Annotated in this window: 48 protein-coding genes and 1 tRNA gene (1 of these 49 running past the window's edge); 17 read left to right on the top strand and 32 right to left on the bottom strand. The window is 62.6% G+C overall.

Translation table 11 applies throughout. From position 1 onward, the window contains the following. Both VFW93_RS10360 and apbC read right to left on the bottom strand, forming a co-directional pair. Positions 1–1,910, bottom strand: the 5' portion of a protein-coding gene (locus tag VFW93_RS10360) for a PAS domain S-box protein (RefSeq protein WP_329693914.1). Its footprint begins 715 nt before the window's first position; only the first 1,910 of its 2,625 coding nucleotides appear in the window; the start codon lies at positions 1,908–1,910; its stop codon lies beyond the left edge, outside the window. A gap of 13 nt (positions 1,911–1,923) precedes the next feature. Then, the gene (gene apbC, locus VFW93_RS10355; RefSeq protein WP_329693913.1) at positions 1,924–3,042 is read right to left on the bottom strand and encodes an iron-sulfur cluster carrier protein ApbC; all 1,119 of its coding nucleotides are present in this window, start codon (positions 3,040–3,042) and stop codon (positions 1,924–1,926) included. 237 nt (positions 3,043–3,279) lie between these two features. Between apbC and metG the strand changes: the two genes are divergently transcribed. Then, on the top strand, positions 3,280–5,355 hold the full coding sequence (metG, locus tag VFW93_RS10350) for a methionine--tRNA ligase (RefSeq protein ID WP_329693924.1): 2,076 nt from the start codon (positions 3,280–3,282) through the stop codon (positions 5,353–5,355). 110 nt (positions 5,356–5,465) lie between these two features. Next, the gene (locus VFW93_RS10345) at positions 5,466–7,262 is read left to right on the top strand and encodes a SulP family inorganic anion transporter (protein WP_329693912.1); all 1,797 of its coding nucleotides are present in this window, start codon (positions 5,466–5,468) and stop codon (positions 7,260–7,262) included. Between the two features lies 1 nt (position 7,263). Here the strand turns inward: VFW93_RS10345 and VFW93_RS10340 are convergent, their stop codons facing one another. Next, complete coding sequence (locus VFW93_RS10340; protein ID WP_329693911.1) at positions 7,264–8,340, bottom strand: CYTH domain-containing protein; 1,077 nt, start codon at positions 8,338–8,340, stop codon at positions 7,264–7,266. Positions 8,341–8,432: 92 nt separating this feature from the next. On the opposite strand from VFW93_RS10340, the gene VFW93_RS10335 reads away from it, so the two are divergent. The 6 genes from VFW93_RS10335 to VFW93_RS10310 all read left to right on the top strand — a co-directional run bounded on the left by VFW93_RS10335 (position 8,433) and on the right by VFW93_RS10310 (position 13,332). After that, the gene (locus VFW93_RS10335; protein ID WP_290676393.1) at positions 8,433–8,633 is read left to right on the top strand and encodes a DUF3460 family protein; all 201 of its coding nucleotides are present in this window, start codon (positions 8,433–8,435) and stop codon (positions 8,631–8,633) included. A 31-nt stretch (positions 8,634–8,664) separates the two neighbouring features. Further along, entirely contained in the window at positions 8,665–9,513 is an 849-nt protein-coding gene (locus tag VFW93_RS10330; protein ID WP_414639646.1) for a segregation and condensation protein A, read from the top strand. A gap of 129 nt (positions 9,514–9,642) precedes the next feature. Continuing rightward, positions 9,643–10,467, top strand: a complete 825-nt coding sequence (gene panB / locus VFW93_RS10325; protein ID WP_329693910.1) for a 3-methyl-2-oxobutanoate hydroxymethyltransferase — start codon at positions 9,643–9,645, stop codon at positions 10,465–10,467. A 23-nt stretch (positions 10,468–10,490) separates the two neighbouring features. Continuing rightward, positions 10,491–11,366 (top strand): pantoate--beta-alanine ligase, encoded by an 876-nt coding sequence (gene panC / locus VFW93_RS10320; protein WP_329693909.1) that lies wholly within the window; start codon positions 10,491–10,493, stop codon positions 11,364–11,366. A 65-nt stretch (positions 11,367–11,431) separates the two neighbouring features. Beyond that, positions 11,432–12,919 carry an ammonium transporter gene (locus VFW93_RS10315; protein WP_329693908.1) on the top strand — a complete coding sequence of 496 codons (1,488 nt, stop codon included), beginning with the start codon at positions 11,432–11,434 and terminating at the stop codon, positions 12,917–12,919. A gap of 32 nt (positions 12,920–12,951) precedes the next feature. Next, a complete protein-coding gene (locus tag VFW93_RS10310; protein ID WP_329693907.1) occupies positions 12,952–13,332 on the top strand; it encodes a hypothetical protein in 381 nt (126 codons plus the stop codon). A gap of 21 nt (positions 13,333–13,353) precedes the next feature. Here the strand turns inward: VFW93_RS10310 and VFW93_RS10305 are convergent, their stop codons facing one another. The 17 genes from VFW93_RS10305 to VFW93_RS10225 form a co-directional block, all read right to left on the bottom strand. Beyond that, on the bottom strand, positions 13,354–14,076 hold the full coding sequence (locus tag VFW93_RS10305; RefSeq protein ID WP_329693906.1) for a glutamine amidotransferase: 723 nt from the start codon (positions 14,074–14,076) through the stop codon (positions 13,354–13,356). After that, a complete protein-coding gene (locus VFW93_RS10300; RefSeq protein WP_329693905.1) occupies positions 14,073–16,268 on the bottom strand; it encodes an ATP-dependent DNA helicase in 2,196 nt (731 codons plus the stop codon). Before VFW93_RS10300 ends, VFW93_RS10305 begins: the two co-directional genes overlap by 4 nt. Positions 16,269–16,364: 96 nt before the next feature. After that, positions 16,365–19,130 (bottom strand): zinc-dependent metalloprotease, encoded by a 2,766-nt coding sequence (locus VFW93_RS10295; RefSeq protein WP_329693904.1) that lies wholly within the window; start codon positions 19,128–19,130, stop codon positions 16,365–16,367. Positions 19,131–19,243: 113 nt separating this feature from the next. Beyond that, positions 19,244–21,391: a TRAP transporter large permease subunit gene (locus VFW93_RS10290; protein ID WP_329693903.1), complete on the bottom strand. Its 2,148-nt coding sequence runs from the start codon at positions 21,389–21,391 to the stop codon at positions 19,244–19,246. 122 nt (positions 21,392–21,513) lie between these two features. After that, positions 21,514–22,569, bottom strand: coding sequence for a putative solute-binding protein (locus VFW93_RS10285; protein WP_329693902.1), 1,056 nt, complete (start codon positions 22,567–22,569; stop codon positions 21,514–21,516). A gap of 209 nt (positions 22,570–22,778) precedes the next feature. Next, entirely contained in the window at positions 22,779–23,801 is a 1,023-nt protein-coding gene (locus VFW93_RS10280) for a hypothetical protein (RefSeq protein ID WP_329693901.1), read from the bottom strand. Between the two features lie 314 nt (positions 23,802–24,115). Next, complete coding sequence (ettA, locus tag VFW93_RS10275) at positions 24,116–25,780, bottom strand: energy-dependent translational throttle protein EttA (protein WP_329693900.1); 1,665 nt, start codon at positions 25,778–25,780, stop codon at positions 24,116–24,118. A gap of 97 nt (positions 25,781–25,877) precedes the next feature. Next, on the bottom strand, positions 25,878–26,069 hold the full coding sequence (locus VFW93_RS10270) for a hypothetical protein (protein ID WP_329693899.1): 192 nt from the start codon (positions 26,067–26,069) through the stop codon (positions 25,878–25,880). A gap of 143 nt (positions 26,070–26,212) precedes the next feature. Continuing rightward, the gene (locus VFW93_RS10265) at positions 26,213–26,560 is read right to left on the bottom strand and encodes a DUF167 domain-containing protein (RefSeq protein WP_329693898.1); all 348 of its coding nucleotides are present in this window, start codon (positions 26,558–26,560) and stop codon (positions 26,213–26,215) included. A 112-nt stretch (positions 26,561–26,672) separates the two neighbouring features. After that, positions 26,673–27,140, bottom strand: coding sequence for a histone H1-like DNA-binding protein (locus VFW93_RS10260; RefSeq protein ID WP_329693897.1), 468 nt, complete (start codon positions 27,138–27,140; stop codon positions 26,673–26,675). A gap of 171 nt (positions 27,141–27,311) precedes the next feature. Continuing rightward, the gene (locus tag VFW93_RS10255) at positions 27,312–28,526 is read right to left on the bottom strand and encodes a ribonucleotide-diphosphate reductase subunit beta (RefSeq protein WP_329693896.1); all 1,215 of its coding nucleotides are present in this window, start codon (positions 28,524–28,526) and stop codon (positions 27,312–27,314) included. Between the two features lie 228 nt (positions 28,527–28,754). After that, the gene (locus tag VFW93_RS10250; RefSeq protein WP_329693922.1) at positions 28,755–31,619 is read right to left on the bottom strand and encodes a ribonucleoside-diphosphate reductase subunit alpha; all 2,865 of its coding nucleotides are present in this window, start codon (positions 31,617–31,619) and stop codon (positions 28,755–28,757) included. 286 nt (positions 31,620–31,905) lie between these two features. Then, positions 31,906–32,502, bottom strand: coding sequence for a 1,6-anhydro-N-acetylmuramyl-L-alanine amidase AmpD (ampD, locus tag VFW93_RS10245; protein WP_329693895.1), 597 nt, complete (start codon positions 32,500–32,502; stop codon positions 31,906–31,908). 10 nt (positions 32,503–32,512) lie between these two features. After that, a complete protein-coding gene (locus tag VFW93_RS10240; protein ID WP_329693894.1) occupies positions 32,513–34,063 on the bottom strand; it encodes a sigma-54 dependent transcriptional regulator in 1,551 nt (516 codons plus the stop codon). Beyond that, a complete protein-coding gene (locus VFW93_RS10235; RefSeq protein ID WP_329693893.1) occupies positions 34,060–35,916 on the bottom strand; it encodes a sensor histidine kinase in 1,857 nt (618 codons plus the stop codon). The genes VFW93_RS10240 and VFW93_RS10235 overlap by 4 nt, the downstream gene beginning before the upstream one ends. Positions 35,917–35,928: 12 nt before the next feature. Next, on the bottom strand, positions 35,929–36,177 hold the full coding sequence (locus VFW93_RS10230) for a PP0621 family protein (protein ID WP_329693892.1): 249 nt from the start codon (positions 36,175–36,177) through the stop codon (positions 35,929–35,931). Positions 36,178–36,196: 19 nt separating this feature from the next. Next, positions 36,197–37,060 (bottom strand): cytochrome C assembly family protein, encoded by an 864-nt coding sequence (locus VFW93_RS10225; protein ID WP_329693891.1) that lies wholly within the window; start codon positions 37,058–37,060, stop codon positions 36,197–36,199. A gap of 32 nt (positions 37,061–37,092) precedes the next feature. Between VFW93_RS10225 and ffh the strand changes: the two genes are divergently transcribed. Then, positions 37,093–38,472 carry a signal recognition particle protein gene (gene ffh / locus VFW93_RS10220; protein WP_329693890.1) on the top strand — a complete coding sequence of 460 codons (1,380 nt, stop codon included), beginning with the start codon at positions 37,093–37,095 and terminating at the stop codon, positions 38,470–38,472. Between the two features lie 192 nt (positions 38,473–38,664). Beyond that, entirely contained in the window at positions 38,665–39,528 is an 864-nt protein-coding gene (locus VFW93_RS10215) for a DUF2726 domain-containing protein (RefSeq protein WP_329693889.1), read from the top strand. Positions 39,529–39,567: 39 nt separating this feature from the next. On the opposite strand, the gene ftsY is transcribed toward VFW93_RS10215, so the two are convergent. Continuing rightward, on the bottom strand, positions 39,568–40,692 hold the full coding sequence (gene ftsY, locus VFW93_RS10210) for a signal recognition particle-docking protein FtsY (protein ID WP_329693888.1): 1,125 nt from the start codon (positions 40,690–40,692) through the stop codon (positions 39,568–39,570). Between the two features lie 58 nt (positions 40,693–40,750). On the opposite strand from ftsY, the gene rsmD reads away from it, so the two are divergent. From rsmD to VFW93_RS10195, 3 genes are read left to right on the top strand one after another with little or no spacing between them, the layout of a single operon-like run. Continuing rightward, positions 40,751–41,434 carry a 16S rRNA (guanine(966)-N(2))-methyltransferase RsmD gene (gene rsmD, locus VFW93_RS10205; RefSeq protein ID WP_329693887.1) on the top strand — a complete coding sequence of 228 codons (684 nt, stop codon included), beginning with the start codon at positions 40,751–40,753 and terminating at the stop codon, positions 41,432–41,434. A gap of 42 nt (positions 41,435–41,476) precedes the next feature. Then, a complete protein-coding gene (gene coaD, locus VFW93_RS10200; protein ID WP_329693886.1) occupies positions 41,477–41,977 on the top strand; it encodes a pantetheine-phosphate adenylyltransferase in 501 nt (166 codons plus the stop codon). A 33-nt stretch (positions 41,978–42,010) separates the two neighbouring features. Next, a complete protein-coding gene (locus VFW93_RS10195; protein ID WP_329693885.1) occupies positions 42,011–42,265 on the top strand; it encodes a YfhL family 4Fe-4S dicluster ferredoxin in 255 nt (84 codons plus the stop codon). Positions 42,266–42,296: 31 nt separating this feature from the next. Here the strand turns inward: VFW93_RS10195 and VFW93_RS10190 are convergent, their stop codons facing one another. The 8 genes from VFW93_RS10190 to VFW93_RS10155 form a co-directional block, all read right to left on the bottom strand. Then, positions 42,297–42,806, bottom strand: coding sequence for a hypothetical protein (locus VFW93_RS10190; RefSeq protein ID WP_329693884.1), 510 nt, complete (start codon positions 42,804–42,806; stop codon positions 42,297–42,299). A gap of 46 nt (positions 42,807–42,852) precedes the next feature. After that, the gene (gene pth / locus VFW93_RS10185) at positions 42,853–43,512 is read right to left on the bottom strand and encodes an aminoacyl-tRNA hydrolase (protein WP_329693883.1); all 660 of its coding nucleotides are present in this window, start codon (positions 43,510–43,512) and stop codon (positions 42,853–42,855) included. 90 nt (positions 43,513–43,602) lie between these two features. Beyond that, positions 43,603–44,226 (bottom strand): 50S ribosomal protein L25/general stress protein Ctc, encoded by a 624-nt coding sequence (locus VFW93_RS10180; RefSeq protein ID WP_329693882.1) that lies wholly within the window; start codon positions 44,224–44,226, stop codon positions 43,603–43,605. Between the two features lie 85 nt (positions 44,227–44,311). Then, a complete protein-coding gene (locus VFW93_RS10175; protein WP_329693921.1) occupies positions 44,312–45,274 on the bottom strand; it encodes a ribose-phosphate pyrophosphokinase in 963 nt (320 codons plus the stop codon). A gap of 138 nt (positions 45,275–45,412) precedes the next feature. Then, positions 45,413–45,489, bottom strand: a tRNA-Gln gene (locus VFW93_RS10170). A gap of 158 nt (positions 45,490–45,647) precedes the next feature. Next, positions 45,648–46,532, bottom strand: coding sequence for a 4-(cytidine 5'-diphospho)-2-C-methyl-D-erythritol kinase (gene ispE / locus VFW93_RS10165; RefSeq protein WP_329693881.1), 885 nt, complete (start codon positions 46,530–46,532; stop codon positions 45,648–45,650). A gap of 21 nt (positions 46,533–46,553) precedes the next feature. Further along, on the bottom strand, positions 46,554–47,207 hold the full coding sequence (locus tag VFW93_RS10160; protein ID WP_329693880.1) for a lipoprotein insertase outer membrane protein LolB: 654 nt from the start codon (positions 47,205–47,207) through the stop codon (positions 46,554–46,556). Further along, positions 47,204–49,084 carry a tetratricopeptide repeat protein gene (locus VFW93_RS10155; RefSeq protein WP_329693879.1) on the bottom strand — a complete coding sequence of 627 codons (1,881 nt, stop codon included), beginning with the start codon at positions 49,082–49,084 and terminating at the stop codon, positions 47,204–47,206. The genes VFW93_RS10160 and VFW93_RS10155 overlap by 4 nt, the downstream gene beginning before the upstream one ends. A 90-nt stretch (positions 49,085–49,174) precedes the next feature. On the opposite strand from VFW93_RS10155, the gene mutM reads away from it, so the two are divergent. The 3 genes from mutM to mutY all read left to right on the top strand — a co-directional run bounded on the left by mutM (position 49,175) and on the right by mutY (position 53,220). Beyond that, positions 49,175–50,005: a bifunctional DNA-formamidopyrimidine glycosylase/DNA-(apurinic or apyrimidinic site) lyase gene (gene mutM / locus VFW93_RS10150; RefSeq protein ID WP_329693878.1), complete on the top strand. Its 831-nt coding sequence runs from the start codon at positions 49,175–49,177 to the stop codon at positions 50,003–50,005. Between the two features lie 99 nt (positions 50,006–50,104). Next, positions 50,105–52,123, top strand: a complete 2,019-nt coding sequence (locus VFW93_RS10145) for a dynamin family protein (RefSeq protein ID WP_329693877.1) — start codon at positions 50,105–50,107, stop codon at positions 52,121–52,123. Further along, the gene (gene mutY, locus VFW93_RS10140; RefSeq protein ID WP_329693876.1) at positions 52,120–53,220 is read left to right on the top strand and encodes an A/G-specific adenine glycosylase; all 1,101 of its coding nucleotides are present in this window, start codon (positions 52,120–52,122) and stop codon (positions 53,218–53,220) included. Before VFW93_RS10145 ends, mutY begins: the two co-directional genes overlap by 4 nt. Here mutY and xth read toward each other — a convergent pair whose 3' ends face one another. Then, positions 53,221–54,000 (bottom strand): exodeoxyribonuclease III, encoded by a 780-nt coding sequence (gene xth, locus VFW93_RS10135; protein ID WP_329693875.1) that lies wholly within the window; start codon positions 53,998–54,000, stop codon positions 53,221–53,223. Between the two features lie 163 nt (positions 54,001–54,163). After that, positions 54,164–55,468, bottom strand: a complete 1,305-nt coding sequence (locus VFW93_RS10130; protein WP_329693874.1) for a lipase family protein — start codon at positions 55,466–55,468, stop codon at positions 54,164–54,166. Between the two features lie 234 nt (positions 55,469–55,702). On the opposite strand from VFW93_RS10130, the gene VFW93_RS10125 reads away from it, so the two are divergent. Then, entirely contained in the window at positions 55,703–56,578 is an 876-nt protein-coding gene (locus tag VFW93_RS10125; protein ID WP_329693873.1) for a pirin family protein, read from the top strand. A 13-nt stretch (positions 56,579–56,591) separates the two neighbouring features. Here the strand turns inward: VFW93_RS10125 and VFW93_RS10120 are convergent. After that, positions 56,592–56,981, bottom strand: a 390-nt coding sequence (locus tag VFW93_RS10120) for a DUF4337 domain-containing protein (protein WP_329693872.1), incomplete at its 5' end; no start/stop codon positions are given.

Genomic DNA, 56,981 nt, shown 5'->3' with positions numbered 1-56,981 from the left:
GAGGCCACGACCAGCAACTGGTCGGCCACTTCGCCTTCACGCGACAGGGGCAGGTAGTTGACGTCCCAGAACTGCTGGCTGCCTTTGTGCGGGCGGCTGTATTCCCGGTGGACGCTCTGGCCGCTGTCGAGCGCCTGTTGCATGTCGGCGCGCAGCAGGCGGGCGCGGTCGGCGTCGTACAGGGCCTCGGGCGGTTTGCCCACGGCCTTGGCGGGCTCGATGTTCATGTAGCCTGACGCAGCCTGGTTGGCCTGCACCAGGGTGAGCTGCCGGGCGTCGATCAGGTGGATGGCCATGGGCGCCATCTCGATGATGCGCTGCAGGCGCGCCTGGGCTTCCGCCGATTGGGCCTCGGCTTGCCGGCGGCGGTCGATGTCGAGCAGGGCATAGGTGATGTGGCGGCGGTTGCCTTCGCCCAGCGTGACCACGGCGTTGCCCACGACCCAGAACATGCGGCCGTCTCGGCCCACCACCTGGCACTCGAAGGTGTGCGATTGCCCGTCCAGCAGGTCGTCGAGGTAGTCGGTCAGGCGGAAGGGGTGGTCCAGATCGGGGGTGGCGACGGTGGCCAGTGGCTGGCCCACGAAGTCGGCCAGATCGCCGGCGAACATGCGGCGCGCCGAGCGGTTCATCCAGGCGATGCCGTGCTCATCGAGCGTGACGATGCCTACGAACACGGAGTCGAGGATCGCACGGGTGCGGTCGGCCTGTAGTGTGAGGCGCTGCTCGGCACGGTGGCGGTCGTCCACATTGACGAAGGAGGCGATGAAGCCTTCCTCCGGGCGCTGCGGGTCGACCAGGCGCAGGGACACGTCGGCCCACAGCACGCGGCCTTTCTTGCTGCGCAGGGGCCGCTCGCCTTGCCAGTGGCCCAGGCTGCGCAACATGCCAGTGATGTCCGGGTCGGTGGCGTTGTCCACGTCCAGCGCGTACACGCTGATCAGGGGGCGACCGGTCAGGTTGGCTGCATCCTCGCCGATGAGGTGCGAGAGGGCCGGGTTGGCACTCTGGATCAGGCCATCCTTGACGAAGGCGATGCCCACGCCGGAGAGCGTGAACATCAGATCGCGGTCGCGGCCCAGTGATTCGAGCTGGGCCTGCTGCGAACGGATGCGGCTGATGTCGGACAGCACCGCGATCACTTCCAGCGGGTTGTTCGACAGGCCGATGCGGCGCACCGACAGGGTGTACCAGCGCGTCGTGTTGCCGGGAATGACGATTTCCAGTTCGCTTTCGAACTGCTCGGACTTCATCAGCTCGGTGGCGGTTTCCGTGACGACGCGGTCGATGCGAGGGTCGGCGCCCAGCAGCACCTCCAGGCCCTGGCCAGCCATCGAGCCGGGTGTGAGGCCCAGCATGCGCTCGAAGCGGCGGTTGCAGCGCAGCAGCACGTTGTCGCGGAAGTAGGCGATGCCGGCGGGCGTGCTTTCCAGAATCGTGCTGAGTTCGTGCAGCAGCTGGGCCTGGTCGGGCAGCGGCGCGGCATCCGCATCCGAGGTGATGGAGCTGATTGCCACGGGCGCTGCGGGCGCAGCCGTGGCGGGTACGGAGTCCTTGATGGCGCAAAGGAAGCGGCGGGGTGCATCCTGATTCGGTTGGGCCTGCGTCCAGATCTGGCTGCGCAGGTGCACGGGCGTGGAGGCCTGGCGCGGTTGCGTCACCTGGTTCTGAATGGGGCCGTCTTCAGGGCCCAGGGCCAGCAGCGTCAGCGGGGAATCCCAGCCACACAGCCTTTGCAATGCCTGGGGCGTGTCCGACAAGGCGCTTCCTGGCGGGATCGCGTAGCCCAGCAAGGCGCTCAAGGCCGAGTTGGCCCGCAGCACACGGCCATGTTCGTTGAACTCGATCAGCGCCAGCGGCACCAGATCGAACCAGGCGTCCTCTACATGCAAGGGCGATGGGGCTGCCATGTTGGTTCAGGTGTCAGGCCTTGGGTTGCACAACGCTCACGCCAGGCATTTTGGCAGAGTAATCCTTGGGCAGCTTCGACAAGCCGGCAGCCAGCTTGCGCGCCATCTCTTTATAGAGGCCGGCCACTTTGCTGTCGGGTTCGGCCACCAGGGTGGGCTGGCCGCTGTCGGCCTGCAGGCGAATCTTGAGATCCAGCGGCATGGAGCCAAGCAGGGGCACGTTGAAGTCGGCTGCCATGCGCTTGCCGCCGTCCTGCCCGAAGATGTGTTCTTCATGGCCGCAGTTCGGGCAGCAGAACACCGCCATGTTCTCGACGATGCCCAGTACCGGCACGCTGACCTTCTCGAACATCTGCAGGCCCTTGCGGGCGTCCAGCAGGGCGATGTCCTGGGGCGTCGTGACGATCACCGCGGCAGTCAGAGGCGAGCGCTGGCTGATGCTGAGGTGGATGTCGCCGGTGCCGGGCGGCATGTCGACGATGAGGTAATCCAGCGGTTGACCTGGCTCACCCCAATTGGAGAGGCGCAGCAGCTGATCAAAGGCCTGGCTGGCCATGGGGCCGCGCCAGATGGTGGCCGCCTGGTTTTCGACCAGCAAGCCCATCGACATCATCTGCATGCCGAAGTTGACGGGCGGTGTGATGGTCTTGCCGTCCGGGCTGGGCGGCTTGCCGCTGATGCCCATCATCAAGGGCTGGCTGGGGCCGTAGATGTCGGCGTCCAGCATGCCCACGCGGGCGCCTTCGGCGGCCAGGGCCAGCGCCAGATTGACGGCGGTGGTGCTTTTGCCCACGCCGCCCTTGCCTGAGGCCACGGCGACCACGTTCTTCACGCCCGGCAGCAGTGCCTGGCCACGTGAGGCCGCGTGCGTCTGGATCTGGGTGGACCAGTTGACCTGCACCTCCCTGATGCCGTCGACCTGGCTCAGCGCGGCCTTGACCAGCTCGGTGTAGGCCGGCCATTGCGAGGCGGCCGGGTAGCCCAGGGCGATGTCGACCACGGCTCGGCCATCCTGCACCTGGAGTGCCTTGAGGTGGCGTGTGGACACCCAGTCCTGGCCGGTCAAGGGATCGGCCACGGTGGCCAGGACGGTTTGGGCGGCGGACTCGATGGGGGACAGGGCGGCGGTCATGCTGGACAACTGAGCAGGTGAACCTGGCTGGGAACGGGGATTGGTAGGGGGCTTGAAAAGGGACCGGAACACGGTGAAAAGGAAGCGGAAAACGGTCAACGAGTGGTCAAAGAACGGTCAAACCGGGCAGTCTAGTGCACGGGGGCTTGCAGTGTGGCATGGCAGGCAGCCTAAAATCTGAGATTCCCCTGAAACGTCCGAGGCCCCATGATCGGACCGTCCCACCAGAACATCACCATGCCACGCCAGCTTTTTGTCACCACCGCGCTGCCCTATGCCAATGGCCATTTCCACATTGGCCACATCATGGAGTACATCCAGGCCGATATCTGGGTGCGGTTCCAGCGCATGCAGGGGCATCAGGTGCACTTCGTGGGGGCAGATGACGCGCACGGCGCACCCATCATGATCGCCGCCGAAAAGGCTGGCAAGACGCCGCAGCAGTTCGTGGCCGACATCGCCGCCGGTCGCAAGCCTTATCTGGACGGGTTCCACATCAGTTTCGATCATTGGTCTTCCACGGACAGCCCGGAGAACCACACGCTGGCACAGGACATCTACCGTGCCCTGCGTGATCAGGGCCTGATTGAAGTGCGCCCCATCGAGCAGTTCTTCGATCCTGAAAAGAGCATGTTCCTGCCGGACCGCTTCATCAAGGGTGAATGCCCCAAGTGTGGCGCCAAGGACCAATACGGCGATTCGTGCGAGGTGTGTGGCGCCGTCTATTCACCCACCGAAGTCAAGAACCCCTACTCGGCCTTGAGCGGTGCCACGCCGGTGCTCAAGACCAGCGACCACTATTTCTTCAAGCTGTCCGATCCAAGATGCTTCAGCTTCCTGGAGAACTGGACGCAGGACGGCAAGCTGCAATCCGAAGTGGCCAACAAGATCAAGGAATGGTTCACCAAGGACGAAGACGGCAAGGGTGGCCTGGGTGACTGGGACATCAGCCGTGATGCGCCTTATTTCGGCATCGAGATCCCCGATGCGCCGGGCAAGTACTTCTATGTGTGGCTGGACGCGCCCATCGGCTACCTGGCTTCGCTCAAGAGTTATTTCGCTGCCGGGGGGCCCAAGGCCCGCTATGGCGAAGCCCGCAGCTTCGAAGAATTCATGGCCGATCCCGCCGTGGAGCAGGTGCACTTCATCGGCAAGGACATCACCTACTTCCACACCCTGTTCTGGCCCGCGATGCTGCAGTTCAGCGGCCGCAAGCTGCCCAACCAGATCAACGTGCACGGCTTCATGACCGTGAACAACGGCGAGAAGATGAGCAAGAGCCGTGGCACCGGCCTGGACCCGCTCAAGTACCTGAGCCTGGGCATGAACGCCGAGTGGCTGCGCTACTACATTGCCGCCAAGCTCAACGCCCGCGTGGAAGATGTCGACTTCAACAAGGACGACTTCATGGCACGGGTCAACAGCGACCTGATCGGCAAGTACATCAACATCGCCAGCCGTGCGGCCGGTTTCATCGCCAAGCGCTTTGCCGGCCAGTTGACCGCCGCCATTGGCGACGACGGCCAGACCTTGCTCAAGGCCCTTCAGGCCGGCCAGCCCGCCATCGTCGAGCTGTATGAGCAGCGCGACATGGGCAAGGTGCTGCGCGAAATCATGCTGCTGGCCGACCGTGTGAATGAATACGTGGATGCCAACAAGCCTTGGGAGCTGGCCAAGCAGGAAGGGCAGGACGCCCGTCTGCAAGAGGTCTGCACGGTGTGCATCGAGGCGTTCCGCCTGCTGAGCCTCTACCTCAAGCCCGTGTTGCCCGCCCTGGCGGCCAATGTGGAGGCCTTCCTGAAGATCGAGCCGATGACGTTTGGCGACGCGGGCAAGCTGCTGGGCGCTCACGTGATTGGCGAATACAAGCACCTGATGCAGCGTGTGGATCCCAAGATGCTGGAAGCCTTGTTCGAACCACCGCCTGCGCCTGTGGTCGAAGCGCCCAAGCCTGGCGGTGAGGACATTGCGCCCATCATCACCATCGACGATTTCGTCAAGGTGGACCTGCGCATCGCCAAGATCGTGAACGCCGAGCACGTGGAAGGCAGCACCAAGCTGCTGCGCCTCACGCTGGACGTGGGCGAAGGCCGCACGCGCAATGTGTTCAGCGGCATCAAGGAGGCCTACAAGCCTGAAGATCTGATTGGCAAGCACACCGTCATGGTGGCCAACCTGGCGCCGCGCAAGATGAAGTTTGGCGTGAGCGAGGGCATGGTGCTGGCGGCTTCTCATGCCGATGAAAAGGGCACGCCCGGCATCTACGTGCTGGAGCCGGTGGCTGGCGCACAGCCCGGTATGCGGATCCGCTGACCCGGCTTGAGTTGTCGGGGGGCATGCCCGTCGGATACCGTCGATTGCGCCACACATGCCCTGCTATTTCCAATTGACCTGGCCCATGCCTTGCTGTGCAATGGGCCATCATGGCGCCCACTCCCGAAGTCGATGATCGACCCCGCGACCCGCAAGGCCGGGCCTGGTACCAGCCTGGCTGGTTGGTGAAGCTCAACCTGGCGCCCTTCAGGCCGCGCATCGTCGAGTCGCTGCAGGACTATGACCGCGAACGCCTCTGGCGTGACGTGGGCGCAGGCCTCACCGTGGGCATCGTGGCCTTGCCCCTGGCCATGGCCTTTGCCATCGCCTCGGGTGTCAAGCCTGAAGCGGGCTTGTTCACGGCCATCATCGCGGGCTTTCTGATCTCGGCCTTGGGTGGCTCGCAGGTTCAGATCGGCGGCCCGGCGGGAGCCTTCATCGTCATCGTCTACGGCATCGTCGAACGCTACGGGCTGGCCAATCTGCTGATCTCCACTGTGCTGGCGGGTGGCATCCTGTTCGCGATGGGCTTGTTCCGGCTGGGCGTGCTGGTGCGCTACATCCCGGTCAGCATCGTGATTGGCTTCACCAATGGCATCGCCGTGCTGATTGCGCTCTCGCAGGTCAAGGATCTGCTGGGCCTGCACCCAGCCAGCATGCCGGCTGATTTCGTCGGCCAGCTTCGCACCTTGTGGGCGTGTCGGGAACAGTTCAACCCTTATGCGCTGGGCCTGGGCCTGACGACCGTGGCGGGCTTGTTCTTCTGGCCGCGCCTGTTCTCGCCCTCCGGCATCGTGCCCCTGGCCTTGCATGGCACGCGCGGCTTCCGGGTAGCGGCCCGCATGCCCGGGCCGATGATGGTGCTGATTACCATGGGCGCCATCACGGCACTGCTTGATCTGCCGGTGGCCACGATAGGCAGCAAGTTCGGTGGCATTCCGCAGAGCCTGCCAGGCCTGGTCTGGCCCGAGTTTTCGTGGGAGGGTATCCGGCACCTCTTCATGCCGACCTTCACGATCGCCTTGCTGGGCGCGATCGAATCCCTCCTGTGCGCCCGCGTGGCCGACAACATGACGGACTTCCGTCGTCACGATCCCAATCAGGAGCTGATGGCGCAGGGCATTGCCAATATGGTGACGCCTTTCTTCGGCGGCATCCCGGCTACCGGCACCATCGCGCGCACGGTCACGAACGTGCGAGCCGGGGCAAGCAGCCCGGTGGCGGGCATGGTGCACGCGCTGGCCTTGTTGCTGGTGGTGCTGGTGGCTGCGCCGCTGGCCTCTCACGTGCCGCTGGCGGTGCTGGCGGGCATCCTGTTGTTCATTGCCTGGAACATGGGCGAGTGGCGCGAGTTCTTCAAGCTGCGCCAGTACAACTACACCTACCGTACGATCCTGGTGGGCACCTTCGTGCTCACCGTGGTGGTCGACCTGACGGTGGCGGTGGAGGTGGGGCTGGTGATGGCCTGCGTGTTCTTCATCTACCGGATGAGCACCTTGTTCAAGCTGCAGCCTTTGCCGGCAGCTGGCGCCGACCACAACTTGCCACATGAACCCGCGGGCGTGGCTGTGTATCGCCTGTACGGTTCACTGTTTTTCGGCGCTGTGGGCAAGGTGGAGGAGTTGCCCGATCAACTGCTGCCTGGCACGAGGGTGCTGGTGCTGGAGATGCAGCGCCTGATCTCGATCGACACCTCGGGCCTCGATGCGCTGGTGCAGTTGCGTCGCACGCTGGAGCGGCGGGATGTGGCCCTCTTGCTGTGCGAGGTCAACGATCAGCCCTTGAGCCTGATCCGCCGCAGCGGTCAGGACAAGTTGTTTGGCGAGCGCAATTTGCTGCCGGATCTGCCTGCCGCACTGACAAGAGCCCGAGCGCTTTGTGAGGCCACGGCATCGGCCTTCACCTGATTCAGCCGGCGGCCACGATCACGTCAAGCACATCCAGTGCGAGCAAGGTGGGGGCGACAGATCTCGCCAGCGGGATGGCCTGCGCCGACACGATATAGCGGCCAGCTGCCGGGCGTACCTGCACGTACAGCGCGGCGATCTGATCGGTGATGCTGGCGGATGGACCCGGGCCCAGCAAGCCGACAGGAGCGTGTCGCCACACCCAGGCCAGCCGGCGCAAGCCAATCGCCCAGGCCTTGATCCAGGGACTCAGGTCTGCGCGTGCATCGCTGGTTTCCAACGCCACTTCGCTGAGGTTGTCGCTGATGTGTGTCAGCGCGGCGTCCAGCGCTGCCACCCATGCCTGGGCTGGCGTGGCACCTTGCGGCAGGCGTGTACGTGGGCGAACAGGGGGGCGGGGGCTGGGTTGCCCCGTTGATGCCTCACGTGCCAGCTGATCCCCCCGGTGGGCCTTGGTCTGGCTGTCCAGCCACAGGCCGTGTCGTGCGACCAGGCCACGGGCGACATCCAGCACGGCGTGCGCATGGCCGTCGATCAACTCGATCTCCAGCTCATGAACGGGCACGCTTCGGTCGCCCGCCGCGATCAACCCCAGGTCCAGCGCGATCTCGACGCGGCCGGCGCGTTGGGGTGTCGCGTCGGTGTGGCTGGTCTGGGCGCGCAGGCGCTGCATGTCCGTCCGGTACAGCTGGATCAGGCCCAGGTGTTCGCCTTTGGGGTCGCGCTCAGGCTGCCAGCCCAGGTCGCGCATCAGGGCCTGGCGAACGGGCTCTGGCTGGTGCAGCGACAGATCGGGTTGGATGGCCTCGCCCGGTGCAAATGCCTTGCTGGCCTGGTTGTCTTCCAGCCGGGTCATGGCATTGGCGCCAGCGGCCTTGAGCGTCTGGACCCAGTCGTCGTCTTCCTGGCGCACACGCAGGGCCGCACGGGCCTTGGCCAGCTTGCGGTCGGAGGTGTCGAAATAGGCGGCCTGGAGCTTTTGAGCGGGTGCCTGGCCACCAGCCAAGGTTGCCAGTTCGGCCTTCACGGCCGCCAAAGCGCCTTGCGGAATCTGGAATTTCAGTTCAATTTCCTGCATGGGCGACATTGTCGGGCCACCGAAAGATGGTTGCGGGTCGCCCAGACCGATAAAATGCCAGCTTTCGCATTTCCTTCACCGAGCTCCAAGCCATGCCGCTTTTCTGGAAACCTTACAAGTCCGACGTGACGCAGTTCATCGACAGTCTGAAGTCGCGTGATCCGCAGCTCGAAGAGCGCCAGCGCCAGGGTCGTGCCCTGTTGTGGGACAAGGAACTCAACCGCGACGACCAGAAGGGTTACCGCGAAGCCAAGGTGGATCAGAAGCCTTACGTCTACTCGACCAAGGCCTGAGCCTCGGGGTTGACCGGTGACGCAAGACGTCCTGGCCGCTGAAGAAGGCGGCCTGCCACCCAAGGAGCTGGACGAGCAGGGCTTGCCCGACATCGTCGACCGCGTGGCACTGGCACGTCTGTATGGCGAACCCCTGTTCGCCATGCCCACGGATCTCTACATCCCGCCAGACGCGCTGGAAGTCTTCCTGGAGACATTCCAGGGCCCGTTGGACCTGCTGCTCTACCTGATCCGCAAGCAGAACTTCAACATCATGGACATCCCGCTGGCGGATGTGACCCGGCAGTACCTGGCCTATGTGGACCAGATCCGCAAGAGCAATCTGGAGCTGGCCTCCGAGTACCTGCTGATGGCGGCGATGCTCATCGAGATCAAGTCGAGGATGCTGCTGCCGCCCAAGAAGACGGAAGAGGGCGAGGAGCCTGAAGACCCGCGCGCCGAGCTGGTTCGCCGTCTGATCGAGTACGAGCAGATGAAGCTGGCGGCCGCCCGGCTGGATCAGTTGCCGTTGCTGGGCCGGGATTTTCTGCGGGTTGAAATCCACAATGATCCGTCCGTGCATGTGCGCCATCCGGATGTGAGCCTGGCCGACCTGCGCGAGGCCTGGATGGACATCCTGCAGCGTGCACGCCTCAACAAACACCACACCATCACCCGCGAAGAACTGTCGGTCCGCGAGTTCATGAGCAACGTCCTGCGTACCTTGCAGGGCAAGCGCTTTGTGGAATTCGAGGATCTGTTTGACACCACCCGGGGCTCTCAGGTCGTGGTCGTGACCTTCATCGCCATGCTGGAACTCGCCCGAGAACGCCTGCTGGAGATCACCCAGGCCGAGGCCTTTGCGCCGATTTACGTGCGCCTGGCTTACCAGCCCGCCTGAGCGCGTCAAGCGCCCCGCCACGGTGGCCCCACCTCTTGAGGGTTTCCCAGCATTTTTTTGCCCACGGCTGCTGGGGACAGCCTAGAATCGCGCCACTTCAGGCTCCCGCTTTGCTGAGGACCATACAAGATGAGCACCCCCGCTGTACCTGATCGCAAGCCCATGACCCTGCATCGTTTGCGCGACATGCACGCCAAGGGCGACAAAATCACCATGCTGACCGCCTACGACGCGACCTTTGCTCGCCTGGTGGACGATGCCGGCGTGGACACCATCCTGGTGGGTGATTCCCTGGGCATGCTGGTCCAGGGTCACAGCAGCACGGTGCCCGTCAGCATCGATGACATGGTCTATCACACCCGTTGCGTGGCCCGTGGCAACCGCACGGCCTGGGTGGTGGGTGATCTGCCTTTTGGCAGCTACCAGGAAAGCCGTGAACAGGCCCTGCGCTCCAGCGTGGCCCTGATGCAGGCCGGTGCGCACATGGTCAAGCTCGAAGGCGGCGGCTGGACGGCCGAGACCGTGCACTTCCTGACCGAGCGTGGCATCCCCGTTTGCGCCCACCTGGGGCTGACCCCGCAAAGCGTGCACGCCCTGGGCGGCTACCGCATCCAGGGGCGTGATGAGGCCGGCTCGCAAACGCTGCGCAAGCACGCGAAGGAACTGGCTGACGCCGGTGCCGCCATGATGGTGCTGGAGCTGATGCCCTCGGCCGTGGCGCGTGATGTGCAGGCCGACAACCCGGGCGTGATGACCATCGGCATTGGCGCCGGGCAGGGCACGGCCGGCCAGGTCCTGGTGCTGCATGACATGCTGCACGTGACCCGTGGCAAGCTGCCACGCTTCGTGCGCAACTTCATGGCCGAAGGCGGCTCGGTGGAAGACGCCGTGCGCCGCTACGTGGCCGCCGTGAAGGACGGTTCCTTCCCTGACGAAGCCGTGCACGGTTACTGATTGATTTTTCCGCTGAGCTGTTTATGAAGATCATTCACACCGTGGCCGAGTTGCGAGCTGAGCTGGCAACGTATCCTTCCGCTCCCGCATTCGTGCCCACCATGGGCAATCTGCATGAGGGGCATCTGGCCCTGATCGCCCAGGCACGTCAACTGGTGGCTGGCAGTGGCAGCCCTGTTGTGGCCAGCATCTTTGTCAACCGCCTGCAGTTCGGCCCCAACGAAGACTTCGATACCTACCCGCGCACACTGGAGCGCGATGCGAAGTTGCTGGATGCAGCAGGCTGCGACATCCTGTTTGCCCCCTCCGAGGCGGAGCTGTATCCCCAGCCCCAAGGCTACAAGGTGGTGCCGCCAACCGAGCTGGCCGACATCCTGGAGGGCGCCTTCCGCCCAGGCTTCTTCACGGGCGTGTGCACCGTGGTCCACAAGCTGTTCAACCTGGTGCAGCCGCGCATCGGTGTGTTCGGCAAGAAGGACTACCAGCAGCTCATGATCATCCGCAACATGGTCGCGCAGATGGGCTTGCCCATCGAGATCCAGGGCGGCGAAACCTTGCGTGCAGACGATGGCCTGGCCTTGTCCTCGCGCAATGGCTATCTGAGCGAGACGGAGCGTGCCGAAGCGGTGCAGATGATCACCGCCTTGCGCGCCGTGAAGACGCAGGTCAATGGTGCGCGCGCTGCAGGTGGTTTGAACCAGGTGAGCCTGGCCGACATCGAGAAACAGGCCATGGCCGCGCTCGATGCGCGTGGCTGGAAGACCGATTACGTGATGGTGCGCCGTCAACGTGACCTGCTGCCCGCCACCGATGCCGAACTGGCACAAGGTGAGCCCCTGGTGAGCCTGGCGGCCTCTCGCCTGGGCAAGACACGCCTGATCGACAACCTCGAACTCTGATCCTGAGCACGCGGGTCTGATTCTTGCGGCATGTCCCGGGTTTTCCCGGTGATGTGCTGTACCCCATGAATCTGTCCCTCAAACGTGCAGGCCTGGTGGCCTGTCTGGCCCTGTCGCTGACCTGCCTTGGTGCATGGGCCCAGTCTTCGTCTACTGACGCTGTCGGTGCTGGTGCTTCGGATGCGGTGGCATCGGAGCCCGCCGCGGCTTCTGCCGTGGAGCCGGCGCCTGCATGGACAGCCGCATCATCTGCCATCGCTGCAGATGCGGTCGCCTCAACAGTCGCAGCAGCATCCACACCTGCGGCTGCGCCAACCAGCCCTCAACGCGTGGCCTTCAGCCAGATCAGCGCCGGTGATACGGCGTGGATGATCGCCGCGTCGGCGCTGGTGCTGCTGATGTCGGTACCAGGCCTGGCCTTGTTCTATGCGGGCATGGTCCGCAAGAAGAACATCCTGGCCACCATGGCACAGACCTTTGCCGTGTCCGCCCTGGTGGCGGTGTTGTGGTTTGTCTGTGGCTACAGTCTGGCCTTCATGCCCGGTTCGGACTGGTTGGGCAGTGCCTCTGCCGTGTTCCTCGACAGCCTGTTCTACGACCGCAGCGCGGCCCTCGTGTCGGTGCATCACCTCGCGCCCACGGTGCCGGAGTCCGTGTTCGTCATGTTCCAGATGACGTTTGCGATCATCACGCCTGCACTCATCACGGGCGCGTTTGCGGAGCGCATGAAGTTCTCTGCGCTGATGTTGTTCATGGCCTTGTGGTCCTTGCTGGTGTACGTGCCGGTGGCACATTGGGTATGGGAGCCCACGGGCTGGCTGGCCAAGGCCGGGGTGCTCGACTTCGCGGGTGGTACGGTGGTCCACATCAATGCGGGCATCGCCGGCTTGGCATGTGCGTGGATGCTGGGGCGACGCATCGGCTTCGGGCAAGAGCCGCTCATGCCCTCCAACCTGGGCTACACCATGATCGGTGCTTCCCTGTTGTGGGTGGGCTGGATGGGCTTCAACGGCGGTTCAGCCTGTGCTGCAGATGGCCGTGCCGGCATGGCCATGCTGGTCACGCAGCTTGGTGCAGCATCTGGGGCGTTGGGCTGGATGGCGGCGGAGTGGGCCGTGCGTGGCACGCCAACCTTGTTGGGCCTGTGCAGTGGTGCCGTGGCCGGGCTCGTGGCCATCACGCCGGCCTCCGGTTTTGTGGATGCCAAGTCTGCCGTGTTGATCGGCGTGATCGCCGGCATGGGGTGCTATTGGGGCGCCACGGGCCTCAAGCGCCTGCTGGGTGCCGATGACTCGCTGGACGTCTTCGGCGTGCACGGCGTGGGCGGTGTCATCGGGGCCTTGCTGACCGGTGTGCTGGCCTCACCGGCGATCGGCGGCGTCAATGGGTCTTTGCAGAATCAGGCCATGGGTGTGATGGCAACCCTGGCTTACAGCGGCATCGTGACCACGGTAATCCTGTGGCTGGTGGACCGCATGGTGGGGCTGCGCGTGAGCCGACAGCAGGAGGTCGACGGTCTCGATCTCAGCCTGCACGGTGAGCGCGTCGAATGAGTGTGGGTTGCTTGATTTAGCAGGAGGTCGTGATGCTGGAGAGCGAAAAATTTGCCATCGCCGCTCATTTGCATGTGTTGCTGCGCCGTACGAACGGGCGCGTGACCGATGTGGAGTGGATGATCAAGAGCCCGGAATATGCGCGCGAGGTCATCCGCGTGGCGCGCACTGAAACGCATGCGGATCTGCACAAGCTGGCAGACAAGCTGGAGGCGGCAGTCGGCGCGGTTCCCTCTGCCGCCTCGCGTCCATCTGCGGCGTCCGCAGCGGCGGGAAGGCCCGGGCAGGCAAGCGGATTTGGCGCCACGGAGCCAGGCGCCGACTCGTCCGGCTTTGCCGCGTCATCAGGCTTTCCTCAGTCGGGCTTTGACCCGGCTGTGGCCCGCAAGCGCTACGTGGGCACCTTGCGTTGAACTGAGTGACTGAGCCTGTGATCAGGCCAGACCGGCACCCATCAACCAGTTGAGAAAGACAGCCTGAGCCGCTTGCTCCAGCTTGTCGCCCCACTGGCGGCTGTCGGCACGCAGTTGAGCCAGGTCGATGCCGGCCGCCGTCAACTCTGCGGTGTGCCCGATGAGCCAGCGTTCGATCTGCTGGCCTTGTGCTTCCAGATGGCATTGCAGGCCCAGTACCGTGTTGCCGATGCTGTAAACCTGATGGCGCACCAGGCGGGTTGAAGCCAGCAGGGTGGCGCCCTCGGGCAGGTCGAAGGTGTCGCCGTGCCAGTGCAGCACCTGATACTCACAGGCAGACAAAGCTTCCATGCAGGAGCTCTGGCCCTCCGGTGTGAGTTGCAGGGCATCCCAGCCGATCTCCTTGGCTGGGCCAGGGTAGACGCGTTGACCGCTGGCTGCAGCAATCATCTGCGCGCCCAGGCAGATGCCCACCAGAGGCTTGCCTGATTGCAGGCGTGCTTTCACCCGGGCGAGCTCGTCCACGATGAAGGGATAACGGTCCGACTCATATACGCCGATGGGGCCACCCAGCACCACCACCAGATCAGCCTGGGCCCATTCCGATTGAGCCTGCGGGCTGCTCAAGTCGTCGACGCCGGCTTGCCTGTATTGAATCGAAAAGCCTGATGCACGCAACAGAGGTTCGAGCGAGCCCAGGTCTTCAAAGCTCACATGCTGCAAGGCCAGACAGGTGCGGGTCATAGCGTCTCCAGAAATGCCACGACCTCATTTTCCACGCGCGTGCGTTTCATCGGTGGCAGGCTCTGCCATATCCGACGGCCGTAAGGTTTATCAATCAGACGGGTGTCACAGATCATGAGCACGCCGCGGTCGGTCTCGCCGCGAATCAGGCGACCCGCACCTTGTTTCAAGGCGATGATGGCTTGAGGCACCTGGTGTTCCATGAAAGGGTTGCCGCCTTGCTGTGACAGCAACTCCAGTCGTTTGGCCAGCACCGGATCATCCGGAGGTGCAAAGGGCAGCTTGTCGATCACGACCAGGGTCAGGGCGTCGCCCTTCACGTCGATGCCTTCCCAGAAGCTGTGGCTGCCCACCAGCACGGCATTGCCTGCACGACGGAAGTCTTCCAGCAAGGTGGGGCGTGGCGCATCGCCTTGCTGCAGCACCGGGAAGGGATCGCCCGACTCGCTGAAAATCTGCTTGAGGCGCTCGGCCGCCTTGGCCACGGCGCGCAGGCTGGTGCACAGCACGAAGGCACGACCTCGGTTGGCCCGGATCAAGGGCAGGGCGGCATCGATCATGGCATCCGTGTGGCCAGGGTCCGATGGTTGCGGCATGGCTTGCGGCACATACAGCATGGCCTGGTTGGCGTAGTCATAGGGGCTGGACCAGGAGTGACAGGCCGCGTCGTCAAGGCCCAGGGCGTGCGTGAAGTGGCCGAAGTCCTTGCGCACGGCCAGCGTGGCCGAGGTGAAGATCCAGGCACGACGCGGCACACCCGGCGTGCTGCTGCCAGCTTGATCCGGTTTGCCTGCGATGGGTGCTGTCGGTGTGCTGGTGGTGGCGCCTTTGCCTGGCACCCCTGCGTCGCCCCCGCCGGCCATCAAGGCCTGCAGGTCATCTTCCTCATCACCATCATCATCAGCATTGTCATCCCAGGGGAGCTCTTCCAGCTGGGCGTTGCGGGCCAGTGCGCCTTCGATGTCATCGTCATCGGGCTCTTCATCCGGTGCGATCTCGACGCTCTCCTGGCCCAGGCCCAGACGCTGCCTGCGGAACACATCGGCCACCGAGATGGGGGTGCGGTGCAGTTGCACGCCGTGTGTGCCCACGTCGACCCAGCACAACTCGGGCTCGCTCGTGCGTTCAGGGGCGCCCCAGGCGCACAGGCGTTGCATGAGCGCATCACTGCGTCGGTGCAACTGGGCGAGGTCCGGGCTGCGTTCGGCCTGGCTGTCCAGCACCTCGCGCACATGCATCAGGGCCTCACGCAGATTGAGCAGGGCCGCGTGCAAGGGGTGGTCGTCGCCCAGTTGGGCAAAGGCCATGCGCTGCATCTGTGGGCCGAAGCACAAGCGCAGATCGCGTGTGCAACGCTCCAGCGGCGAGAGCACATCGTTCCAGTTGGCGCCATCACGTGCCTGCGATTGGCCTGTGGCCAACGTGTCGCGCAGGAGGTCCAGCAGTTGCGCCGTCGAGATCGAATCGCCGAAGAACAGGGTGGCGGTGTCAGGCAACTGATGCGCCTCGTCGAACACGATGGTCTGTGCATTGGGCAGCAGCTCGGGCACACCTTCTTCGCGCAGCATCAGGTCGGCAAAGAAGAGGTGGTGGTTGACCACGACCACATCGGCGTCTTGCGCTTCACGGCGGGCCTTGATGACAAAGCAGTCGTTGTAGTGCTTGCACTCGCTGCCCAGACAGTTCTCGCGCGTTGACGTCACCCGCGCCCAGATCGTGGCGTGTTCGGGCACTTGCGTGCACTCGGCCTTGTCGCCCGTCGGGCTGAGGTGGATGAAGCGGTTGATCAGGCTGAGGTCACGCACCTCCTGCTTGCTGCCCAGCAAGGTGGCATCCTGATTGGCGCGGTCCAGGTGGTGCCAGCACAGGTAGTTGCTGCGACCCTTGAGCAAGGCCGTCTTGATGGGGATGGCCAGTGCGTCCCGCACGGCAGGCAGGTCGCGGTGGTAGAGCTGATCCTGCAGGGCCTTGGTGCCGGTCGACACGATGACCTTGCCGCCTTCCAGCAGCGCGGGCACGAGATAGGCCGCCGTCTTGCCTACGCCGGTGCCGGCCTCCAGCACCACCGTGCCGGCCTGGCGGATCGCCTCCTGAATGGCTTGGGCCATTTCAATCTGTTCGGTCCGCACACGGTAGCCGTCAAAGGCACGCGCGAGCGGACCTGATTCGGAAAACAAGGTGGGCAGGTCCATATCGATCTTCAAGCTGGCGTCCCGCTATTGTCAGGGCGGGAAGCCAGCATGTTGGCCCCTCTGATGGGCGGCCCTTTTGTGGTGCTTGTCAGTAGATCAGGGCGCGGTCCGTACGACGCTGGCCTGCAAGGCGCTGCTCAGGGTGTCGATGCAATCCTGGCGATGCGCGCTGGCAGTGCTGTTGGGATCGCCGCCACGCTCGGCCTTCAGTTGATGCAGCAGCTTGATCGCCTGTTGTCGCAAGATGGCGCGCACATCGGCGCGTGGGCTGGTGCTGCGCACGATGGTCGCAGCCAGGCGGTTGACGTAATCGCGCTGAAGATTGCGCCGAGCGCTTTCGGTGCCAGGTGGCAGGGCCTTGTCAGACCAGACCACCTCCATCAGCGTGCGATGCAACTCGCGCACGGTCAGCGGTTGTTTGTCCTTGTCGCGCGTCTTGTCGATGTTGTCGAGCAGGCGTTCTGCCAGTGCTTCGCTCATCAGGTAACCCTGCACATCACGTTGCAGCACCAGCATCTGCTCTGCCAACGAGAAGTCAGTGGGGACGCCGGTGTGCCCGTCTCCACCTTCCTGGCGGTCCAGGTAATCAGGCGCGAGGCGACGCAGCAGTGCAGGGGGCAGGTTCAGCGCCTGTGGCGACAGGAAGCTGCTCAACAGCAAGTCCAACGCGGCGCGCTGCTGTGACGAGGGCAGCGGGTCCAGCAGGTCGCGACCACTGCCCGGCGCATCACGGCGTGTGACCACGCCACCAACCTGCCTCAGCAAGATCTGGCTGGTCCGTGCCATGTCACGCAGACCGTAGCTCACACTGCGGCGCAGCAAGGTCACGTCGTCCTGCGGCGTCAAGGTGCGCGTACTCTGGCGCTGGAAGAGGTCCTGCACGATGGCCAGGCGGGTGCGGGCAAAAGCGACCGGGTCATTGCCCAGGTCGAACACAAGCGATTGGGGGTCCAGCCCCAGGGCGTTGTCTTCGTCTGTGCCAAAAGCAAGGGCATCGGTTTGCGCTGGGTCGGCACTGCGCTGCGCGATGTCCTGCAGGGTTTTCCTGGCCGCCGCAGCGTCCTCGGGCAGGGCTTTGTAGCCGTACTCGATGGCCCAGTAGTCGTAGGGCCCCAGGGTGGTCTGGAAAGGGGCACCCGCGCGTTGGCCCGGCATGGGCAGGTTGATGGGCGCGTAGTCCATCACCGAGGCGCTGTTGCCTTTTGTTCGAGTCAGTTCAGGGTCGGTCAGCTCCTGGGCGGTGTGCCAGCGCGACGCCCGGAAGTTGTGGCGCAAGCCAAGCGTGTGCCCGACCTCGTGCATGGTGGTGTCCTTGATGTAGGCCAGCACGAACTCCTTGACCTGTGGGCTGTCTGGATCCAGCACACCCTGGGTTTCCAGCACGTCCAGGGCGAGGCCGAGTTGCTCCGAGGCTTCTTGTCCGTGCTGACAGGCATCGGGTGACAAGGGCTCGGTCTGTGTCTGGTTGTTGGCGGATATGAACTGGCTGCGCACAGTGCGAATCGAGCGCGAAGACAGGCTTTCCAGCGCGATGTCGGCGTCCAGGATCTCACCGGTACGAGGGTCCACATGCGTAGGGCCGATGGCACCGAAGACCGGACCGGAGTTGGTCATCCATCGGATGGATGTGTGGCCTGTTTCGAGCGTGTCGAAGGGCTTGTCCGTCGGTGGTGTTCGGACTTCGATGGCGTTCTTGAAGCCGATGGCCTCAAAGGCCTTGTTCCATTCCAGGATGCCTTCGGTGATGGTGGGCCGATAGGCATCGGGGATGCTGGGGTCCAGCCAGAACACGATGGGGCGCACCGGTTCGGACAAGGCCGCTGCAGGATCCTTCTTTTCCAGGCGCCAGCGGTTGATATAGCGTTGGCGCGGCGTGCGCGCCAGATCGTCCGTGAAGTCTGCCACGGTCGTGGTGAAGTAGCCTACGCGGGGATCGGCCGCACGCGTGCTCATGGGCTTGTCAGGCAGGGCAGACAGGCTGTAGTGCACGGTGATGAACATGCTGCGCGGATCCGGCACGGACAAGGGCACGGAAGACATTGGCGTGCCCGGTACACCTGGGCCCGCCGCGATGCCGGCCGTTGCGAAATGCTGAGACACCTCGAACACGAGCGCGCTATTTTGCGAGCGAGCCTCCTGCAGGAAGGAGTTGCGGCCGTCCAGGCCATAGCTCTGGCGATAGGTACGCTGCAGGTGTTGCGCCACGCCCAGCAGATCGCTCAGCAGCAGGGCGTTCGCTTCGATCAGGACGGCACCCGACTTGGCGTGGGGTGCGCTGGCAAGCGGCACGCTGCCCAGCAAGCTGGGCGAGAACGCGGCCTGCACGGCCCGCGCTTGGGGCGTGCCCTTCTGGGCCGTGTAGGCACTGTTGATGGCCAGCAGTTGCACCTGCTGCTGCACCTTGCGGAACTCGACCCATTGCGGACGGCCAACCTGCGCCCAACGGCTTTGCATCAGCCCGCCAAAGACGCCGGCTTCACCGATGCCGGAAGCCAGCTTGGGAGACAGGAAGAACGGTTTGCCGAAGGCCTCGGGCGACAGCTCGATCCAGACCTTGTCCTGACGCTTCCAGATGGGCAGCAGGCCCTCCTGGCGATCGGCGCCCTTGATGACCGAGTCAAACGGCGGTTGTTGGGGCGCTGGCGCGTTTGACGCGCTGCCATTGGCTTGAGTTGAAACCGTTGCGGTTTGCGGCGTGGGTGTAGCAGGTGCGGGGCCGGGCTTGCCTGCGCCATTGAGCGTGCTGCAAGCGCTGAGTGCCAGTGTCAGCCAGACGGCGCTGAACAGCGGGTTGGGCGCCCGGTTCATGGCAAAAGGCTGTCGCTGGGTGGCGTTCTCGGAGAGTCGGGCAAATCGCATCATGGGTTGGGACCATACCACTGACACCATGGCAGTCAGCCTGTGTGAAACCAAGAAAAAACCCGGCTGATGCGGTGCATTCAGCCGGGTTCATATTTGGTTATGCGCTTGGCGTATTACTGTGCTGGCGCAGGGAACCAGTCCTTCACGAAAGCCAGACCAGGGTAGTCGTGAATCAGCAGCGGGCCGAACGACACCACCACCAGACCAACCGTGATCACGGCCAGCGGCAGGACCCAGCGTTCGTAGCGACGGTAGAAGCCCAGGTGCTTCACTTCGTCGTCGGCTTCCGTCACTTCCTCTTCGCCAATCACCTGACGCGTCAGCAACTGATTGAGCGCAACAGGTGGCAGCAGGTAACCCAGCTCGAACGCGACCAGCGTCATCATCCAGAAGTGCAGCGGGTCGATGTTGTTGGCGTAAGCGATTGGAGCCAGCGTGCCCGACACCAGCACCACAGCACCGAACGGATCCATGATCATGCCCAGGATCACCTTGGTCACCACCAGGAAGGCCATCGCCGTCCAGTGATTCTCGAAGACCTTGGGGAAGAAGCCCATGACTTCGGAGCGTTCGATCACGCCACCCATGGCCAGCGACAGCGTCATCAGGCTGAGCAGGGCGCCGATGTGGCCGATGGTCTCGTTCGTGGCGTAGCGGATCGAGGTCTCGACGCCGTCCTGGCGGTGGCTGGCGTAGTCAGGCGTGATCTCTGCCTTGCCCCTGTTGGTCATCTTGTCGTAGACCAGGATCAGGATCAGCAGCACCGGCATGATGGTCGGCGCCGTGATTTCATTGAGCTTGGTTTCCAGCGCGAACTCATAGATGGCCACGATGGCGATCACGAGCAACACGTAAGGCAGCAGCGGCACGCACTGGCGAATCATCGCGGGGATGGCCACCATCGGCGACTCGATGTTGGCGCGTTCGGTGCGCAGCATCTGAGAAGCCAGGAAGAACAGCGTGGATGTCAGCAGGAACACATAGAAGCCCCAGTGGTAGAGGCCGGATGTGGTCACCTGCTTGTTCAACGCGGCAATGAACACCACCAGCAGGCAGGGGCGCAGCACCACGCCCAGCGAACCGGACATGGCCGTGGCGGCCAGCGCGAACTGACGCGAACCACCTGAGGCACGCACCTCGTGATAGATGATGCCGCCAGCGGCGATCACGAAGATACCCGATGCGCCGGTGTAGGCCGTCGCGAACGAGGCCCCAATCAGGATGATGTAGGTCAGCAGTTGTGGGGACAGGTTCCATGGACGCAGCACGTTCATGAACATGTCGACGATGCGGCTTTGCTTGAGCAGCATGCCGGCCCAGATGAACAGGCCCAGGTTCATGAAGATGCTGGGCAGTTCCATCAACTGGTTGATGTAGATGGCCAGGCCTGCATGGTGACCCTTGATCAGGAAGTACAGGCCAGCCACGGTGGCCATCTGTGCATACAGCGGGATGGCCAGGAAGGCGCCGGACCAGTCACCTTCACCGTGGGGTGATTTGACCGGCATGATCACGCGCTTGACGTTGATCAGCAGCAGGATGGTGAACAAGGCCATCCAGATGTAATGGATCAGCGGGTGTTCGATGGGCACGCCGGAGCCTTGCAGGATCTGGTAGTAGCGCACTGCCGAGAACAACAGCAAACCCGATGAAACCACCTGGGATACCGATTGCAGCAGGTAGTCCTTGGTGTAGTGACCGGGGCGGATGCCGATGTGGTGGAAGCCCAGTGTCGTGGTGATGGCGGCGATCGCCACCATCAGCAACAGGATCAGCGGCCGGTTGTCGGTGCCCACCTGGAACAGGCCGAAGAAGCTGGTTTCCAGCGTACGGTAAGCCTTGACCTGAGGTGTCTGGTGTTGCAGGACCTTGTTGTAGATGTCGTGCTTGGCCTTGCAGATGGTCAGGGCCTGCTCGATCGACTTGCGCAGCACCTCGGGATCGGCCGCCTTCTGCTCGCCGAAGATGTCGTCGATGTCGTCACCCTTGGTTGCGGGTGCGGCCAGTTGTTTGGCCAGTTCTGCATCGACGTTGACATTGGCGTCGCAGTCGGGTTTGGTGGGTTCGGCCCGCAGCATGAAATACTGCACCTGCGCCTGGGAGTCACCAAACATGGATTCGCCCAGTTTCAGCAACTGGCCGTGAACCATCTCACCCGTGCCGACGATCAGCGTCAGCAACAGCAGGGCAAAGACGGGCAGGCTGGAGAACCATTCGAGGAAGGTTCGACCCAGGATCTTTCGGGAGTCAGGGGTGTTCATTGGCAATCACGCGACTGTGCTGACCTTGTGTTGATCAGCCGTCCAAAGGGGAAGGGCCAGGTGGCCCCTCGGCGGTATCAGCAGTACTGCATGGCAGCCTGGTCAGGCTGCCTCTGCCTGGATCACTTCCACTCTACTTCTGACTTGGTTGAGCACTCGGGGTCAGCCGGGTTCACGTTGCAGCGGATCTTCTTGATGATCCGCAGGCCCACCTTGTCGTAGAGGCCCTTTTGCGCGATGTCGATGCGCGATTCACGCAGCATCAAGGTGTACTTGTACGAGTTCTCGGAGCTCAGTTCCATCCAGGCGGCTGGAGGGATGCTGGCGTCGGCCTGCTTGATCAGCTGCAGTGCGCGGTCAAACTGGCTGGACCAGTATTCGCGCGACTTCTCGCCGAAGCCTTCAGGGAACTTGGTCTTGTTGAGCACGACCTGATAGGTCAGGATCATGATCGGGAAGCGCGTGATGCCACCGGTCTTGCCGATGCCCTTGTAGAGCTCCAGCGGCTTGTAGGCCATGGTGGGGGCTGCAATCATGTCCACCGAGCCGTTGTTGAACTTGGTGGAGAAGTTGGTGATGTCGGCCGACACCGGTTGTGCACCGATGCGCTGGATCATCACGGCCTGAGCCTTGTCATAGTCGAACGAGGCAATGCGCTTGCCAGCCAGGGCTTCGACCGTGTTGATCTTGCGATCGTTGAGGATCGGGTAGGCGGCGCCCAGCGGCGTGATGCCGCCGATTTCATAGTTGCCGTCGATCATGTACTTCGACGCAGCAGGCGATGCGTAAGTCTGGATGATCTTGCGGACCACGTCGTAGCTGGCGGCGATGTCGATCTTGCCGTCCTTGACGATGGTGGTGGCACCGAGGGTGTCGATGGAGCCGGCCACGGCGTTGAACTGGCGTGTGCGGAAGGCGGTGGCAATCACGCCATCACATTGACCGGTACGGAAGTCTTCCGAGGCAACGCGCTCGTCGGTGTAACCCTTGAGCTCGACGCTGGCGCCGTACTTCTGCATGGCGACGGCATAGTCCTTGGCCATGTTGAAGAGGTCGCCGGCGGTACCCAGCAAGTCGTAAACGCAAACCTTCTGCGCAGCCTGGGCAGACGTGGCGGCACCCATTGCCACCAGCACGGCCAGGCTGGTTTTGCCCAATTTCTTGACCAACTTCATCATGTCTCCTCGGAACCAAAAAAAAGCCAGGGGGCCGCTGAGGGTCCCCTGTACTCTGCCGCTTTTCCGGCACACAAAATCGATCACTTGTCGTGATCTGTATCGTCAGCTTTGTAACTATATCTGGTCAACGGTTTCTTGAGGTAAACCCCTTCCCACACACACGGGGGAAGGGAATTCCCTTGGCATGATCTATCGTTAACCGACATCAATCACTTGAGAAAACTGTCGGCGTCGATGTCGACGGCCTTCTCATCCCAGAACTTGCCCAGGCTGGCGATCGGGGTGCGGGTGCCTGCACCTTGTGTCCACATGCGGTCGGACACGTTCATCAGCTGGGATTGGGCAATGGCGTCGATCAGGCGATAGTCGGCGTTGGGCTTGAAGTCCTTGTTGGCTGTGAAGCGCTTGATGATCTGACGCACGGCGGCCTTGTCATCGAGCGACTGATAGGCCACGGCGGCCATCACGTGGGACAGGCGCACGCCAGCGAGTTCGCCGAGCTTCATGGAGACGTCGAACGTGCCCTTGACGTCCTTGCCGTCAGAGCCGCCGGGGAGGATGCTCCACACGGCAGCGCGAGCGGCCTGAGGCGCACCCCACCACTTGTTGTTGTCCAGGCAGTTCATGGCCTTTTCAACCAGCGGCGCGGTGTCGGTGGGCACGCCCACGACCTGTTGAGCGGCGATGTCGTTCTGCATGGCTTGCAGGCCGGCTACAGAGCCCAGCAGGTACACCAGTTCGTCAAAGTCACGCTTGAAGGCGGGGCAGGTTGAGCCGTACTTGAAGAAGTACTTCTGCTCCAGCTTGTTGCGCATGCGGTAGAAGGCGGTGTACTGACGCTCTGCAGCGACGGCCAGCAGGCGCTTCTGGGCGATGCGAGCGTCCTGGGCTTCGTCGGCGCGCTTTTCACGGGCAGCGCGCAAGTAGCGCATTTCTTCGGCGATGGCCTGGTTCTCGGAGCACACGCCAGCCGAGGACATCAGCACCGATTCCATCAGGGAAGGGTCACCATAGAAATTGCGAGCAGCACCGACCAGGGGGCCGTTGACCATCGCAAAGCTGCAAGCCATTTCAACGTCGCGACCTTGCAGGGTGGGAGGCGTGAAGCCATCTTCCAGAATGCTGAGTGTCGTGCCGCTCACATTGGACTCGATCAGGGCGCAACCACCCATGGTCAGCGCCGAAACGGCCACGGCGGTTGATGCGAGCAGGCGGGTAATCCGAGGGGTCATCAAGAAGTCTCCAGCAAGAATCGTCAGTATTTACCGGCTTCGGGGCCAGGGCCGGTATGGGGCAAGGTTCTGTTTATTTGTCACTTGGCAAACCTTCACCCGGGTCCCTGAATCGTTTGTGTCACCAGTTTTCACTGAGCACTTTGGGCGCATCTGCCAATGCCAAAAATTCCTCGAAATTCTAGCCCCCGCAGGGGGTGCCCCCTCTGACGTAAACCCTAGGGATAGCCCCCGAATGGCAAGCGAAAGTGACGAAAAAAAAGCCCGTCGGCGACGGGCTTTGATGTGGTGCATGAAGTGATTCAGCAAATGGATCAGCGGATGGGCTTGAAACGCACACGCTTGGGGCGCGCACCTTCTTCACCAAGGCGCTTTTTCTTGTCGGCTTCATATTCCTGATAGTTGCCGTCGAAGAAGAACCATTGCGAATCACCTTCGCAGGCCAGGATGTGCGTACAGATGCGATCGAGGAACCAGCGATCGTGGGAGATGATCATGGCGCTGCCGGCAAACTCCAGCAGGGCGTCTTCCAGTGCACGCAGGGTTTCGACGTCCAGGTCGTTGGAGGGTTCGTCGAGCATCAGCACGTTGCCGCCTTGAGCCAGTGTCTTGGCCAGGTGCAGGCGACCACGTTCACCACCGGACAGATTGCCCACCAGCTTCTGCTGGTCGTTGCCCTTGAAGTTGAAGCGACCGATGTAGGCACGCGAAGGCATCACGAACTTGCCGACCACGATGTTGTCGAGGCCACCGGACACGTCTTCCCACACGGTCTTGTCGGCCGCCAGGCCTTCACGGCTCTGGTCCACAAAGGCCAGTTGAGCGGTCTTGCCGATGGTGACTTCGCCGCTGTCCGGCGTCTCGACGCCCTGGATCATGCGGAACAGCGTGGACTTGCCGGCGCCGTTGGGGCCGATGATGCCGACGATGGCGCCTGCAGGCACCTTGAAGCTCAGGTTGTCGATCAGGCAGCGGTCGCCAAAAGACTTGGTGACGTTCTTGAACTCGATGACTTCATTGCCCAGGCGTTCGGCCACGGGGATGAAGATTTCGTTCGTCTCGTTGCGCTTCTGGTATTCGACGTCGCTCAGTTCTTCGAAGCGGGCCAGACGGGCCTTGCTCTTGGCCTGGCGACCCTTGGTGTTCTTGCGAACCCATTCCAGTTCCTGCTTCAGTGCCTTGGTGCGGGCGTCTTCGGTGCGCTGTTCCTGTTCCAGGCGCTTTTCCTTGGCTTCCAACCAGTCGGAGTAATTGCCCTTGTAGGGGTGGCCTGCGCCACGGTCCAGTTCCAGGATCCACTCGGCGGCGTTGTCCAGGAAGTAGCGATCGTGGGTGATGGCCACCACGGTGCCGGAGAAGCGCTGCAGGAACTGCTCCAGCCAGTCCACGGATTCGGCGTCCAAGTGGTTGGTTGGTTCGTCGAGCAGCAGCATGTCGGGCTTGGACAGCAGCAGGCGGCACAGGGCAACACGACGCTTTTCACCACCGGACAGGTTGCCGATGACGGCATCCCAGGCGGGCAGGCGCAGCGCATCGGCGGCGAGTTCGAGTTGCAGGTCGGTGTTCTCGGAGCCGCCGGCCGCGATGATGGCTTCCAGCTCGCCTTGTTCGGCGGCCAGTGCATCAAAGTCAGCGTCGGGTTCGGCGTAAGCGGCATACACCTCATCGAGGCGCTTCTTGGCAGCCAGCACGCCGCCAATGCCTTCTTCAACCGCTTCGCGAACGGTCTGTTCGGGGTTGAGTTGGGGTTCCTGAGGCAGGTAGCCGATCTTGATGCCGGGCATCGGGACGGCTTCGCCCTCGATGTCCTTGTCCACGCCTGCCATGATCTTCAGGAAGGTGGACTTGCCGGAGCCGTTCACACCCAGCACGCCGATCTTGGCGCCCGGGAAGAAACTCAGGGTGATGTCTTTGAGGATCTGACGCTTCGGGGGGACGATCTTCCCGACGCGGTTCATTGTAAAAACGTACTGGGCCATGGCGCGCTCGCTTGAAGCGAGTAACTTGGATCAAACCGCGTAGCTTAAGGCAAGCCGCGGCCCTTTACGTATTTTTGATGCCTTTATCCGCGGGGATTCAACCGCGCAGACGCATGATCAGGTTTTCAGCTTCGGTCATGGCCTCGCGCTGGGCGGTTTCATCGGTCATGAAGGCCAGTTCCTGCAGGGACATCTTCAGATTCATCAGACCATCGCGCAGGCTGAACAGGGCGGCCTGGACTTCCAGCAACTGGTTCTGGCTGGAATCGGGGGTGTTGGGGTGGGACATGTCCTTGCTCTCCGGCCCCTTTGGAACTTCCTGGCCGGGCGCAGGGCTAGACGCTGACGGCATGGAAGGACTGTAGCCCTGCCGCGCCTGTCGGGGTAGCGCTTGATTAAGGGGTGATGAAAGAGGACTGCCCAAACGCGGGGTCAGCTGTTTTGCAATGTGGTTTGTACAGCCAGCCAAGCTTCGACTTTCTGTGGCTCGATACACAGTGCCCATTGCTTGCGTCGGCCGGATGCGCCGCGCAGAAGTTCGACCTGGTTTTGCGGGATGCCCAGCTCCTTGGACAGCCATTTGCGCAGCGCGTCATTGGCTGCACCGTCAACCGGTGGGGCGGACAGGCGTATGCGCAGGGCGCCATCGTGCCACCCGACCAGCTCTGTTTTCCTGGCGTTGGGTGAGACGCTGATGTCGAGCACGACGCGTTGGTCCTTGCCTTTGCCGTCCAGGCGCATGCAGGGCCATGAAGATGAAGATGGGGCAGGCGTGGTCATGTCGGGCGCCATGATGCCGCAAGGACACTGAAAATGAAAAACCCGGCCGAAGCCGGGTTGGGAAACATCTGCCTGTCCTGGGATCAGACAGATGCCGATTCAGTTGCTTGAATCAGGGCTTGTTGCCGGTCGGGAAGGGCCACGCAGCTTGAGGGCTCAGCGTGGTCTTCGCGGCTGGGGCAGCGGCCTTCTTGGGGGCAGCAGGGGCAGGCTTGGCGGGAGCAGGCTTCTTCGCAGCAGCCTTCTTCGCCGGGGCCTTCTTGGCAGCAGCCTTCTTGGCCGGTGCGGCCTTCTTGACGGCAGCCTTCTTGGCAGGTGCAGCCTTCTTCACTGCAGCCTTCTTGGCAGGCGCCTTCTTGACGGCAGCTTTCTTGGCCGGTGCGGCCTTCTTCACTGCAGCCTTCTTGGCTGGAGCCTTCTTCACTGCTGCCTTCTTGGCAGGAGCGGCCTTCTTCACTGCTGCCTTCTTGGCAGGAGCGGCCTTCTTCACGGCGGCCTTCTTGGCGGGCGCGGCCTTCTTCACAGCGGCCTTCTTAGCCGGGGCAGCCTTCTTGGGTGCCACTTTTTTTGCAGTTGCCATACGGATCTCCTTGATCAAGTTGCAAAGAGCACTGCACTGCGGATTGCAGTACAGGGATCCATCACCCATCGCCCCCTAGGATCTGAGCGCGGTGTGATGAATGGGGTAGGTCGGGTGGACATATCCGGGTTGATCCTTTTGCTCTTGTGCACTCTTTGCGGCACTGAGGAATCAATCCCAGGACAGGGCACCGCCCGACTGGTATTCAATAACTCGGGTCTCGAAGAAGTTGCGTTCCTTCTTCAAATCAATCATTTCACTCATCCAGGGGAAGGGGTTCTCTTCATTGGGGAACAACTCTTCCAGACCAATCTGCGTGGCGCGACGATTCGCGATGTATCTCAGGTAGCCCTTGAACATGGACGCGTTCAAGCCCAGCACGCCACGCGGCATGGTGTCTTCAGCGTATCGGTATTCAAGTTCCACAGCTTTAATGAAAAGCGCCTTGATTTCAGCCTTGAATTGCGCCGTCCACAGATGTGGGTTTTCCAATTTGAGCTGGTTGATGAGGTCGATGCCGAAATTGCAGTGCATCGATTCATCGCGCAGGATGTATTGATATTGCTCGGCGGCGCCCGTCATTTTGTTCTGACGACCCAGTGCCAGGATCTGGGTGAAACCCACGTAGAAGAACAGGCCTTCCATCAGGCAGGCGAACACGATCAGCGACTTCAACAGCGTCTGATCGGTCTCCATCGTGCCGGTCTTGAAGTTCGGGTCCATGATCGCTTCGATGAAGGGGATCAGGAACTCGTCCTTGTCGCGGATGGACTGGACTTCGTGATAGGCGTTGAAGATTTCGGACTCATCCAGGCCCAGCGATTCAACGATGTATTGATAGGCGTGGGTGTGGATGGCTTCTTCAAAAGCCTGACGCAACAGGAACTGGCGGCACTCGGGCGCCGTGATGTGGCGATAGGTGCCCAGCGTGATGTTGTTGGCAGCCAGCGAGTCGGCCGTGACGAAGAAGCCGAGGTTGCGCTTGATGATGCGGCGCTCGTCTTCGCTCAGGCCATTGGGGTCCTTCCACAAGGCGATGTCGCGAGACATGTTCACTTCTTGTGGCATCCAGTGGTTGGCGCAGGTGGCCAGATACTTTTCCCAGGCCCACTTGTATTTGAAAGGCACCAGCTGGTTGACGTCGGTCTGACCATTGATGATGCGCTTGTCGGCCACGTTCACACGACGCGTCGAGCCACCAATGGGGGCTGTGGGTGTCGGTGTGGTGGAGGGCATGGTGCTTGCGCCTGGTGCGCCGGATGCAATGCTTGCCTGGCCAGTCGCGAGAGGTGACGAGGCCGTGTTCCGTGCATCGCCAAGCGAAGAGGGCACAGAACCGATGGGCATTGAAGATGAGTTGGAGGAGTCGTCTTCCCAGACCAGCATGGTGAACATCCTATGGAGTCGGATTATGAAAGGGTGTTGTTAAAAACACCAAGCACTTCTTGACATGAAAGGCCCGTGGTTGTTGCGGGCTTGCATCGAAATGCATCAAGAAGACGCTGAAAGGTCATCAGTTGAACAAGGCCTCACACCTTGATGGAGATGTTGAGGCCTTGTTGTTCATGTTGATGAAGTGCGAGTCATCGTGCATTGATCACTCGCAACTCATGGTCATTGGCAAGCTTCGCAATCGGGGTTGTCGATCGAGCAGAACTTGATGTCGGTCGCAGGTTCGGCCTGTGCCACTTCAGCAGGTGCTTGTGCTTGCTGCGGTGCAGCGTTCATGCCGCCACCCACCATGTTGGACACGGCATTGAGCTGGCCGCGAGACACGGTCGACTTCTCTGCATGCGTGGCGCTGATGGTGCGCAGGTAGTAGGTGGTCTTGAGACCACGCACCCATGCGAGCTTGTAGGTCTCGTCGAGCTTCTTGCCCGATGCGCCTGCCATATAGATATTGAGCGACTGCGCCTGGTCGATCCACTTCTGGCGACGCGACGCGGCTTCAACCAGCCACACCGGTTCGACTTCGAAAGCGGTGGCGTACAGGTTCTTGAGCTCTTCAGGCACGCGGTCGATGCGGCGCAGCGAACCGTCGAAGTGCTTGAGGTCCATGACCATGACGTCGTCCCACAGGCCCAGCTTCTTCAGGTCGCGCACCAGGTACTCGTTGACCACGGTGAATTCACCCGACAGGTTGGACTTCACGGACAGGTTGCCGAAAGAAGGCTCGATCGAAGCGTCCACACCAATGATGTTGGAGATGGTGGCGGTCGGCGCGATGGCCACGCAGTTGGAGTTGCGCATGCCGAACATGGCGATGCGGGCACGCAGGGCATCCCAGTCCATCGAAGTCGAGGTGTCGACTTCAACGTAGCCGCCACGTTGCTCGGCCAGCAGCTTGAGCGAGTCGATCGGCAGGATGCCGCGATCCCACAGCGAGCCACGGTAGCTGGAATAGCGGCCGCGCTCTTCAGCCAGTTCGGTCGAGGCCCAGTAGGCGTGGTAGCAGACAGCTTCCATCGAGCGATCGGCAAATTCAATCGCCTCCTGGCTGGCGTAAGGCGTGCGCAATTGATAGAGCGCGTCCTGGAAGCCCATGATGCCCAGGCCGACGGGGCGGTGACGCAGGTTGGAGTCGCGTGCCTTCTTGACGGCGTAGTAGTTGATGTCGATGACGTTGTCGAGCATGCGCATCGCCGTCTTCACCGTCTTCTTGACCTTCTCCTGGTCGATCATGCCATCCTTGATGTGCTGAGCCAGGTTGACCGAGCCCAGGTTGCACACGGCGATTTCGCCACCGTTGGTGTTCAGGGTGATCTCGGTACACAGGTTCGACGAGTGCACGACGCCAACGTGTTGTTGAGGCGAGCGAACGTTGCAGGCGTCCTTGAAGGTGATCCAGGGGTGGCCGGTTTCGAACAGCATCGACAGCATGCGGCGCCACATGTCCGTGGCCTTCACGCGCTTGAACAGCTTGATCTCGCCGCGGTCAGCCTTGGCTTCGTAGGCGGTGTAGGCCTCTTCGAATGCCTTGCCGAACTTGTCGTGCAGATCAGGGCAGGTGGCGGGCGAGAACAGGGTCCAGTCGCCACCTTCCATCACGCGGCGCATGAACAGGTCGGGGATCCAGTTGGCCGTGTTCATGTCGTGGGTACGACGGCGGTCGTCACCGGTGTTCTTGCGCAGTTCCAGGAACTCTTCAACGTCCAGGTGCCACGATTCCAGGTAGGCGCAGACGGCGCCCTTGCGCTTGCCACCCTGGTTCACGGCCACAGCGGTGTCGTTGACCACCTTCAGGAAGGGGACCACGCCTTGCGACTTGCCATTGGTGCCCTTGATGTGCGAGCCCAGCGCGCGCACTGGCGTCCAGTCGTTGCCCAGGCCGCCAGCAAACTTGGACAGCAGGGCGTTTTCCTTGATGGCTTCGTAGATGCCGTCGAGGTCATCGGGCACGGTGGTCAGGTAGCACGACGACAGTTGCGAGCGACGGGTGCCGGAGTTGAACAGCGTGGGGGTCGACGACATGAAGTCGAACGAGGACAGCAGTTCATAGAACTCGATGGCGCGTGCTTCGCGGTCGATTTCATTGAGGGCCAGGCCCATGGCGACGCGCATGAAGAAAGCTTGCGGCATTTCAATGCGCTTGCCTTCGTGGTGCAGGAAGTAGCGGTCGTACAGGGTCTGCAGGCCGAGGTAGTCGAAGTTCAGGTCGCGCTCATATTTGAGCGCGGCGCCCAGGCGGGCCAGGTCGAACTGCTGCATGCGGTCATCCAGCAGCTCGGCTTCCACACCCTTCTTGATGAACTGAGGGAAGTACTCGGCGTAGCGCGTGGCCATTTCGGCGTGCGTCACTTCATCGCCGAGGATTTCGCGGCGGATGGTGTGTTGCAGCAGGCGAGCCGTGGCACGGGTATAGGCGGGGTCGTGCTCGATGCGGGTGCGGGCGGCCAGGATGGCGGCCTTGTAGACCTCGTCGATGGAGACGCCGTCGTACAGATTGCGTTGGGTCTCGGCCAGGATGGGGCCGGCCTTGACGTCATCGCCCAGGCCCGAGCAGGCTTCCACGATCAGGGCTTGCAGGCGGGCCAGATCCAGTGGAACGCGTTGACCACGGTCGATCACGGTCAGGGTGGGCAGGGCGGCAGCCTGTTGTGCATCGGCCTGCTTGGCGCGCTCTTGCGAACGACGCTCGCGGTACAGCACGTAAGCACGGGCGATTTCGTGGTGACCACCGCGCATCAAGGACAGTTCGACCTGATCCTGGATGTCTTCAATATGGAAGGTGCCACCGCTTGGACGCGAGCGCAGCAGGCCGCGAACAACGGCTTCGGTCAGGCCATCCACGGTTTCGCGCACGGAAGCCGATGCGGCACCTTGCGTGCCGTGCACGGCCAGGAAGGCCTTCATCAGGGCGACGGCAATCTTGCTGGGTTCGAACGAGACGACCGCACCATTGCGTCGGATGATCTGGTAGGCCGAGTACGCGGACTGGCGAGGCTCGACAGCCATGGCGGCGGCGGATGCGCCGGGCATGACGGAGGCAGAAGTAGGCATGGTGCTGGGCGTGGACGTTTGCATGTAATTCCCTTCAGGATCGCCAGGCTGGTGATGGGGTTCAGCCTGTTGAAATCAGGCGGTCGGGGTGACCGATCGCCAACTGCGGAGGACACTATATCTGGTGTTTGGTGTGCTTTGAAGCACTACCTGTAGTGTCTGGGCGTGACTATAACGCTTTTTTACACCCACCCCGCGAACAGGGGGAAAAACAAGGGAAATCGCCAATGGGGGAAGTCGCCATGACAGCCGACAGGGAAGCGGTTTAGGCAGTCTGCGATGGGTTTTGCAAGCCGGCAAACTGGCCTTCGGGGCGCCCTGTGAGCGCTTGCAGATGGCCCCAGTCAAAGGCGGATCCGGGGTCTCGCTTGCGGCCTGGTGCCACATGCTCATGGCCCACGATCTGTGTGACGGGCCAGCGTTGTGCGAGCGCATCAAGCAGCCTGCCTAGCGTTTCATATTGCGCGGCTTCGAAGGGGGTGTCTTCCAATCCTTCGAGTTCAATGCCCACGCTGTAGTCGTTGCAATTGTCTCGACCCTGCCAACTGGAACGACCCGCGTGCCATGCTCTGTCTTGCACGGACACGAACTGCAGCAACTCACCCGTGCGCCGGATCACGAAGTGCGCCGACACCTCGGTGCCGCGGATCTGTTCAAAGTACGGATGCGCAGACCAGTCCAGGCGATTGGTGAACAGGCGCTCGATCTCGTCGCCACCATAAATGCCGGGCGGCAGGCTGATGGAGTGGACCACGGCCAGGTCGATGCTGGTGCCTGCCGGACGTGGGCCGAAGTTGGGTGAGGGGATGCGGCGGGCATGCTGGAGCCAGCCGTCCTGCCATATCACGTGCGAATCAGGCATGACCGAGGTCTCAGGCTGGATCGGTATCGGCATCCGGGTCGAAGCGTTCGCCCAGCACGATGCCATGCTCCGTGACCTGCACGCCCAGACGCGCCATGCGGTAGCGCATCTGACGCAGGGACAGCCCCAGGCTGGCGCCGGCGGCGGTCCGGTTGAGGCGGTGTTGTTCCAGCGCTTGCACGAGGATGTCCCGTTCGATCTGGTCAAGGTGCGAGACCAGGTCGGTAGGCAAAGTGGCCTTGACGTGCTGCTCTGGCGGTTCGACATCTCTCCCCGTGGCAGTCGCGCGAATCGGTGGCGGCACCTCGATCGTGATGTGATCCAGTGAGGGCTCGGGCTGCGACAGGCCAAGGTCTTCGGGCTCGAGCATGTGGTGCCCGCTGAGTGCGACCGCACGGTGCAGCAGGTTCTCCAGTTCACGCACATTGCCGGGGAAGCGATGGCTCAACAGCGCGGATTGCGCGGCCAGGCTCAACTGCGGCACGCTGGTCTGGCCCGCCTCGTGGGCGATGCGTTCCAGGATGCGTTGACTGAGTTGATGCAGGTCTTCCAGCCGTTCGCGCAGTGCGGGCAAGGTGATCTGGATGACGTTGAGCCGATAAAACAGATCCTGCCGGAAGCGGCCTGCCAGCACCTCGGCCTGCAGGTCCTTGTGTGTGGCGCTGATGATGCGCACGTCCACCAGAACCTCCTGCGTGGCGCCCACGGCGCGCACCGCACGTTCCTGAATCGCCCGCAGCAGTTTGGACTGCATGGCCAGGGGCAGGTCACCTATTTCGTCGAGGAACAGCGTGCCGCCATTGGCTGCCTGGAAGAAGCCTTCGCGTTCTTCCGTTGCCCCGGTGAATGCACCTTTGCGAAAGCCGAAGAACTCGGCTTCGAGCAATTGTTCGGGGATGGCGCCGCAGTTCACGGCGATGAAAGGTTGTGCCGAGCGACTGCTGACGTCGTGGATGGCGCGCGCCACCAGTTCCTTGCCGGTGCCTGATTCGCCCCAGAGCAGCACGGGCGCCATGCTGCGCGAGACCTTGTCGATCATCACGCGCACCTGCTGCATGCCCACGCTGTTGCCCGCCAGCCGTGACAAGGCGGTGCGGCTCTTGTCCGTCAGCATGGTGGGGGGCAGGGTGGGCGAACTGGTCGGGCCCGAGGTGGATGCCGTCGGACTCTGCACGGCTGGCAGATGTGCACTGCCCAGCGCGGAGGCCACCACGGATCGGAACTGTTTGAGGTCAACCGGTTTGGTCAGGTAGTCGTATGCGCCGGCCTTGAGGGCGCTGACGGCGTTTTCGGCGGAACCGTATGCCGTGATGACGATGGCCTTTTCCCGGCGGCCTTCGGATTCGATCTGCCGCAGGATGTCCAGCCCGGTGCCATCGGGCAGGCGCATGTCGGTGATGACGGCGCTGAAGGCATGTTCGGCCAGCAATTGCCGGGCTTCTTCCACGCTGCCAGCGGTTTCGATGTCATAGCCTTCGCGCAGCAGGGTCAATTCATACAAGGTGCGCAGGTCGGGCTCGTCATCCACGACGAGCAGGCGATGTTGGGCTGTGTTGCTCATGCGGTGTGGTTGGTCGCGGCCAAGGGCTCAACGGGCACCGTGACGAAGAATTCGTTGCGATGGCGCAAGGGAAGAGGGTGCAGTCGGTAGTCGATGTTGGCGCCGTGTCGCTCGCACAGTTCCCTGCAAATATACAGGCCCAGGCCGGTGCCACGGCTGCGCGTGGAAAAGAAGGGCTCGAACAGGGAGCGTTCGGTATCGGCCGACACCGGGTCGCCATCATTGGAGACCGACAGCATCAACATGCCCGCCGGGTCGGCAGAAGGCATCCAGCGCAGGGTCACGTTGATGGCGCCTGGCTCGCCAGTGTTGTAGCGCAAGGCGTTGTCCAGCAGGTTGACCAGCACGCGTTGCAGGTGTTCCGGTTCGAAGCGGATCTTGAGGTGGGGGTAGCTGGGGGCCTTCTGGCAGCCGGAGGTGTCGATGTCCAGCAGGCTCTCATCACCGCTTGCCAGGCCTTGCGTGCTGCGCCAGTCATTGCAGATGGCCACGATCGTTTCGATCGGATCGATGGCCGGTGCGGGCGGGCGCACGCCGGGGGCCACGGCCAGGATGTCATCGATGATGTGCTTGAGTCGGCCGACGTTGTCCGTCACCAGCTGGGTCAGCTTTTTCTGCGTGGCTGTGGCTGCATCTTCGGCCAGCAGGGCATTGGCCTGGGCGATCGCTGCCAGGGGGTTGCGTATCTCGTGCGCGATGCCGGCCGACATGCGGCCCATGGCGGCGAGCTTGTCCTGACGCTGGCGGGTGCGTACGGCGCGCAGGTCTTCCAGCAACATCACGCACATGTCTTCGGGGGTACGCCCGCCCTTGCCTTTGGTGAAACGTACGCGCAGCCTCAGGTCGCGCTGTGTCTGATCGTCGAACTGGAGCTTGACGTCCTGCCCGTCTTCCGCGCGTTGCGGGCTGCCTTGAGCACGCTCGACGGCCTTGATCAGATCGGCCCAGGCTGGCACGCCCCTCAACTGGAAGGGGGCGGGCGGGACAAGGCCTTGCGAAGCCAGCAAGCGTCGGGCGGCGGGGTTGGCGGTGCGCACGCGGCCCTGTCTATCCACCACCATCACGCCTTCGGTCATTTCTTCAATCACGAGGCGATTGAGCTGGGCTTGTTGTCGTGCCAGCTCCAGGCTGCCTCGCGCACTGCGCTCCTCCTTGGCCAGGCGTGCAGACAATTCACTGGCCAGTGCTGCAATGGCGAACAGGCCGAAGCCGGTCAGGCCAGCTTGGGTCATCAAGGCAGTCAGGTTGCCGCTGTCGCCACCTTGCAGCAGGGCCGCAGCCAGCAGGTTGAGCGTGGCTGCTGCTGCCACGCCCAGCGCCATGACGCGCGTCATCAGCACAGCGGCCATCAGCACGGGTAGCACCAGCAAGGCCTGCGAGTTCACCGCGCTACCGGTGAAATAGTGCATCAGTGCGAAAAAGGCCAGATCCAGGCCGACGCTGGCCAGTGCTTGTCGGGGTCTCAGGGATTGCAACTCGGTCCGGTTGCCCTCGGTCCTGATGGGCAAGGTCAGCAAGGCGACCGTGACGATGGCGTAACCCACCGTGGACAGGAAAAGCCACAGGGGCGGGCGTCCTCCCAGCAGCCAGGAGCCCACCACGAGTCCCAGCAGCACGATGGCCAGCGCAAAGCGGGCACTCAGGAAGGCGCGGTAGATCCGATGGAAGGAGGGCCGGTTGTTTTCGCTGACGCTTCTGGCTGGCGGGCTCTTGTCCTGCGGTTGCGGGGCAGCGTAAGCCTGCGTGCTTTCGGCAAAGGCCGTTTCCGTCATGCCGGGATCAACCCAGGCGTCAGCGGTTGGCGGTGCGCCGAACCAGGAGGCGTGGGAGTCGCGAGGCGTTGTTGGCGGCATGGGTGAGGGCGTTCAGGCGCGGCCAGGGCCGGCTTGCCGGTGTGCAGCGCTGCAGTAGGGTTGCCCGTGACCATCCTTGAGGGCTTCGCCCTCGGGCAGGTGCACGCCGCAGTTCGCACACTGAACCATGCTCTCCGCCTTGGTCGGCGTGGGGTTGGGGGCAGGCGCCTTTGGTGGCTTGCCACCTTGAAGTTTGCCGCGCAAGGCCGGTGAATAGAACAGCCAGATGATGACCACTGCGAGCAACAGGTATTTCAGCATGATGGGCTTGTGAGAGGACTCAGGCTGCGGTGGCGCGGTGCAGGACCACTTCAAGCACGAAACGCGAACCGACATAGGCCAGTAGCAGCAAGGTGGAGCCGGCCACGAGCCAGCGCACGGCCTGCCTGCCACGCCAGCCAAATCGTGCGCGGCCGATGAGCAGCACGGCAAAAACCACCCATGACAACACGGAAAAAACGGTCTTGTGATCCCAGCGCCAGGGCGTGGCAAACAAGGCCCCCAGCAACAAGGTCAGGCTGAGCATCACGAAACCGGCGCCCACAAAGCGCAGGGTCAGCGACTCCAGCCTCAACAAGGGCATGCCCAGCGCCTGCCCGGGCAGCCCGGGGGAAGGGATCTGCCCAGACGCGGGTTTGGCACGCAGTTGCTTTTCTGCATGCCTGAGCAAGGCCGCGTGCAGCAGTGCGGCACCGATCAGTCCATATGACGCGAAGCCGGTGAGCCAGTGCAGCGGCGCCCAGGGCGAGCCTACCGTGGCGTGCGCCTGTCCTGGGAAGAGCCAGGCCAGCGTGACGGTGATCGCTGCCAGCATGGCCAGGGCGCGGCGTACGGTGGGCAGGCCCAGTCGACGGTTCTCAAGGGCATACACGGCCAGTACCAGCCAGGTCGTCACGGACAAGGCCGGGGCAAATCCGAAGCGGGCATGCCAGACCGGCCCGTCAAAAGCCACGGTATCCAGCACAATGGCACCAGCCTGCGCCAACCAGCCCAGGCAAAGCGCCGCCCAGACAGGTCTTTCATGATGCGCTGGCCCTTGCCCGGTTGTGGGCAGAGGCCAAGCGCTGGCCAGCACATAAGCCAGGACTGCCAGGCAACTGGGCCAGAACGTGGAAGACGTGAGCAAGGCGGGCGATAAAATCATGTCTCGAGTTTAAGAGCACAAGCAGCTATTTCATGGCATCCAACCTCACAGAACGACTGAGTCGCCTGGTTAAAACCATGCGCGGCCAGGCCCGCATCACCGAATCCAACGTGCAGGACATGTTGCGTGAGGTCCGCATGGCACTGCTGGAGGCCGACGTGGCCTTGCCGGTCGTCAAGGACTTCATCGCCCGCGTCAAGGAAAAAGCCCTGGGCCAGGAGGTGGTGTCCTCGCTGACGCCTGGTCAGGTCCTGGTCAGCATCGTCCAGAAGGAGATGGCCGCCACAATGGGCGAGGGCATCTCCGACATCAACCTCGCCACGCAACCGCCAGCCATCATCCTGATGGCGGGTCTGCAGGGCGCGGGCAAGACCACGACCACGGCCAAACTGGCCAAGCACCTGATCGAAAAGCGCAAGAAGAAGGTGCTGACGGTCTCTGCCGACGTCTACCGTCCAGCCGCCATCGAGCAGTTGAAGACCGTGACCGCGCAGGCCGGTGCCGAGTGGTTCCCCTCTGATCCCAGCCAGAAACCGCACGACATCGCACTGGCTGCGATCGATTACGCCAAGCGCCATTACTTTGATGTGCTGCTGTTCGACACGGCAGGTCGTCTGGCGATCGACGAAGTCCTGATGGCCGAAATCAAGGACCTGCATGCCTTGCTCAAGCCAGTCGAAACGCTGTTCGTGGTGGACGCCATGCAAGGTCAGGATGCCGTCAACACGGCCAAGGCGTTCAAGGATGCCTTGCCGCTGACAGGTGTGGTGCTGACCAAGCTGGACGGTGACTCTCGCGGTGGTGCGGCGCTGTCGGTGCGCCAGATCACGGGTGTGCCCATCAAGTTTGCGGGTGTCTCGGAAAAGATCGACGGCCTGGAGGTCTTTGATGCAGATCGCCATGCCGGCCGCGTGCTGGGCATGGGTGACATCGTCGCCCTGGTTGAAGAAGTGCAAAAGGGCGTGGACATCGAGGCCGCCCAAAAGCTGGCTGACAAGTTCAAGTCCGGTGCCGACTTCGATTTCAACGACTTCCTGGCCCAGATCAGCCAGATGAAGAAGATGGGCGGTTTGTCCGGCCTTATCGACAAGCTGCCCACCGAGCTGGCTGCCAAGGCGGGCCAGGCGGATATGGGCAAGGCCGAGCGAGACGTGCGTCGCATGGAAGGCATCATCAGCGCGATGACGGCCAAGGAGCGCCGCCAGCCTGCCTTGCTGATGGACGGCAAGACCAAGGCCAGCCGCAAGCGCCGCATCGCCCAGGGGGCCGGCGTGCAGATTCAGGACGTCAACCGCCTGCTCACGCAATTCGATCAGATGCAGACCATGATGAAGAAGATGAAGGGCGGCGGGCTGTTCAAGATGATGAAACGCATGGGCGGCATGAAGGGCCTGCCCGGCATGGGGCGCTGATACCGCTTGTCACGACCCTGTCTGTAAACCCGATTGACCCCTGCCGGGGGCCCCTGTTAGCGTGTGTGACATGTGTTGCGCATGCAACCTGGGGCTTCAGTCGGTTCATGCCTTTGCCGATGAGCCTGATGAGGCCGGGTGCTGTTTGCGCCCGGTGTGGACTTGGGCAGGAAGGCCTGAATGATGATGGACATGGTAGCAACCTGGCCGGTTTTGATGGCCGGTATTCTGGGGTCCGCCGGCATTGCCGGCGCGTGGTGGTACAGCCGGCATCACCAGGCGGCACCCAGCCGCCCAGGGCGAGGCGATGCCCCCAGATCCAAGTCTCGCCAGGAAGGCAAGGCGCGCTTTGGCCGCAAGCCGTCTGACGATGCCGCGGACAACCTGGACACCTTGATCGGCTGGGAGCCCGTGGCCACGCGCGTGTTGACCACCGGGGAGCGTGACGCTTATCACGTTCTGCGCAAGGCCTTGCCGGATCACGTGATCCTGGCTCAGGTGCCCGTGGCGCGTTTCATCAAGGTGCCCACCAAGAATTCGTACAGCGAATGGCTGCGCCGTGTCGGCTCCCTGTGTGCCGACCTGGTCGTGTGTGACATGGCCTCGCAGGTGATTGCCGTGGTGGAGATCCGCCAGCCCATGTCCAAGGAAAAGGAACGCAGCCAGCGTCGCCATGCACGCATGGACAAGGTGCTGGCCGCAGCCCGCATTCCCGTTCACATCTGGCTGGAAGGCGCCTTGCCGGGTCCTGCCGTGGCCCGCGAGACCGTGCTGGGTGCGGCCATCAACACCTCAGGCCGATCGGGCTATAACGACGTCAGTGTGGCGCGGCGCGATGCCGAGGCGGCTGCCGTGGTGGCGTCCATGCAGAGCCCGATTGGCGCCATGAACGGCATGAGCGTCAACGAGTCGGCGGTGGATCTGCAGCTCGATGACTGGTCGTATGCCGATGACACACCAGAAGGCGAGCGCAAGGAGCCCCCGCCTTCAACCTGGTTCGACGATCTCGATTCCAGTGCCATGCCGCTGGAAACGGGCGCCGTTCAGCGTCACTGATTGATCGAAATTGCAACCGCGCGTATGTCTGGCGAGGCCTCAGGCCAGCAAGGCCTGGGCAAATTCACGGGCGCTGAAGGTCTGCAGATCTTCCAGCTTTTCGCCCACGCCGATGAAGTAGACCGGCACGGCGGCATGCCGTTCGCGTGACCACAGGGCGATGGCTGCCAGCACGCCACCCTTGGCTGTGCCGTCCAGCTTGGTCACGATCAGGCCTGTCAGGCCCAGGGCCTCGTCAAAGGCCTTGACCTGCGACAGGGCGTTCTGGCCTGTGTTGCCATCCACGACCAGCAGCACTTCGTGCGGCGCCGTGTCCATGGCCTTGCCGATCACGCGCTTGACCTTGCGGAGTTCTTCCATCAGGTGCAATTGCGTGGCCAGGCGGCCGGCCGTGTCGGCAATGACCACGTCACAACCGCGCGAGCGCCCCGCCTGCACGGCATCAAAGGTCACGGCCGCCGGGTCGCCGCCTTCCTGGCTCACGATCTCGACGTGATTGCGATCGGCCCAGACCAGCAGTTGCTCGCGGGCCGCTGCGCGGAAGGTGTCGGCTGCGGCCAGCAGCACCTTCTGGCCAGCGTCAGAGAGATGGCGCGTGAGCTTGCCGATGGAGGTGGTCTTGCCAGCGCCGTTGACGCCAGCCACCATGATCACGGTGGGGGTGTGCAGCCCCACGACCAGAGACTTCTCCAGTGGCTGGAGCAGTTCGGTGATGGCATCGATCAGCAGGCTCTTGACCTGTGAAGGATCGGTGGCCTTGGTTTCCTTGACGCGGCGCTTGAGGTCGGTCAGCAGGTGCTCTGTGGCCGCTACGCCCGCATCGGCCATCAGCAAGGCCGATTCGAGTTCCTCATACAGGGCGTCATCGATCTGGGTGCCTGTGAACACCTGGGCAATGCTGGAGCCTGTCTTGCGAAGACCGGCGCGCAGCTTGTCCAGCCAGGAGCGGCGCTCGGGCGCGGGTGCTTTGGGCGCGTCCTCGGTGACAGCAGGCGTGGCTGCGGCAGCCGGGGCAGGGGGGCTGACCACCGCAGGCTGTTGAGGTGCGGGCGAGGCTGCTGGAGCCGGTGCCGACGTCTGAGGCGCCTCTTTGGCGGGCTGGTCCGACGTGGTTTCCGGCTGGGAGGATCCCCATCCCAGCTTTTTCTTGATGAAACTGAACATGCGTGCATTGTAAGAGCCGCCGCTTTTTACAATAGGCGTCACCGCACGACAGGACAACATGAGCGCAACACGTTCCAATCTACCCGACCCGATCAAGGGTGCACAGACGAAGGCCGCTCAGAAGGTGGCCCGCACCGCAGCTCAGGAAGTGCGCCTCATTGGTGGCCAATGGAAGCGGTCGGTCCTGCCCGTGCCGGTGTCTGCCGGTTTGCGTCCCACGCCTGGCCGTGTCCGTGAAACCTTGTTCAACTGGTTGGGGCAGGACTTGTCGGGCTGGCGGGTGCTGGACGCCTTTGCAGGAAGTGGCGCGCTGGGCCTGGAAGCGGCATCGCGAGGCGCCGATGAGGTCACCTTGCTGGAGCGCGAGCCTGCCCTGGTTCGCAACCTGCAAGCCACGCTGACCCGCTTGAAGGCCACGCAGGTGAAGCTGCAGCAGGCCGATGCCGTGAGCTGGATGCGCCAGCCTCGTCAGGCCGGTGTGTTTGACCTGGTGTTTCTCGATCCACCTTTTGACGAGGCCCTGTTCTGGGCGGCATTGGCGGGCGCGCTGTATTGCGTGCCCGAAGGTGGCTGGATCTACCTGGAGTCGCCGGCCGCCTTGCAGGATCTGCCCGAGGCCGCGCAGCACGCCGATCTGGTGGCTCAACTGGCGCCGCATCGCCACGGCCAGGCCGGCGCAGTGCACTTTCACCTTTTTCGACGCGTGGCTGCTGGCGAGATTCAGTCGCATCCGGCGGCCTGAGCCTTACACTGCGCGCAAAGCCACATCACCTCGGAGTCCCGATTGAGTTCCTCCTCGCTGACAGCTGTCTATCCCGGTACCTTTGACCCCATGACCCTGGGTCATGCCGATCTGATGCGTCGCGCCAGCCAGTTGTTTGGCCGCCTGATTCTGGCGGTAGCGGCAGGGCACCACAAACGCACGATGTTCACGATTGACGAGCGCCTGGCCATGGCCAAGGAGCTGGCTCGCGACTACGGCAATGTGGAGGTGATCGCATTCTCGGGTTTGCTGCGGGATTTCGTTGTGAACAACGGTGGCAAGGTGGTCGTGCGCGGCCTGCGCGCCGTCAGCGACTTCGAATACGAATTTCAGATGGCCGGCATGAACCGCCAGTTGATGCCGGACGTCGAGACGGTGTTCCTGACGCCGTCAGATCAATATCAGTTTGTCTCCGGCACGTTCGTGCGCGAGATCGCGATGCTGGGGGGCGATGTGTCCAAATTCGTGGCGCCCAGCGTGCTGGCTCGCCTTCATGAGCGCGTGTCGCGCAAGGCCGACTGAGCCGGCTCGGTCGCTCCATCCAGGCAGAAGTTCATGGCCCTGACCATCACCTCCGAATGCATCAACTGTGATGTGTGCGAACCCGAGTGTCCCAACCAGGCTATCTCGATGGGCGAAACCATCTATGTGATCGATCCAGCCAAGTGCACGGAGTGCGTCGGCCACTTCGACGAACCCCAATGCGTGCAGGTCTGCCCCGTCGAGTGCATCCCGGTCAACCCGGAGCATGTGGAAACCAAGGACCAGTTGTGGGCCAAGTACCGCAAACTGCAGGAAAAAGCAGCTTGAGGGAAGGGGGCTGAAGCCGGTCAGCGGTGCTTCACAGCGCCCTGATTGCCGTACCCGCAGAAGGCAGCGTCGAAGATGGCGCGGCCTTTTTGTTTGACTTGATGCGGATGGGCCTGGTCATGTCGCTGATGGGCACCGGTGCATGCGTGTTGGGCGTGCTGCGGATGACATGTGGCTTGCCATTGCCTGACAGGCTGATGGCGTCTTCTTTCGCGGCCATGCGCTCTTCGTGCCGGCGCTCGCGTTGCATCCGCCTTGCCAGCTTGGCATCTCGTTCGTTGTTGTCCTTGGCCTGGCGTTGCTGGCCCTGCGTGCGTGCATCCTTGAGTGTGACCAGTTCGCCGCCTGCCTCGCAGGGGTGTTGGCTGTAGCTGATCTGGCCGGATGTGGCCGTGCAGCGCCAGGACTGGCTTGGCCTGGCCGGCTGGTCGTTCGTCGTGGTTTGCGCCATGGAGCTTGTGAACACCACAGCCATCAAGAAGCACAGAAGATGACCGGCATGGGGCTGCCCCTGCTTTGGCGCGGGTGTGCGATGGTTCATGTTGATTTCCTCCTTGTTTTTTGTGCGTGCAGCGTCTGATGCGCTGTCAACTGGCTTCGTTGCGGCCTGCCGCAGAATCTGGCCCGGCGGGCGCAGCCTGGTCAGGCATCTCCTTGCGCGGCGGCTTGGGCCGTTGTGGTTGCGCATGCACGATGGTCACGGCCTTGTTCATGTCGCCCGCCAGCATGGCGTCCACCGCGTCCAGCGATTGGCCGATGCATTTGAAGATGGCTTCGCGTTCCGATTGCGGCGGCTTGCGCAGCACGTAGTTGGCCACCTCATGCTTGAGGCCGGGGTGACCGATGCCCAGGCGCAGTCGCCAGTAGTCGGGTGTGCCCAGTTGCGCGTGGATGTCACGCAGGCCGTTGTGGCCGCCATGGCTGCCGCTTTTCTTCAACTTGACCTGGCCTGGCAGGAGATCCAGTTCATCGTGAACCACCAGCACTTCTTCCGGTGTGATCTTGAAGAAGCGCGCGAGCGCCGCCACGGACTTGCCCGACAGGTTCATGTAGGTCTGCGGTTGCAGCAGCCAGACGGGACCTTGGGGCAGGTTGGCGCGTGCCACCAGGCCGTGATAGGCGCGGTCGGGCTGCAGCGAGACGCCAAAGCGACGAGCCAGGTCGTCAATGAACCAGAAGCCCGCATTGTGGCGGGTGTCTTCGTATTCCGGGCCGGGGTTACCGAGTCCTACAAACAGTCGAATCATGATGGGTGCGGATTATCGGAGTGGCATCCACAAAAAGAAAAGCCCCGCTTGAGCGGGGCTTGACTTGCCAAAGCGCAAAGGAAGAAGTGATTACTTCTTGCCCTTCTTGCCCTTGGCGGGTTCGGCAGCAGCCACGGGCGCGGCGATGACTTCTTCCACGGGCTCGACCACGGTAGCCAGGGTCGGTGCCTTGCGGCCGTGCGTCAGCACCTTGATGTGGGCAGCCAGGCCCAGGTCTTCCACGCCGAAAGCTTGACCCTTGACGGCCTTGCTCAGGTCGCAAGTCAGGAATTCAGGCAGCTGTTCAGCCAGGCACTCGATTTCCAGTTCGGTGGTGACGTGGTTGATGATGCACTTGTCCAGCTTGACGGCAGGAGACTCGGCTTCATTCACGAAGTGCACGGGCACCTTCTTGTGGATGCGGGTGGTGGCGTCAACGCGTTGGAAGTCAACGTGCAGAACCAGGGCCTTGTAGGGGTGAGCCTGGTAGTCGCGCAGCAGAACCTTTTCAACCTTGCCATTCAGTTCCATCTCGAGGATGGAAGAGTGGAAGGCTTCCTTGCGCATGGCGTGGTACAGCGCATTGTGGTCCAGCTCGATGTTCTTTGGCTCTTGGCCGGCACCGTAAACGATGCCAGGTGTCTTGCCGGAATTGCGCAGGCGGCGGCTCGCTCCGGTCCCCTGCAGGCTACGCTCAAAAGCGGTGAATTTCATGGAGTACTCCAAGTTGGTATAGCGCCCGCGACCAGGCGCTTTGAAAAGACCGACTTGCCTTGCGGCGCCCCGGTCAGGAAACGGATCAGAAGTTGTTGTTCTGTTCCGAGAAAAGGGACGTGACCGACTCGCCATCGGTGATCCGGCGGATGGTTTCCGCAAACAGGAAGGCCGTGGTGAGTTGACGAATCTTGGGCGTGGCCTTGGCGGCTTCGTTCAAGGGGATCGTGTTGGTGATCACGACTTCGTCGAGGTGCGAATTCTTGATGCGTTCGATGGCCGGGCCGGAGAACACGGCATGCGTACAGTAGGCGTACACGCTCTTGGCGCCACGTTCCTTGAGCACTTCGGCGGCTTTGACCAGCGTGCCGGCGGTGTCGATCATGTCATCCATGATCACGCAGTTGCGGCCGTCGATTTCGCCGATGACGTGCATCACTTCAGACACATTGGCCTTGGGGCGACGTTTGTCGATGATGGCCAGATCGCAACCCAGTTGCTTGGCCAGGGCGCGCGCACGGACCACGCCACCGACGTCGGGGGAGACGACCACCAGATCCTGGTACTTCTTGGCTTGCAGGTCCGACAGCAGGACAGGCGAAGCGTAGATGTTGTCGACGGGGATGCGGAAGAAGCCCTGGATCTGGTCGGCGTGAAGGTCCATGGTCAGGACACGTTCGACACCAACGGTTTCGAGCAGATCGGCCACGACGCGGGCCGAGATGGGCACGCGGGTGGAGCGAGGACGGCGGTCCTGGCGGGCGTAGCCGAAGTAGGGGATCACGGCGGTGATGCGCTGGGCCGAAGCACGCTTGAGGGCGTCGACCATGACCAGCAGTTCCATCAGGTTGTCGTTCGTGGGGGCGCAGGTGGACTGCACCACGAACACTTCGCGGCCGCGCACGTTTTGCTGGATTTCAACCGTGGTTTCGCCATCCGAGAAGCGGCCAACGGCGGCCTTACCCAGAGAGATACCCAGATTGGAGGCGATTTCCTGAGCGAGCGCCGGATTGGCGTTGCCGGTGAACAGAACGGTATCGGAGAGCATGATGGACGTCTGGGCTGATGGCAAAAATAGCATCTGCCCAACACCTTGCCCTCAGAAGCGCCTGACTGTGGTCAGGAGATAAGCCTTCGCGGAAGGTGTAGGGCAGGTGTGTGCTCGGCTGGGGCCGAACGAATTATTTGGCAGGGGAAGAAGGATTCGAACCCTCGTATGTCGGAATCAAAATCCGATGCCTTAACCAACTTGGCGATTCCCCTACTCAGGACACAGTGTCTTGCCGTATTGCTACTTCATGGCACTGCAACCTTGTAAGCTGCACTCTTGTTCAGAGCCTCGCATTATAGCCTGTTTTTTGTGTCGTTCAAGGCTGTTGTTCAAAATCTTCACATTTTGATTCGCTGATCAATCAGGCTTTTCAACCGATCGGATCAAGCAAATCAAGCAGTGGATGATGAACCAGACCGTGAGCGACACGACCGACCCATGCTTGATCATTCAGACCTACATCGGCGGGCTGGAAGCTGGCTGGCTGCGGTGTGTCAGTGGTCATCCACGAAAACACGGTGCTGCCTGAGCCCGTCATCCGGCTGTTGCCGAAGCGTTTCTGCATGATTTCCAGTGCCTGGCCGATCTGACTGCTGTAGTGCTCCGCTGGAGCTTGCAAGTCGTTTCTGCCAAAGCGCTGGGGCGCTGCAAGAAAGTCTGCGACTATAGCATGCTTTGAATCGCGCTTCAAAAGTGGGTTGCCAAAAATCGCCACCGTGGGCACGGCAATCGGTGGTTTGAGCAGGGCCAGCGGGGTGGCGAGCAGCTTGGGCGGCAACGCGATCGGCGCGATGGCTTCCCCGATGCCTTCGACCCAGGCGTTGTGGCCTCGCACGAAGAAGGGCACGTCTGCGCCCAGCTTCACGGCGAGTGCTTCCAGCCGCGCACGCGGCCAGTTCAGCCCCCACAGCTGATTGAGTGCCAGCAGGACCGTGGCCGCATCGGAGCTGCCACCGCCCAGGCCGGCCCCCCATGGGACCTCCTTGTGGATGTGGATGTCGCACCCTTGCGACGTGCGGCTTTCCGACTGGAGCAGGCGGGCCGCCTTGAGGCACAGATCGTCCTGCGGCAGCGCCACATTCATGTCGTGACGTTTCAACTGGCCATCGCTGCGGGTCTCGATGTGCAGTGTGTCCTGCCAGTCGATCAGCATGAAGACGGATTGCAGCAAGTGATAGCCATCAGGTCGACGACCGGTCACATGAAGGAAGAGATTGATCTTGGCCGGCGCGGGCAGGTTGTGCAGGCTGGGCATGGCGGTGTGGGGCGTGCAGGCTCAACGATCGAGGTAGATCTTGAGCTGGACGGCGCGTTGTGTCGCCGAGGCTTCACGGCGTGCGTGCAGCTTTTTCTCGGGCAGTTCATTGGTATCGATCAGCCAGCCTTCCTGGGTGAAGGTGTTGGCCTGCGGCCCGGGCAGGCTGGGCAGATCGAGGTCGGGCTGGCCCTGCATCCATTGAATCAAGGAGCGCAGGGGCAGGCTTTCGCCGAGTGCGGCGAGGCTCAATGCCTCCAGGTTGTCGTAGCGTTGGCGACCCTTGTCGTTGGTGAGCCAGGCTTCGCCCGGTTGCCAGTTCACCTGCGCGATCTGGCTGCCCATCAGGGTCATGAGGTCCAGTTGCCCCGCGTCCGTGTTGCCGGAAAAGAAGAAGCCCAGGCTCAGGCCTTTGGCCGCTTGATCGGCAAAGGCCGCCAGCTTGATGCTCATCTGGCCTTGCAGTTCCAGTTTCGGGCGCGCGCGAGGGACGGGTTGCGATGACTGGTTGAACTGCAGCGCAGAGAAGGCGGGCGGCGCAGCATCAGCCGGGGCGCAGTTGCCGCCGCTCCTCATCTGCGCGGCGATGGGATCCGTGTCGGGCAGGCTGGCGCATGCGGTGAGGCTCAAAGGCAGCAGCCACAGCAGGATCCGTGGGCGACGGCGACGGATCACAGCTTGCCCTGGAAGCGTTTGAGGGTCTCTTTGAGCGTGTCGTTGTCGGGTTCGCGCTTGCTGGCGTCCTGCCAGACCTTGCGTGCCTCGTCCTTCTGGCCTTGGGCCCAAAGGACTTCACCCAGGTGGGCCGCGATTTCGGCATCAGGGCGAGTCTGATAGGCCGAGGTCAGCAGGCGCACGGCTTCGCTCAGGTTGCCCGCGCGGAACTCCACCCAGCCCATGCTGTCAACGATGAAGGGGTCGGCAGGTCGCAACTCCAGCGCCTTCTTGATCAGCTGGCGGGCTTCATCGAGTCGAACGCCGCGATCGGCCAGGCTGTAGCCCAAGGCGTTGAAGGCGTTCGGGTTGTCCGGTGCCATCTCCATGGTCTTGCGCAAAAGCGACTCGGCTTCGGCGAACATCTGCAGCTTCTCGGCCAGCATGGCCTGGTCATAGACCAGATCACTGTCATCGGGGAAGCGTTTGGTGGCTTCACCCAGCACCTTGTAAGCCTCCTCAGGTTGATGTGCATCGCGCAACACCTGCGCCTCGGCCTGGTACTTCACGACGGCATCGCGTGGTTCGGTCTCGGGCAAATCATGGATGAGCTTGCGGGCTTCGGGCACCTTGTTCTGGCGGGCCAGCAGGCGTGCTCGCTGGATCTGGATGTTCACGCGCTCGTTCTTGGGGTCGGCGCGCTCCAGCCACGACTGGGCCTGAGCAAGGTCATTGCGTTGCTCGGCCACCTGAGCCATGTAGAGGTAAGCCTGGTCGATTTCGTTGGCGTCAGGGGCGGTGTTGGCGGGGGTGTCCGTGCCGGCCTTGTCGTCCTTCTTGATGCGATCCAGCACATGCTTGAGTGCGGCTTCCGCCTTGTCGACCTGTTTGAGTTCCATGCGAACGGCCGCCAGCGTGATCCACGAGCCGTTCTGCTCCGGGTGCTCCTTGAGCAGCAGTTCGAGCTGTTGGGCGGCTTCTTCCAGGCGCTGGAATCCGGCCAGGCGGCGGCCGTATGCCAGCCGGACCACCGGGGCCGCATCGGGACGAGCCAGCTGCTGCTTGACGATGGCCTCGGCCTGCGGGTTGAGGTCCATCAGGCCAATGGCCACCAGGCCGGCATTCATGAGATTGGGGCGCAAGGCCAGTGCCTTGTTCAGGGCGGCCGTGGACTTGTTGACGTCCCGGGCCTGCAGCCAGCCTTCTGCGCTGGCCGACCATGCTTCAGCCATTTCCAGCGGGGGCTGGCGCCAGGGCTGGGTGGCGTCGTCGATGACCTGGGCTGCCGCGTTGCGGTCTTGCAGTCGGGTCATGATGCGAGGCAGCGACAGCATCAGCTGGGGTTGCTGCAGCGTGGGCGTGAGCTGGATGACGCTGCGCAAGGGCGCGGCGAGATCGGCCGAACGGCCCATGGACAGCAGGATGTCTGCCGTGTATTCCGAGGCCTGTCGGGATTGGGGCAATGCCTGGCGCCATGCTTTCGCTGCAGTCAGGCCCAGTTCGGGCGAGATGGCGCGGCCGATTTCCACGGCGCGCTGATACAGCTGGCCGTCCTTGTGCTGCCGGGCGGACTCGAGGTAGGCCTGGTACGCCGAGTTCAGGTCGCCACGCTGGAACAGGTATTCCGCAACGAAGAGCTGAAAGAACTGGGTGGCGTCCATGGCCGAGTTCTGGACGGGTGGCTTGGCTTTCGATTCTGGTGTGGCCGACACGGCTGCTGGCGCCGAGGCGGGCGCCTTGCCCTCTTCATCGGCAGCTTGGGCGCTACCGAGTGCACTCAGCGCGAACATGCCTGCGCTCAACCAGCGTGCAAGTGGCTTGAGAGGGCCAGGGTAGTTGGACGAGGCAGCAGCGGTTTGAGGCGTCGAGCCGGGCAAATGGGCAAACTTGAGGGACATGTGGTCTCCAACAGATGTGGCCATTCTATTGATGTGGCGGCCCATCCTTTCCGTTCCAGTGGACCCGATTGACACCGGATAATTCCGTACATGCCGGAATTACCTGAAGTCGAGGTCACTCGCCAGAGTTTTGCTGACCGCATTGCCGGTGCGCAGATCGAGTCCATTCACATGGGCAAGCCGCTGCGTTGGCCGGTTGGTCATGATGTGGATGCGTTGACTGGATGGCGGGTGGGGGAGGTGCTTCGGCGTGGCAAATACCTGTGGTTGCCTCTTTCGGATTCGAAAGGCAGGCAAGGTGGCTTGTTGATTCACCTGGGGATGTCAGGCTCGCTGGCCTTCGGGCCTCAGCTGGCGCCCGCTGGCATTCACGACCATTTCGAGATGATCACCAACAGAGGTACCTTGCGACTGACGGACCCTCGGCGATTTGGTGCGGTCATCTGGGGCGAGTCCATGCAGTCCGGGGTGCCGGCCAAATTGCTGGCCGGCCTGGGGCTGGAGCCTTTTGATGCCGAGCTGACCGGCGCCTATCTGCACGAGCGACTCAAGGGGCGCAAGGTGGCCATCAAACAGGCCTTGCTGGCGGGCGATATCGTGGTGGGCGCCGGCAATATCTATGCGTGCGAAGCGCTGTTTCGCGCTGGCATCGACCCCAGATTGGCGGCGGGCAAACTCAGCAAACCCCGTTGCGAGAAACTGGTTCAGGAAATACAGGGTGTTTTACGCCAGGCGGTTGCGCTGGGTGGGTCCAGCCTGAAAGATTTCAAGAATGCGCATGGTGCCCAAGGCCATTTTCAGCTGTCGACCCAGGTTTACGGACGCGAGAATCAACCGTGCCGCATATGTGGCACGCCCATCCGGCGTATTACCCAGGGGCAACGCTCGACCTTTTTCTGTCCGAGTTGTCAGAAAAGGTGACAGGTGTGGCTTCATTGGCGAATAAGTCTGTACGTTTTGTCCCAACTCGGTCGAATAAGCTTATTTGCCTGACCACGGCTTGAGATAGGATCAATTCCCATGATGCCGACCTTTGCCAGCCACCTGGATGCACTTGGGCAGTGGCGTGCCGACACGGACGCCAAACTGGCTGCCCTGGCACGTTTTGCCCGCGAACACGATCTGCTTGACGACGCGTCGGCAGAGTGGTTCGAGGCCATGCGTCATCGCCTGTCTGGCGAAAAGCTGATGGTGGCGTTTGTCGCGGAGTTCTCTCGCGGCAAGTCCGAGCTGATCAACGCCATTTTCTTCTCGGACAAGGGGCGCCGCATGATGCCGGCATCGGCTGGACGCACGACCATGTGCCCGGTCGAACTGGGCTACGACGCCGAAGATCCCGTTGGCTTGTCGCTGCTGCCGATCGACACCCGCCTGGAAGCGGCTTCGCTGGCCGAATACCGCCGCCAGCCCAAGGAGTGGACCTGGATCGAGCTGGATCTGTCCAACCCGGATGGCATGGCGCAGGCGCTCAGCGAGGTGATGCGCACCCGCATGGTGACGCCCGAAGAGGCGGCTCGCCTGGGTTTCTGGGATGCCGAGCGCCCCGAAGAAAACCCGCCCCTGCAGCCCGATGGCACGGTGGAGGTGCCCGTGTGGCGTCATGCCCGCATCAACCTGCCGCACCCGCTGCTCAAGCGTGGCCTGGTGGTGCTGGACACCCCGGGCCTGAACGCCATCGGTACAGAACCCGAGCTGACGCTGGGCCTGCTGCCTCAGGCGCATGCCACGGTGTTCATCCTGGGTGCTGACACGGGCGTGACCAAGTCCGATCTGTCGATCTGGCGCGATCACCTGTGCGGCCCGGCGCTGGCGCGCTTTGTGGCGCTCAACAAGATCGACTCGCTGGCCGACCCGCTCAGCACACCCGAACAGGTCGAGCAGACCATCCAGCGCCAGTGCGAAAGCGTGGCGCAAACGCTGGAGATCCCCACCTCGCACGTGTTCCCGATCTCGGCGCGTCAGGCGCTGGCCGCGCGCTTGACGGGCAACCATTCGGGCCTGGGTGAAAGCCGTCTGGAAACATTCGAGAACGCGCTGTCTGAAGGCTTGCTGCCTCGACGTCGCGAAAACCTGGGGCAGGCTGCCGTGCAAGGTGCGCAGCAGTTCCAGCAACAGCTCAACCGCCGCTTTGGCGAAATGCGCCGCCTGTTTGCCGATCAGTTGCACGAACTGCGCGGCCTGCGTGGCAAGAGCAGCGGCAAGGTGCAGTTGATGCTGCAGCGTGTGCAGGCCGAAGCCACCGAGTTCGAGCAGTGCACGGCCCGTCTGCAAGCCATGCGCAGCGTGCATGCACGCATGTTGCGCAATGCCTTGCATGAGCTGTCGGCTGATCGCTTGCGTCAGGAAGTGGATGTGCTGCAGCAGGTGCTGGGCGGATCCTGGTTGCCCCTGGGCGCCAAGAAATCCTTCATCGACCTGTGTGCACGCCTGCGTGATCTGATCGAGCAGGCGCAGCAACGCAATGACGAGATCCACGCCATGCTGGTGGCGTCGTATGCCAAGCTCAATGCCGAATTCGGCTTCAGCCTGGTGGCCGATGTGCCGCTGGACGTGCGCAAGTACACCGATGACCTCAACCTCATCGAGCGCAACTACGTGCAGTATCTGGGCCTGAGCCAGGCCTTCAGGTTGGCGCAACCGGGCTTCCAGGAGCAGTTCCGTCGCATGTTGATCTCGCGTCTGCGTGTGGTGTTCGAGACCGTGAGCAACGACATCGAGCTGTGGAACAAGACGGCTTCGGCGCAAGTCGATAGCCAGCTCCGCGAGCGTCGCCGCAACTTCAAGCGCCGTTATGAGTCGCTGGACCGCATCCAGTCTGCATCCAACGAGCTGGATACCCGCTTGCAGGAAGTCCAGGCGCAGGATGAGCGCGTGCTGCAGTTGCAGACGCATCTGGGTGCCTTGATCGATGAACTGGTCAAGCAGGCCCAGACCGACACGCTGTCTGCCTCGCAGGCCGATGCTGGCGTGCAGCACGTGTCGCTGGACCTGAATCTGGCGTCATCGCCCGAGGCGGCTCAGGTCACCACCGGGGCATGACGGCCCCGACTTCGGCCAGCCTGCTGCGGCATGCGCGGCAGGTCACCCCGGTTCTGGCTGATCGCCTGGTGGCCTGGCAGCATCAGGAAGGGCGGCATCATCTGCCCTGGCAGAAAGTCCGCGATCCTTATCGCGTGTGGCTTTCCGAGATCATGTTGCAGCAGACCCAGGTCACGACCGTGCTGGGCTACTTCGAGCGCTTTCTGCAGCGCTTTCCTGATGTGCGGGCGCTGGCAGCGGCGCCACTGGACGATGTACTCACGCTGTGGAGTGGCCTGGGCTATTACAGCCGTGCCCGTAATCTGCATCGCTGTGCGCAGGACGTGGTGAACCTGCATGGCGGGCAATTCCCGCGCAGCAGCGAGGCCTTGCAATCCTTGCCGGGCATCGGGCCATCCACCTCGGCCGCAATCGCGGCTTTCTGTTTTGACGAGCGCATCTCCATCATGGATGGCAACGTCAAGCGGGTGCTCAGCCGCGTGCTGGGCTGGGATCAGGATCTGTCCGTCAAGACGCATGAGCGTGCCTTGTGGGAGGCAGCTCAGGCCGTGCTGCCGAGCCAGGCGGCCGACATGCCTTCCTACACGCAAGGCTTGATGGACCTGGGCGCCACCTTGTGCACGCAGCGCAAGCCGGCGTGCCTGACTTGCCCCTGGTCGGATATCTGCAAGGCGCGTGTGCAGGGGGATCCGGAGCGCTATCCCGTCAAGACGCGCAAGCTCAAGCGCTCCGAGCGCGAAAGCTGGTGGCTGTGGCTCGAATGGCGTGAGCAGGTCTGGTTGCAACAGATGCCGGATAAAGGCGTGTGGGCTGGCTTGTGGACCATGCCATTGCTGGATGATGAGGCCGCGTTGGCGGAGGTGATCGGCACGACGGCACTGTCAGATCAGATCGACATGCAGCCACGCATCAAGCATGTGCTCACGCATCTGGACTGGTATCTGCACCCTCGCAGGCTAGTGCTGGACAAGGCCGCCGATGCCAAAGCCTTGCAAGTCCGTTTGAGCGCCTTGAACAACAGCGGCCGTTGGGTGCCGCTGGCCGAGCTCGACAACTGGGGCTTGCCGGCGCCATTGAGGCGCCTGCTCCAAGGCTGATCAGCCGATCGTGACGATGACCGGCGCGTGGTCGCTGGGGCGTTCGTTCTTGCGCGGCGCCTTGTCGATCACGCAAGCGGTGGTTCTGGCCTTGAGCGCATGGCTGACCAGGATGTGGTCGATGCGCAGGCCCTGGTTCTTGCGGAAGGCCAGGTTGCGGTAGTCCCACCAGCTCCAGGGCTTGGGCGGCTGCTCGAACAGGCGGAAGGCATCGTGCATGCCCAGATCCAGCAGTTGCTGGAAGTGCGCACGCTCCTGTGGCGTGCAGTGGATCTGGTCCTTCCAGGCCACCGGGTCATACACATCGGCATCGGTAGGGGCAATGTTGAAGTCGCCCATCAGCACGACGTTCTGATGGGTTTGCAACTCCTGCTTGAGCCAGTTTTGCAGCGCATCCAGCCAGCCCATCTTGTAGACGAACTTGTCGCTGTCGGGCGCCTGGCCATTGGGGAAGTAGCATCCGATCACGCGCACGCTGCCCACGGCCTTATCGAGGACGGTACCGGCGATCACGCGGGCTTGCTCATCCGCAAAGCCGGGGATGTTCCTGACGATGTCGGTGCTGCCAGTGCGTGTCAGCAGGGCCACGCCGTTGTAGGTCTTCTGGCCGAACCACTGCGATTGATAGCCTGCGGCTTCCAGGTCGGCATGGGGGAACTTGTCGTCCGTGAGCTTCGTTTCCTGCAATACCAGTGCGTCGACCGGGTTGGCGGCCAGCCAGTTCAGCAATTGCGGCAGGCGAACGGACAGCGAATTGACGTTCCAGGTGGCGAGTTTCATTTTGCGTATTCGATGCGGTGACTGGCCCGCATTTTGACGCCTGATGGTGTCAAGCGGGCGCGTCTTGGGCGTCACCACGCGCAAAAAGAAAGGATGTCTGGCCAGCGTCGCCATGACGGGCCAGACATCCTTTGTCGAGGCCAGGTGATGCGAGATCAAGCCATCATGGTGTGTAGACCATGGGCGCAAGTGAATTGCCGGGTGCGATGCTGGCGCAATTCTGAGGTGCAGCCTTGCCACGGAAGCGATCGTTGACCCAGATGACCGTCTGGGCCAGCCAGGTCGTCGAGGTACCGAAGTGGCTCAAGGCATATTCCTTGTGTTGAACCGGCACGCCCTTGGTGCAGTACTGGCGTGCCAGTGTGCGGACATCGCCGGCCAGCATCACCCCGTCGCCCTTGCCATAGACAGGGGAGGCGGGCGTGCCTTCCACTTCGCCGGCGGTGCCCTGGCCAATGAACAGGGGGATGTCGGGCGTGCCACCCGTGCCCATGATCAGCTTGTTGGCGCTGTTGACGTATTCGGGGACCGAAGCGCGGTTCCAGTATTCAGGCTTGACGATGTCCTTCCAATAGAAGTCGGGGTATTGGAAGAGCACGTTGATGATGGACTGATGGCGCATCTTGTTGTAGATGGCCAGGCCCTTGTCGCTGAGGTAGGTGGTGATATCCAGGTCGTAAGCCCGCGCAATGCCGATGAAGGCCATGCCAGCCACGCCACCCCACATCGGTCTGCCTTCGATGTAGCCCAGGTTGTGATCGGGATGCACCAGCGCACCGCCGAAGGCCGCACCGACCAGGTTCTTCTTGAGTTCAGGGGCGTACCCTGGCGCCAGCTCGGCAGCCCACTCGGTGCCAATCGAGCCACCTGAATAACCCACCAGGGCCACTTTGGCATCGCCGTTGATGCCTGTGGCTGGCGAACGCATGGCTGCACGTATGGAGTCGAGCGTGTTGTAGCCCTCGACCGGGCCCACGGCGAAGTGGGCTCCCTGGCCTTCCGTGTCAGGTACGACGATGGTGTAGCCCTGGATCAGGAAGGGGGCGAACAAGAGGGTTTCGAAGCCAGGCACGATGTCCGGCAATCGCTTGCCACCGGCAATGGCGCGTGATGGTGAATCTTCCGGGTTCAGTGAATCGTAGAGTGACTGGTAAGAGATCACCTTGTTCCTGTTGAGGCACAACAGGCAATTCGGCTTGATCACGGTCGTCACGTTCACAGAGGGGCGCGACAGTGCATCGGTCGATCGATACAGCAGTTGCACGGCCTTCAGCGGCAGGGGCAGGCCCATGATGCGGTACTGGATCGTTCGGGTCTTGAGAACCGTGCCGGGCTGGATGCTGGACAGCGGGGTGCTGTCCGTGTATTGGTAGAAGGGGTCTGGCGTTGGCGCCGTGGTGGCCAGGCTCGAGATGCCATGCATCATGAGTGCGCCAGCCAGGGTTGCTTTGAGAGCGTTCAGTCGCATGGTTTCTTCTCCTGTCTTCCTGGGTTGAGGGGGCAACGGCAGTGCGTTGTGCCCGGATTCTCGACAGGTGGGCAGGAGGTGTTTTGGCGAGGTACGCGACGCTTTTGCGGGAGGACGCGGATCCAGGGTATTCACCGCCCTGTGATCAGGGGGCGATGTTGTTGCCAGGCCTGGCCGCGAGCGGTCTCTGTCCTTGATGCGTGCGCCATGTACGATGTGCATCAGGAGTCCATCATGACCAGCTCACTCAACGTTCCCCCCAATGCCGTGAAGCAAGCTCGTGATGTCGAGCGGCTGATTGTTGGCCAGGCCACCTCCGATGGCGCCGGCGTCAAGCTGACGCGGGTGTTGACACAGCCTTTGCAGCGCCGGCTTGACCCTTTTCTGATGCTGGATGCCTTCGGGACCGACAACCCCGATGACTACATCGGTGGCTTTCCCGATCACCCGCACCGTGGCTTCGAGACCATCACCTACATGATTGCCGGCCGCATGCGCCACCGTGACAGCGCAGGCCATGAGGGCTTGCTGCAAAACGGTGGTGTGCAGTGGATGACGGCTGGTCGCGGCATCATCCATTCAGAGTTGCCCGAGCAGGAAGCCGGGCGCATGGAGGGTTTTCAGTTGTGGCTGAACCTGCCCGCGAAAGACAAGATGAGCGCGCCCTGGTACCGGGATATCCAGAGCGATGCCATCCCCGAGTTCAGCACCGATGCAGGCGTGAAGGTGCGCGTCATTGCGGGTGAGAGCCATGGCGTGCAAGGCGCGATGCAACGCGAGGCCACGCAACCGCTGTATCTCGATCTGTATTTGCCGGATGAGGCCAGCTTCGAGCAGATCCTGCCGGCGACACACAACGCCTTTGTTTACGTCTACCAGGGGGGCCTGGTCATGGGCGAGACCACGGTGCCCTCACAGCGCATGGCCATCCTGAAGAACCAGGTCGATCGCGATGGCGCCATCATGAAGGCACAAGGCCCGACCAGGGCCTTGTTGATCGCGGGGCAGCCGCTCAACGAGCCCATCGCGCAGTACGGGCCTTTCGTGATGAACAGCAACGAGGAGATCTTCCAGGCCGTGGCAGATTTCAAGGCAGGCCGCCTGGCCTGATGATGCCTGGGCCTCAGATGTGCAGCCAGGCCAGGGCGCCGATGGCCACGCCAGCCACGCCCAGGCCCACGGTACCCCATTCCAGCCAGCGGCGGCGGGTCAGCAAGGCGATCGCGGCCAGGGCGATGGACACTTGCAGGACGGTGGTGGCCTGAGCCCAGCGATGATGCTCGTGCATCTGCGCTTCGCTCTTTTCATCCCACTCTTTGGATTCGGCCTCCAGCTCTTCGGCCTTTTTCTGGATGTCGACCTTCTCGGTCTTGTAGCGATCAACTTCCTTTTTGTAGAACTCGCGCTTGCTGTCGTCCGTCACCAGTGCGGCGGCCAGTTCAGCCAGGCCTTGCTTGCTGCTCTTGGACTGGTAGTAGTTCCACTGGTTGGACGCTTCCGTCTTCTTGATGGC

It is taken from the genome of Aquabacterium sp. (assembly GCF_036279675.1).
Lineage (GTDB): Bacteria > Pseudomonadota > Gammaproteobacteria > Burkholderiales > Burkholderiaceae_C > Aquabacterium.
This window is presented reverse-complemented; position numbering and strand designations above follow the sequence as displayed.

What these genes read in the sequence shown, in the direction of transcription:
- ettA (WP_329693900.1), bottom strand. Translation starts at nt 25,780, where the DNA reads ATGGCCCAGTACGTTTTTACAATGAACCGCGTCGGGAAGATCGTCCCC.
- VFW93_RS10285 (WP_329693902.1), bottom strand. Translation starts at nt 22,569, where the DNA reads ATGATGAAGTTGGTCAAGAAATTGGGCAAAACCAGCCTGGCCGTGCTG.
- VFW93_RS10195 (WP_329693885.1), top strand. Translation starts at nt 42,011, where the DNA reads ATGGCCCTGACCATCACCTCCGAATGCATCAACTGTGATGTGTGCGAA.
- VFW93_RS10280 (WP_329693901.1), bottom strand. Translation starts at nt 23,801, where the DNA reads ATGACCCCTCGGATTACCCGCCTGCTCGCATCAACCGCCGTGGCCGTT.
- VFW93_RS10340 (WP_329693911.1), bottom strand. Translation starts at nt 8,340, where the DNA reads ATGCAGGAAATTGAACTGAAATTCCAGATTCCGCAAGGCGCTTTGGCG.
- VFW93_RS10130 (WP_329693874.1), bottom strand. Translation starts at nt 55,468, where the DNA reads ATGCGACTGAACGCTCTCAAAGCAACCCTGGCTGGCGCACTCATGATG.
- VFW93_RS10180 (WP_329693882.1), bottom strand. Translation starts at nt 44,226, where the DNA reads ATGAAATTCACCGCTTTTGAGCGTAGCCTGCAGGGGACCGGAGCGAGC.
- VFW93_RS10225 (WP_329693891.1), bottom strand. Translation starts at nt 37,060, where the DNA reads ATGATTTTATCGCCCGCCTTGCTCACGTCTTCCACGTTCTGGCCCAGT.
- VFW93_RS10240 (WP_329693894.1), bottom strand. Translation starts at nt 34,063, where the DNA reads ATGAGCAACACAGCCCAACATCGCCTGCTCGTCGTGGATGACGAGCCC.
- VFW93_RS10300 (WP_329693905.1), bottom strand. Translation starts at nt 16,268, where the DNA reads ATGGACCTGCCCACCTTGTTTTCCGAATCAGGTCCGCTCGCGCGTGCC.
- VFW93_RS10335 (WP_290676393.1), top strand. Translation starts at nt 8,433, where the DNA reads ATGCCGCTTTTCTGGAAACCTTACAAGTCCGACGTGACGCAGTTCATC.
- VFW93_RS10295 (WP_329693904.1), bottom strand. Translation starts at nt 19,130, where the DNA reads ATGATGCGATTTGCCCGACTCTCCGAGAACGCCACCCAGCGACAGCCT.
- mutM (WP_329693878.1), top strand. Translation starts at nt 49,175, where the DNA reads ATGCCGGAATTACCTGAAGTCGAGGTCACTCGCCAGAGTTTTGCTGAC.
- mutY (WP_329693876.1), top strand. Translation starts at nt 52,120, where the DNA reads ATGACGGCCCCGACTTCGGCCAGCCTGCTGCGGCATGCGCGGCAGGTC.
- panB (WP_329693910.1), top strand. Translation starts at nt 9,643, where the DNA reads ATGAGCACCCCCGCTGTACCTGATCGCAAGCCCATGACCCTGCATCGT.
- VFW93_RS10145 (WP_329693877.1), top strand. Translation starts at nt 50,105, where the DNA reads ATGATGCCGACCTTTGCCAGCCACCTGGATGCACTTGGGCAGTGGCGT.
- ftsY (WP_329693888.1), bottom strand. Translation starts at nt 40,692, where the DNA reads ATGTTCAGTTTCATCAAGAAAAAGCTGGGATGGGGATCCTCCCAGCCG.
- VFW93_RS10125 (WP_329693873.1), top strand. Translation starts at nt 55,703, where the DNA reads ATGACCAGCTCACTCAACGTTCCCCCCAATGCCGTGAAGCAAGCTCGT.
- VFW93_RS10155 (WP_329693879.1), bottom strand. Translation starts at nt 49,084, where the DNA reads ATGTCCCTCAAGTTTGCCCATTTGCCCGGCTCGACGCCTCAAACCGCT.
- VFW93_RS10290 (WP_329693903.1), bottom strand. Translation starts at nt 21,391, where the DNA reads ATGAACACCCCTGACTCCCGAAAGATCCTGGGTCGAACCTTCCTCGAA.
- VFW93_RS10270 (WP_329693899.1), bottom strand. Translation starts at nt 26,069, where the DNA reads ATGTCCCACCCCAACACCCCCGATTCCAGCCAGAACCAGTTGCTGGAA.
- VFW93_RS10190 (WP_329693884.1), bottom strand. Translation starts at nt 42,806, where the DNA reads ATGAACCATCGCACACCCGCGCCAAAGCAGGGGCAGCCCCATGCCGGT.
- apbC (WP_329693913.1), bottom strand. Translation starts at nt 3,042, where the DNA reads ATGACCGCCGCCCTGTCCCCCATCGAGTCCGCCGCCCAAACCGTCCTG.
- VFW93_RS10215 (WP_329693889.1), top strand. Translation starts at nt 38,665, where the DNA reads ATGGTAGCAACCTGGCCGGTTTTGATGGCCGGTATTCTGGGGTCCGCC.
- VFW93_RS10230 (WP_329693892.1), bottom strand. Translation starts at nt 36,177, where the DNA reads ATGCTGAAATACCTGTTGCTCGCAGTGGTCATCATCTGGCTGTTCTAT.
- panC (WP_329693909.1), top strand. Translation starts at nt 10,491, where the DNA reads ATGAAGATCATTCACACCGTGGCCGAGTTGCGAGCTGAGCTGGCAACG.
- VFW93_RS10260 (WP_329693897.1), bottom strand. Translation starts at nt 27,140, where the DNA reads ATGGCAACTGCAAAAAAAGTGGCACCCAAGAAGGCTGCCCCGGCTAAG.
- VFW93_RS10305 (WP_329693906.1), bottom strand. Translation starts at nt 14,076, where the DNA reads ATGACCCGCACCTGTCTGGCCTTGCAGCATGTGAGCTTTGAAGACCTG.
- ampD (WP_329693895.1), bottom strand. Translation starts at nt 32,502, where the DNA reads ATGCCTGATTCGCACGTGATATGGCAGGACGGCTGGCTCCAGCATGCC.
- ffh (WP_329693890.1), top strand. Translation starts at nt 37,093, where the DNA reads ATGGCATCCAACCTCACAGAACGACTGAGTCGCCTGGTTAAAACCATG.
- VFW93_RS10250 (WP_329693922.1), bottom strand. Translation starts at nt 31,619, where the DNA reads ATGCCCGGCGCATCCGCCGCCGCCATGGCTGTCGAGCCTCGCCAGTCC.
- metG (WP_329693924.1), top strand. Translation starts at nt 3,280, where the DNA reads ATGCCACGCCAGCTTTTTGTCACCACCGCGCTGCCCTATGCCAATGGC.
- pth (WP_329693883.1), bottom strand. Translation starts at nt 43,512, where the DNA reads ATGATTCGACTGTTTGTAGGACTCGGTAACCCCGGCCCGGAATACGAA.
- VFW93_RS10310 (WP_329693907.1), top strand. Translation starts at nt 12,952, where the DNA reads ATGCTGGAGAGCGAAAAATTTGCCATCGCCGCTCATTTGCATGTGTTG.
- xth (WP_329693875.1), bottom strand. Translation starts at nt 54,000, where the DNA reads ATGAAACTCGCCACCTGGAACGTCAATTCGCTGTCCGTTCGCCTGCCG.
- VFW93_RS10175 (WP_329693921.1), bottom strand. Translation starts at nt 45,274, where the DNA reads ATGCTCTCCGATACCGTTCTGTTCACCGGCAACGCCAATCCGGCGCTC.
- rsmD (WP_329693887.1), top strand. Translation starts at nt 40,751, where the DNA reads ATGAGCGCAACACGTTCCAATCTACCCGACCCGATCAAGGGTGCACAG.
- VFW93_RS10315 (WP_329693908.1), top strand. Translation starts at nt 11,432, where the DNA reads ATGAATCTGTCCCTCAAACGTGCAGGCCTGGTGGCCTGTCTGGCCCTG.
- ispE (WP_329693881.1), bottom strand. Translation starts at nt 46,532, where the DNA reads ATGCCCAGCCTGCACAACCTGCCCGCGCCGGCCAAGATCAATCTCTTC.
- VFW93_RS10235 (WP_329693893.1), bottom strand. Translation starts at nt 35,916, where the DNA reads ATGCCGCCAACAACGCCTCGCGACTCCCACGCCTCCTGGTTCGGCGCA.
- VFW93_RS10265 (WP_329693898.1), bottom strand. Translation starts at nt 26,560, where the DNA reads ATGACCACGCCTGCCCCATCTTCATCTTCATGGCCCTGCATGCGCCTG.
- VFW93_RS10345 (WP_329693912.1), top strand. Translation starts at nt 5,466, where the DNA reads ATGGCGCCCACTCCCGAAGTCGATGATCGACCCCGCGACCCGCAAGGC.
- VFW93_RS10255 (WP_329693896.1), bottom strand. Translation starts at nt 28,526, where the DNA reads ATGCTGGTCTGGGAAGACGACTCCTCCAACTCATCTTCAATGCCCATC.